This is a genomic window from Pseudomonas sp. JR33AA, from assembly GCF_021378985.1.
Classification (GTDB): domain Bacteria; phylum Pseudomonadota; class Gammaproteobacteria; order Pseudomonadales; family Pseudomonadaceae; genus Aquipseudomonas; species Aquipseudomonas alloputida.
Map to the genome: position 1 here is coordinate 514,679 of NZ_JAJSAW010000001.1, position 56,282 is coordinate 570,960.

Here is a 56,282-nt window from a genome sequence, read left to right on the forward strand (position 1 = left end):
TGCGCAGGTTTTCCAGGCCCACCGCAGCCGCCACCGGGTGGCCGGAGTAGGTGAAACCGTGGTTGAAGTCGCCGCCTTCGCTGATTACCTTGGCCACGGTGTCACGCACGATCACACCCCCCATGGGGATGTAACCGGAGGTCAGGCCTTTTGCGATGGTCATCAGGTCGGGCTTGAGGTCGTAGTAATCAGAGCCGAACCACTCGCCGGTACGGCCGAAGCCGCATATCACCTCGTCGGCGACGAACAGGATGTCGTACCTGGCGAGGATCTCCTTCACCTTCGGCCAGTAGGTTTCCGGCGGGATGATCACGCCACCGGCGCCCTGGATCGGCTCGGCGATGAAGGCTGCGACATTGTCTTCGCCGACTTCGAGGATCTTCTTCTCCAACTGCTCGGCGGCCCAGACACCGAATTCGTCAGGGGTCATGTCGCCACCCTCGCCGAACCAGTACGGCTGAGGGATGTGCACGATGCCCGGGATCGGCAGGCCACCCTGCTCGTGCATGCCGCTCATGCCACCCAGGCAAGCACCGGCGAAGGTGGAGCCGTGGTAACCGTTGATGCGACCAATGATGGTCTGCTTACGCGGTTTGCCCTTCAGCGCCCAGTAGTGACGCACCATGCGCAGCACAGTGTCGTTGCCTTCGGAGCCGGAGCCGGTGAAGAACACATGGGTCATGCCTTGCGGTGCGACATCGGTGATCGCCTTGGCCAGCTCGAGCGCGGGCGGGTGAGCGGTCTGGAAGAACAGGTTGTAGTACGGCAGCTCGCGCATCTGTTTTTCTGCCGCCTGCACCAGCTCCTCACGGCCGTAGCCGACTGCCACGCACCATAGGCCGGCCATGCCGTCGAGAATCTTGTGCCCCTCGCTATCCCACAAATGCACACCCTGGGCCTTGGTGATGATGCGCGGCCCCTTCTCCTTCAGTTGCTTGTAGTCACTGAAAGGTGCGAGGTGATGCTCCCCGCTCAGGGCTTGCCATTCACGGGTTTGCGGGTTGTTGACGCTCATGTGCTTCTCCGTTATTGGACCGCCGCGCTCCTGCGGCACCAGGGTTGATCAGACAGCGAACAGCAGGAACTCACGCTCCCACGAACTGATGACACGCTTGAAGTTTTCGTGCTCGGCGCGCTTGGTAGCGACATAACCGGTAATGAATTTCTTGCCCAGGTACTGCACCAGCGCACGGCTGTTTTCCATGCGTTCCAAGGCGTCTTCGATGGTCAGGGGCAGGCGCAGGTTGCGGCGTTCATAGCCACGGCCCTGCACGGGTGCGCTGGCCTCGATGCCTTCGACCATGCCGATGTAGCCACACAGCAGGCTGGCGGCGATGGCCAGGTATGGGTTGGCGTCGGCGCCCGGCAGGCGGTTTTCGACGCGCCGGCTTTGCGGGCCGGCATCCGGTACACGCAGGCCGACGGTGCGGTTTTCTTCGCCCCACTCCACGTTCACCGGCGCCGAAGTGTCGGGCAGGAAGCGGCGGAACGAGTTGACGTTGGGCGCGAACAGCGGCAGCGCCTCGGGGATGAACTTCTGCAGGCCGCCAATGTGGTTGAGGAACAGCTCGCTCATGCTGCCGTCTTCATTGCTGAAGATGTTCTTGCCGGTGGCCACGTCGACCACACTCTGGTGCAGGTGCATGGCACTGCCCGGCTCGCCGGTCATCGGCTTGGCCATGAAGGTGGCAGCCACGTTGTGCTTGAGCGCCGCCTCGCGCATGGTGCGCTTGAACACCAGGATCTGGTCGGCCAGGTGCAGAGCGTCGCCGTGACGGAAGTTGATTTCCATCTGCGCCGTGCCGTCTTCGTGGATCAGCGTGTCGAGGTCCAGCTGCTGCAGCTCGCACCAGTCGTAGACGTCTTCGAACAGCGGGTCGAATTCGTTGGCAGCTTCGATCGAGAACGACTGACGGCCGGTTTCCGGGCGACCGGAACGGCCTACCGGGGGCTGCAGCGGGAAGTCCGGGTCTTCGCTGCGCTTGGTCAGGTAGAACTCCATCTCCGGTGCGACGATCGGCTGCCAGCCCTTGTCAGCGTATAGCTTGAGCACTTTCTTCAGCACGTTGCGCGGCGACAGTTCGACCGGGTTGCCCTTCTTGTCGTAGGTGTCGTGGATGACCTGTGCGGTCGGCTCGATGGCCCACGGCACGAGGAACACGGCGTTCTCGTCAGGGCGGCAGATCATGTCGATGTCTGCAGGGTCGAGCAGTTCGTAATAGATGTCGTCGTCGACGTAGTCGCCGGTCACGGTCTGCAGCAGCACGCTCTCGGGCAGCCGCATGCCTTTTTCAGCGATGAACTTGTTGGTTGGCGAAATCTTGCCGCGCGTGATGCCGGTCAGGTCGCTGATCATGCATTCGACTTCGGTGATCTTGTGCTCTTTCAACCAATCGGTGAGCTGGTCGAGGTTGTTACTCATAAATACCTCAGGAGGTAAGGTGGTCCGCGACTTGATTCTGGATGGAGTCGATTGCTAAAGCAAAAACCCACGCGCAGAGCCACAGTGGATACACTGAAATCAGCTGTGTCCGTAATGAGTTCAAAAGGCAGAAAGACGAAGCGAAGGGCGGCAAGCCGCTACGAGGACGGGTCCGGAAACGCCAAACGTCAATTATTGCGGCCAGGGCGACCACGCCATTGACGAAGCTTGCAAAAACGACGGAAGTACCCGATTGCACCGCGCAGGCAGTACTTTCAGGTCGCGGCAAGCGGACCATGTGACCCTCGTATTATTGTGTTCTGGGTTGTGACCGAGCTTAGCCTTGTTCATTTTTTTACACAACACTTCCGTAAAAAATAAAACACGGCACGTTTGAGATCACCCTTTCAGGCGGAAATAGCGGATAATGGCCTGCCCCGATTTGCAGCAAATCTGCCGTAGATGTGCCATTTCAGGGCGTCATGGGGTTGGCTTGACATCAGTATGGCTTTTCGGTTGACTGGACCTGCAAGCCCCCCTTGATTGATATTTTTAACAACAAAGGTGTTGCATCATGTCGGTACCCCCGCGTGCCGTTCAGCTTAACGAAGCGAACGCGTTCCTTAAGGAACATCCTGAGGTTCTCTACGTTGACCTTCTGATTGCAGATATGAATGGTGTGGTGCGTGGCAAGCGCATAGAGCGCACCAGCCTCCACAAGGTTTACGAGAAAGGCATCAATCTGCCGGCCTCCCTCTTTGCCCTGGACATCAACGGTTCCACCGTCGAAAGCACCGGGCTGGGCCTGGACATCGGCGATGCTGACCGCATCTGCTATCCAATCCCCGACACGCTCTGTAATGAGCCGTGGCAAAAACGCCCTACCGCCCAGCTGCTGATGACCATGCACGAGCTGGAAGGCGAGCCGTTCTTCGCCGACCCACGTGAAGTGCTGCGCCAAGTGGTGAGCAAGTTCACCGATATGGGCCTGACCATCTGCGCCGCATTCGAGCTGGAGTTCTACCTGATCGACCAGGAGAACGTGAATGGCCGCCCGCAGCCACCACGCTCCCCCATCTCGGGCAAGCGCCCGCAGTCGACCCAGGTGTACCTGATCGACGACCTCGACGAGTATGCCGACTGCCTGCAGGACATCCTCGAAGGCGCGAAGGAGCAAGGCATCCCGGCCGACGCCATCGTCAAGGAAAGCGCCCCGGCGCAGTTCGAAGTCAACCTGCACCACGTGCCCGACCCGCTCAAGGCCTGCGACTACGCGGTACTGCTGAAGCGGCTGATCAAGAACATCGCCTACGACCATGAGATGGACACCACCTTCATGGCCAAGCCCTACCCGGGCCAGGCAGGAAACGGCCTGCATGTACACATTTCCGTGCTGGACAAAGATGGCAACAACATCTTCACCAGCGAGGATCCCGAGCAGAACGCCGCGCTACGTCACGCGATCGGCGGTGTGCTCGAGACCCTGCCTGCGTCCATGGCGTTTTTGTGCCCGAACGTGAACTCGTACCGCCGTTTTGGCGCGCAATTCTATGTACCGAACTCGCCAAGCTGGGGCCTGGACAACCGCACTGTGGCCCTGCGCGTACCGACCGGCTCGCCGGACGCCGTGCGCATCGAGCACCGCGTGGCCGGTGCCGACGCCAACCCATACCTGATGATGGCGGCCGTACTGGCCGGCGTGCACCACGGCCTGACCAACAAGGTTGAGCCGGGCCCACCGGTCGAAGGCAACTCGTACGAGCAGCACGAGCAGAGCCTGCCGAACAACCTGCGCGATGCCCTACGCGAGCTGGACGACAGCGAAATCCTGAACAAGTACATCGATCCGAAGTACATCGACATCTTTGTCGCGTGCAAGGAAAGCGAGCTGGAAGAGTTCGAGCACTCGATCTCCGACCTCGAGTACAACTGGTACCTGCATACCGTGTAATCGAAAACGCCGCCCCCATTGTGGGAGCGGCCTCGCGTCGCGATAGGGGTGCGAAGCGCCCCCCAAGATTTGCGCATCACGCCAATATTGTCGGGCCGCTTTGCGGCCCTTTCGCGACGCAAGGCCGCTCCAACATGGGCTGCGGTACAGGCTTACAGGGGCTTCTCGAAAATCTTCGAATTGCGCTGGTAGTTGTACAGCGAAGCCCGCGCCGCCGGCAGCCGCTCCACGCCACTCGGGGCAAAGCCGCGCTCGCGGAACCAGTGCGCAGTGCGCGTAGTCAGCACGAACAAAGTACTCAACCCCATCTGCCGTGCCCGGCTCTCGATGCGCTCCAGCAGCTCATCGCCACGCCCGCCATGGCGGTACTCCGGGTTCACCGCCAGGCAAGCCAGCTCCCCAGCCTCGGAATCGGCAATCGGGTACAGCGCCGCACAGGCGATGATCATGCCCTCGCGCTCGACCACGCTGAACTGCTCGATCTCTCGCTCCAGCACTTCGCGCGAACGGCGCACCAGGATGCCCTGCTCTTCCAGCGGGCTGATCAACTCCAGCAAGCCACCCACGTCCTCGATAGTCGCCTCGCGCACCACTTCGAATTGTTCCTGCGACACCAGCGTACCGCCACCGCCACGGGTGAACAGCTCGGTGAGCAGCGCGCCGTCCTCGGCATAGCTGACGATATGGCTGCGCGCCACACCGCCCTTGCAAGCTTCGGCCGCAGCATCCAGCAGTTCGCCCTGGTAATCGCTACCTAGACGCTGCAGATGCGGAGCAACCTGCTGCGGGCGCAGTTCGCGCACCAGTCTACCGTCAGCGTCCAACAGGCCCGGCTCGGCGCCGAACAGCAGCAACTTGTCGGCGCCCAGTTCGATGGCCGCGCGGGTAGCCACGTCTTCGCAGGCCAGGTTGAAGATCTCCCCGGTAGGCGAATAGCCCAAGGGCGACAACAGCACGATGGAGCGCTCGTCCAGCAGACGGCTGATGCCCTTGCGGTCGACCCGGCGCACTTCGCCAGTGTGGTGGTAGTCCACGCCTTCCAGCACGCCAATTGGCCGCGCGGTGACCAGGTTGCCGGAGGCCACGCGCAGGCGCGAGCCCTGCATCGGCGAAGCGGCGATGTCCATCGACAGCCGCGCTTCAATGGCCAGGCGCAGGGCGCCCACGGCATCGATCACGCAGTCCAGGGTGGCCGCATCAGTAATACGCATGCCCCGGTGATAGTGCGGCGTCAGGCCGCGATCGGCCAGCCGGCTTTCGATCTGCGGGCGCGAGCCATGCACCAGCACCAGGCGTACGCCCAGGCTGTGCAGCAGTACCAGGTCGTGGACGATATTGCCGAAATTAGGGTGTTCCACCCCATCGCCAGGGAGCATGACCACGAAGGTGCAGTCGCGATGGGCATTGATGTACGGGGAGGCATGACGCAGCCAGTTGACGTAGTCGGGCATGACAGGGCCTGTGGATAAGTGGACGGAGAACGGCGATTCACGGGGCGTTCAGGATCATCGTCGGAACAGGCTTGCGGTCACGCGCGGTCTCCTCTAGGCAGGAACGAATCAGTTCGATTGACGTTTAGTGCAGGCAATAGTGCCGGATCAGATCACGCAATAGACGCACGGTAGGCTCGATTCGTGACATTTCAAGGTATTCGCCAGGCTGGTGGGCGCAGGCAATGTCGCCAGGGCCCAGCACGATGGTCTGGCACCCCAGTTGCTGAAGATAAGGTGCTTCGGTGCCGAACGCCACCGCTTCAGCGCGATGGCCAGTCAGGCGCTCCGCGACCTGAACCAGTTCGACATCGGCAGCCTGCTCGAACGGCGGCACCTCCGGGAACAGCGGCGCGTAGTCGATGCGCACATCATGGCGCTCGGCTACGGGTACCAGCTTTTCGCGAATGGCCGCGCGCAGTTGCTCCACATCCATGCCCGGCAGCGGCCGCAGGTCGAATTCCAGGGCACACTGGCCGCAGATGCGGTTGGGGTTGTCACCGCCGTGGATGCAGCCGAAGTTCATGGTCGGGGTCGGCACGGTGAATTGGGGGTTGCTATAGGTGCGTTGCCATTGCTGGCGCAGGCCCATCAACTCGCCCATGACAGCGTGCATGGCCTCCATGGCACTGCGGCCCAGGCTTGGATCCGACGAATGGCCGCTGCGGCCGAGGATGTCGATGCGGTCCATGAGGATGCCCTTGTGCATGCGGATCGGCCGCAGCCCGGTAGGCTCACCGATGACCGCTGCACGCCCCAGTGGCTGGCCGGCCTCGGCCAGGGCACGGGCGCCGGACATGGAGCTTTCTTCGTCGCAGGTGGCAAGGATCAGCAGCGGCTCCTTGAAGTCGTGCTCCAGCAGCGGGATGACCGCTTCGATGACCAGGGCGAAGAAGCCCTTCATGTCGCAGCTGCCCAGGCCGACCCAACGGCCATCGGTCTCGGTCAGCTTAAGCGGGTCGCTGGCCCACAGCTGTTCGTCACAGGGCACGGTATCGCTGTGCCCGGCCAGCACCAGCCCTCCGGGGCCGGTACCACGGCTGGCCAGCAGGTTGAACTTGCCGGGGCTGACCTGCTGGATGTCGCACTTGAAACCCAGGTCGCCCAGCCACCCCGCCAGCAGGTCGATAACCTGGCGATTGGACTGGTCCAGCGCAGGTTGGGTACAGCTGACCGAAGGCGCGGCGATCAAGGCGGCAAACTGGTCTTTCAGCGTCGGCAACGGCATGCGCGTACTCCTTGGAAACGTTGCCCATCATAACAATGCCTATCGTTCGCAGGGCAAGCCCGCGAAGAAGCCACCACGATCCAACAGTCGACAGCCGACTGCTGTAAACTCCTTGCCGACCACGCCCCCTCTTTCGAGTCTGTGATGCACAAAGAAACCGAACTGAAGCTCCGCGCCAGCCGCGAGACCCTTGCCGCACTGCGCGAGCACCCTCTGCTGAAAAAGCGCAACAAGTCCGGCTGGCAGACCCGTGAACTGCTCAACCAGTACTTCGACACCCCCGAGCGTGAGCTGTCCGCCGCTCGTGTCGCGCTGCGCCTGCGCCGCGATGGCGACGCTGTCATCCAAACCCTCAAGTGCCGCGGCCAGAGCGTGGCCGGCCTGTCCGAGCGCAACGAGTACGAATGGAACCTGGACAAGGTCAAGCTCGACCTGAAGAAGCTGGACGCCACCTGCTGGCCCGAGCAACTGGCCAACCTGGACAAGAAAACCATCAAGCCGCTGTTCACCACCGACTTCAGCCGTGAATACGCTGAAATCGCCTGGGGCCGTGGCAAGAGCAAGGTGGTGATCGAGGCCGCGCTTGACCAAGGCTTCGTGATCGCCGGCAAGCGCAAGGAAGAGATCTGCGAGCTGGAGCTGGAGCTGCGTGAAGGTGAACCGCAAGCACTGCTGGAACTGGCTGCAGAACTGGCCGCCAGCCTGCCACTGATGCCGTGCGACATCAGCAAGGCTGAGCGCGGTTACCGCCTGCTGGAACCGGACAGCTACGAGCTGGACCTGCCGCATACCGCGCTGGAAGCCGAAATGGCCTTGGACGACGCCTATGCCGCCCTGGCCTGGCAACTGCTGGGCAGCAGCCAGCGCCTGGCCGAGCAGTACCGCCACAACGGCCACTGGCGCCTGCTTCAGGACTGGGTCGAGTGCCTGAGCGAACTGCGCGCACTCACCGCCAGCCTGGGCCAGGCAGCACCGCGGGCCACCACCCGCGACCTGCGCGCCAGCCTTGATGCCTTGCTTGAGGACTGGCGCCCGCTGGTTCAGGCCGGCAACGATGACGAAGACATCCGTCGCGCCGCGCCCGAGCAGTTCGCCGAAGAACTGGAAGACGTACGCTGGGGCCAGTTCTCGCTGGAGACCTCACGCTGGCTGATGGCCCGGGCCTGGACCACAGAGCGCAAGGGCCGCGGCGAACGCCAGGGCAAGGCACAGCTGGCCAGCTGGCTGGCACACCTGCTGGGCGAGGAAGGCCGCGCGCTGAAGCTGCCGCTGTACACCCAGCGCCCGGAAGACCTGGCCGAGCAGCTGCCACGTATCGAGCAACTTCTGGCCTGGCTGCACCACGCCCGCCAGGTGCTGGAAGCGCCGCAGATGGACCGCTTGTACGGCGACCTGAAAAAGCTGCACGAGCTGGCCGAGCAGCCCATCAGCGATGAAGTGCTGGAAGCGCGTATCGACCAGGCTCGGACGGTGGACCAGAGCCGCGGCTGGAAGCACCTGCTCAAGGCGTGATACCGCGTCGTCTGCTTCGCGGGTAAACCCGCCCCTGCACAGGATCCGCGCCAAGCGTGGAGCAAGTGTAGGACCGGTTTACCCGCGAATGGCTTCACCGCGACAGCGGCAGGCTAGTGGTGGACTTGATCTCAGAAAGCGCCACAATCGAATTCACCTCCTGAATTCCCGGCACGTTCGACAGTTTTTCAAAGAAGAACCGCTCGTAGGCCTCGATGTCCGACGTGACGATACGCAGCAGAAAGTCCACAGCCCCCATTAGCACATAACACTCCAGCACCTCAGGGAACCCACGGATCGCCTCGGTGAACTCGGTGAAGTTGGAGCGCCCATGGGCGTTCAGTTTCACTTCCGCAAAAATCTGCGTGTTCAGGCCGACCTTCTTGCGGTCCAGCAAGGTCACCTGCCCACGGATCACCCCTTCTTCCTTCAAGCGCTGAATACGCCGCCAGCACGGCGATTGCGACAGCCCGACGCGCTCGGCGATCTGTGCACTGGACAGCGAAGCGTCCTGCTGCAGCAGTTCGAGGATGCGACGGTCGTAGGCGTCCAGCTCGCTGTGCATTATTCATTCTCCAGACACGTTTTTTTTGAATGGAATAATTCACCATAAGGCGAAATCGCCCCATCATAGCGAAAAAATACCGCCCGCAACGTGCAAGAATTTCTCTCTCATTTTGCGGAGACCAGCATGAACGCACAGCCCCGTACCGACGCCTGGGCCGCCACCAACGCCCACAGCAACGTGCACTATCGCCTGCAGGCCGAGGCCGAGCCCGATAGCCTGTGCCGGGTGCTCAACCTGTTCGCCTTGCAGTTCCTGACCCCGCATAGCGTGCAAGTCAGCCAGCAGGATGACTGGCTGGATATCGAAGTCGGTATCGGCGGGTTGAGCTGGCACCGGGCCGAGGTGATTGCACAGAAGCTGCGTAACCTGGTGTGTGTGGGTGAGGTGAGCCTGACCAACGTACAGCGGGTGGCATTGGCAGTGGTCTGAGCGTCCGGCACAGGCGCAGCAAAATCCCGAAACCCTTCACCTCCGATCGCTTTTCGCCGCCCGGCTAGCCTTGATCAGCACTACCCGATCAGGCACGGACGCCAACCATGCATACCCCCGACAATCCGGCACTCGACCTCAAGCGCGTGCTCCAGGCCCTGCTCGCTGACCAGCACCTGCACGCCAGCGATACCCTGCACGTACTCGAACACGCCGCCGCCCACCCCGCTGGTCACCCGCTGGAGCAAATCGCCGCCTGCAGCCTGGAAAACCGCCAGCACCCCGGCCGGCCCCTGGACCTGGAGCACCTTTGCCAATGGCTGGCCGACAAGGTCGGGCAACCCTACCTGCGCATCGACCCAATGCAACTCGACCTGCCCCAGGTCACCGGTCTGATCTCCCCTGCCTTCGCCCAGCGCCACGGCATCCTCATCGTCGCGGCCGACGCCTCCAGCGTCACTGTCGCCAGCGCCCAGCCTTTCCAGGATGACTGGCAGGCCGATCTGGTCCGTAGCCTCGGCCGCTCGATCCGTCGCGTACTGGCCAGCCCGCAGCAGATCCGTCAGTCAGCGCAGTCGTTCCACCGTCTGGCCCAGTCGGTAAAAGGCGCGCAATACCAGCAGTCGGCCAGCCTGGGGGAACTTGAGCAATGGCTGGAGCTGGGCAAACGTCAGGCCGAGGCCAGTGCAGACGACGCGCATATCGTGCATATCGTCGATTGGCTGTTGCAGTACGCCATTGAGCAACGCGCCAGCGATATCCACCTGGAACCGCGCCGCGAACAGGGCCAATTGCGCTACCGCATCGATGGCCTGCTGCACACCGTCTATGCCTTCCCCGCCGGGGTCACCCTGGCTCTGGTCAGCCGCTTGAAACACCTGGGCCGCATGGACGTGGCTGAGAAGCGCCGGCCGCAGGACGGCCGGCTGCAAAGCCGCCTGCCCGGCGGTGGCGAAGTGGAGCTGCGGCTTTCGACCCTGCCCACCCCGTTTGGCGAGAAACTGGTGCTGCGCCTGTTCGACCCGCAACAGTTGCAAGAGGGCTTCGTACGCCTTGGCCTGCAAGGCCAGCAACTGACCCAATGGCAGAGCCTGCTACGTCAGCGCCAAGGCATCATCCTGGTCACCGGCCCCACCGGCTCCGGCAAAACCAGCACGCTGTACACCAGCCTCAAGCTGCTGGCCACACCCCAGGTCAACCTGTGCACCATCGAAGACCCGATTGAGCGCCTGGAGCCAGCCTTCAACCAGCTGCAGGTGCAGCCCGCGCTGGACCTGGGGTTTGCCAATGCGGTCAGGGCCATGCTGCGCCAAGACCCCGACATCATCATGATCGGCGAAATTCGCGACCGCGAAACTGCCCTGGTCGCGGTGCAGGCAGCGCTGACCGGGCACCTGGTGCTGTCGACCCTGCATACCAACGACGCCTGTGCAGCAATTACCCGCTTGCAAGAGCTGGGCGTGGCCGACTACCTGATCAAGGCGACACTTATCGGGGTGATGGCCCAGCGCCTGGTGCGAACCGTCTGCACGGACTGCCAGGCAGGTTCATCAGCCACCTGCCGAGCTTGCCGCGGCACCGGTTATCAGGGGCGCACGGGATTATTCGAACTGCTCGAGCCCAGCGACACCTTGCGCGCGTTGATCGGCCCTCATGCCGACCTGACCCGTTTGCGGCGCCAGGCGCTGGCCGATGGCCTGGTTGACCTGCGCCGTTGCGGCGAGGCCAAAGTGGCCGCTGGGCAGACCCGTGCCGAGGAAGTGCTGCGTGTCTGCAACTGACGAAAAGTCCTTTGTATTCAAGGAACTTGCCTTGCCCGAAAAGATCCAAGCGCGCACCTTCAACCATCACCCTTCGAGGTGTTTCAACATGCGTCTCAAAACCGCGATTGCCGCCGCTACCTTGCTTTCGCTGCCGCTTGGCTCGGCCATGGCCGATACCTTCTGGCGTAACGTGATGACTTCCGGTGCTACCACGGCGTCGAGCTACCTCACCTCGCGGGATCACAAGCTGGTAGTGGCCGCGCAGGATGACGCCAGCAGCTTCGTCGCCAGCGAAGGCGCTATCCGCGGGCCGTTCCTGGAAGCGGCCATGCGCGAGGCACGGGCAGAGAACCCTGGGATGCAGGCTTCCGACATGGAATTGGCCAATGCCATCCTGGCCAGGAATGCAGTAGCCGAGTAACCGCGTCGCCTGCTTCGCGGGTAAACCCGTTCCTACAGGCACCCGCGAAGCATCCAACACCAACCTCAGCGATAAGCCTCCACCGGCACACACGCACAGAACAGGTTCCTGTCCCCATACACGTTGTCTACCCGGTTCACCGCCGGCCAGTATTTGTGCTGGCGCACGTGAGCGCTGGGGGCCACCGCCTGCTCCAGGCTATACGGCCTGTCCCACCCTCCCAGCACATCAGCCAAGGTATGCGGTGCATGCTTCAGCGGGTTGTTCTCCGCTGGCCAGTTGCCCTGCTGTACTTCGTCAATTTCCGCCCGAATCGCCAGCATCGCCTCGACGAACCGGTCCAGCTCGGCCTTCGATTCACTTTCGGTCGGCTCCACCATCAACGTGCCCGGCACCGGGAACGACATGGTCGGTGCGTGGAAGCCATAGTCCATCAGGCGCTTGGCCACGTCCTCTTCGCTGATGCCAGTCAGTGCCTTCAACGGCCGCAGGTCAAGGATGCATTCATGCGCCACGCGTTTGTTGCGCCCGCGGTAGAGCACCGGGAACGCCGCGCCCAACTGGCTGGCCAGGTAGTTGGCCGAAAGAATAGCCACCTCGCTGGCGTCGGCCAGCTGCGGCCCCATCATGGCGATGTACATCCAACTGATCGGCAAGATGCTTGCGCTGCCCCAGGGCGCGGCGCTGACCGCGCTGTTGTTCGGGTCCAGCCCAGGCACCGGCACCACCGGGTGGCTGGCGACGAACGGCTTGAGGTGCGCCCGGATACCGATCGGCCCCATACCCGGGCCGCCACCGCCGTGGGGAATGCAGAACGTCTTGTGCAGGTTCATGTGTGAAACATCGGCCCCAATGTCTGCCGGGCGCGCCAGGCCCACCTGGGCATTGAGGTTGGCACCGTCCATGTAAACCTGGCCGCCGTGCTGGTGCACCACATCGCAGATTTCGCGTATCCCCTCTTCGTACACACCGTGGGTCGAGGGATAGGTGATCATCAGGCACGACAGGCGCTCCCCGGCCGCGTGTGCCTTGGCTTTGAGGTCGGCTAGGTCGACGTTGCCATCGTTGTCGCAATCGACGATCACCACTTCCATGCCGGCCATTTGTGCCGACGCCGGGTTGGTGCCGTGGGCCGACGACGGGATTAGGCACAACGTGCGCATCGGCTGATGGCGGCTGCGGTGATAGCGCGTAATGGCCATCAGGCCGGCGTATTCCCCCTGAGCACCGGAGTTGGGTTGCATGCAGATCGCATCGAAGCCGGTGATCGCGCACAGCCAGCTTTCCAGTTCGTCGATCATTGCTTTGTAGCCTGCCGCCTGGGCCGCCGGGGCGAAGGGGTGCAGCTGGGCAAAGCCGGGCCAGGTGATGGGGATCATCTCACTGGTGGCGTTGAGCTTCATGGTGCACGAGCCCAGCGGGATCATCGACTGGTTCAGCGCCAGGTCCTTGTTCTCTAGCTGCTTGAGGTAGCGCAGCATCTCTGTTTCGCTGTGATGCAGGTTGAACACGGGGTGGGCGAGAAATGGCGTGCGTCGCACCAGGCTGGCGGGGATGCCTTCAGGCAGGGCAAGCTGGTCGAGGGCAGTGATATCCAGGCCATGATCCACCCCCAGGAAGATGTCGAGCAGGCGCAGCACCGTCTGTTCGTTGCAGGTTTCGTCCAGGCTCACACCCAGGTGCCCGCGACCGAGAATGCGCAAATTGATGTGCGCGGCCTCGGCGCTTTCAATGATGGCCGCCTGGGCACCGCCAACATACAGGGTAAGGGTGTCGAAGAAGTGCTGATTGAGGCGTTTGATGCCTTTGGCCTCAAGGCCGGCAGCCAGGATGAAGGTCAGCCGGTGCACACGCTGAGCGATGCGTTGCAGGCCTTCCGGGCCGTGGTACACCGCGTAGAAGCCGGCCATGTTGGCCAGCAGCACCTGGGCGGTGCAGATGTTGGAGTTGGCCTTCTCGCGGCGAATATGCTGTTCGCGGGTCTGCAGGGCCATGCGTAATGCGGTGTTGCCACGGGCATCGCGCGACACGCCGATGATGCGCCCCGGCATGGCCCGCTTGTAGTCCTCGCGACAGGCGAAATAGGCCGCGTGAGGTCCGCCGTAGCCCATGGGCACACCAAAGCGCTGGGTCGAACCCAGCACCACATCGGCGCCCAGCTCTCCGGGCGGCGTCAGCACCACCAGGCTCAGCAGGTCAGCGGCTACACAGGCCAAGGCCTGCTGGTTGTGCAACTGGTCGATCAGCGGGCGCAAATCGCGCACCTCGCCGTGGGTGTCGGGGTACTGCAGCAAAGCGCCGAACACCGAGTGCTTGGCAATGTTATCCACAGAATCGACGATCAGCTCGAAGCCGAAGCCCTCGGCGCGGGTCTTGAGTACCGATAGGGTCTGCGGATGGCAGTGCTCGTCGGCAAAGAAGGCGTTGCTCTTGTTGCGCGCCACCCGCTTGGCCAAGGCCATGGCCTCGGCGGCAGCGGTGGCTTCATCAAGCAGCGAGGCATTGGCCAGAGCCAGGCCGGTGAGGTCGATGACCATTTGCTGGAAGTTCAGCAGCGCCTCCAGCCGGCCTTGGGCAATTTCGGGTTGGTAGGGCGTGTAGGCGGTGTACCAACCGGGGTTTTCCAGCACGTTGCGCAGGATGACCGTGGGGGTGATCGTGCCGTGGTAGCCCATGCCGATGAGGCTGGTCCAGACCTGGTTCTGTTCGGCATAACCGGCAAGCTTGGCCAGGGCGGCTTGCTCGTCCAGTGCCGCGGGGAGGTCGAGGGGGCGATTGAGGCGGATGTCGGGGGGAACTGTCTGCTCGATCAGCTCGTTGCGGCTGGCGAAACCCAGCGCGTTGAGCATGGCCTGTTGCTCTGTGGCATCGGGGCCCAGGTGGCGGCGCAGAAATGGGTTGAGCTCTTGCAGTTGATGCAGGGATGGCGACTGGGACATGGCGACGCTCTCTTCCTAGACCAGGCCTCATGGAGACTTACAAGTCTAGGAAGGGATTGCCGATTGTGCGGGGAAACTTGTTTGCAGGCCCGGCCTCTTCGCGGCTAAAGCCGCTCCTACAGGCGCTGCACCCGTCTCGAACGCAGCGCTGTACTTGTGTAGGAGCGGCTTCAGCCGCGAAACAGGCGACGCGCTCTTACTCGCCAATCAGCGCCTGGTAGCCAGCCGCATCCAGCAGCTTGTCCAGCTCGGCCGGGTTGCTTGGCTTCAATTTGAAGATCCAGGAATCGTAAGGCTCTCCGTTGAGCAGTTCCGGGCTGTCAGCCAGCGCTTCGTTGACCGCAATCACTTCGCCACCGACCGGGGCATAGATGTCCGAAGCGGCCTTGACCGACTCCACCACACCCGCAGCGTCGCCAGCGCCAAAAACTTTGCCGACTTCAGCCAGCTCGACGAATACCACATCACCCAGAGCTTCCTGGGCGTGATCGCTGATACCCACGGTCACGCTGCCGTCGGCTTCCAGGCGAGCCCACTCATGGCTTTCGGCAAAACGCAGGTCGGCGGGGATATTGCTCATGTCTTGAATTCCTCGATTGGCTCAGCGGTACGCCCGCCGGTTATAAATTGTTCAGATCAGGATCTTTCCGTGGCGCACGAAGGTCGGTTTGACCACCCGCACCGGGTACCACTTGCCGCGAATTTCCACCTCGGCCCGATCACCGGTAGCCATAGGCACGCGCGCCAACGCAATGGACTTGCTCAGCGTAGGTGAGAAACTACCACTGGTGATCTCCCCTTCGCCAATGCCGGCTACACGCACTACCTGATGGGCGCGCAGTACACCACGCTCTTCCAGCACCAGACCCACCAGTTTTTCCTGCACGCCGCGCTTGAGTTCCGCAAGCAGGCCGGCCCGGCCGATGAAGTTGCGGTCGGCCGGTTCCCAGGCGATGCTCCAGCCCAGGTTGGAGGTGAGCGGGGTGTAGGTTTCGTCGATGTCCTGCCCGTACAGGTTCATGCCGGCTTCCAGGCGCAGGGTATCGCGGGCGCCCAGGCCGCTTGGGGCGATACCGGCGCCGACCAGGTCGTTGAAGAAGGCCACCGCCTGCGCGCCGGGGAAGATGATTTCCAGGCCATCTTCACCGGTATAACCGGTGCGGGCAATGAACCAGTCGCCGTCGGCATTGCCTTCAAACGGGCGCAGTTCGCGGATCAGTGCAGCGCGCGCCGGGCTGACCAGGGCCGCGACCTTTTCGCGGGCATGCGGCCCCTGAATGGCAAGGATGGCCAAATCTGGGCGGACCTGGAAATCAACGGAAAAACCGGCACGCTGCGATTGCAGCCAATCGAGCACTTTGGTACGGGTGGCAGCGTTGTTGACCAGGCGATAGCCGATTTCCGTGCGGTAGACGATCAGATCATCGATTACACCGCCCTCTTCGTTGAGCAGTGGGCTATACAGCGCCTTGCCGGTGTCGTCGAGGCGGGCCACATCGTTGGCCAGCAAGCGCTGCAGCCAAACGGTGGCATCAGCGCCGTCGACATCGATTACGGTCATATGGGAAACATCGAAGACGCCGCAGTCGCGGCGCACCTGGTGATGCTCCTCGACCTGCGAGCCATAGTGCAGGGGCATGTCCCAGCCACCAAAATCGACCGTCTTGGCGCCTAGCGCCAGGTGCAGGTCATACAAAAGCGTGCGCTGTCCCATGGGTTTCTCCTTCCGGGCGTGGCGAAGCGGCGGCGGTCGATGACGTTGGGTCGTCAGCTTTTCTTGTTACTCACACCCGCCGCGCGAATGCCGCGCATTGTAGCCGCAAGGTCGCAAGCTGACATCCTCAGAGACTGTGACCGGGTCGACGGGCCGAACGGCGAATCAGACCGATGACCGGCAGCAGTCCCACCAATACCAAGGTCAGTGCCGGCAGCGAGGCGCGCGCCCACTCGCCCTCGCTGGTCATCTCGAACACCCGCACGGCGAGGGTGTCCCAGCCGAACGGCCGCATCAGCAAGGTGGCGGGCATTTCCTTGAGCACATCGACGAACACCAGCAGCGCGGCGCTAAGTGCCCCCGGCACCAGCAGCGGCAGATACACCTTGAAAAACAATCTTGCGCCACCAACACCCAGGCTGCGCGAGGCTTCAGGGAGTGACGGGCGGATGCGCTCCAGGCTGCTCTCCAGCGGCCCGTAGGCCACCGCGATGAAGCGCACCAGGTAGGCCAGCAGCAACGCCGAGAGGCTGCCCAGCAGCAGCGGCTTGCCGGCGCCGCCCAGCCAGCTGGACAGCGGGATGACCAGATGGTTGTCGAGGTAACTGAAGGCCAGCATGATCGATACCGCCAACACCGAACCGGGCAGGGCATACCCCAGGTTGGCCAGGCCGACCCCGGCGCGGATACCGCCCGTCGGTGCCTGGCGCCGGGCGAAGGCCAGCAGCAGCGCCACGCACACCGTGACCAGCGCCGCCATGCTGCCCAGGTACAGGGTGTGCAGCACAAGGCCGACATAACGCTCATCCAGGTCATGCCGACCGCGTTGCCAGAACCACACCAGCAACTGCAGCAGCGGGATGACGAAAGCGCAGGCAAACACCAGCAGGCACCAGCCACTGGCCAACAACGCCTTGAGACCACGCAGGTGATACAGCGCCTGCACGCGCGGCCGTTCGTTGCCGCTGCGGCTGGCACCGCGGGCGCGGCGCTCGCCGTACAGCACCAGCATCACCGCCAGCAGCAACAGGCTGGCCAGCTGGGCCGCACTGGACAAACTGAAGAAGCCGTACCAGGTCTTGTAGATGGCCGTAGTGAACGTGTCGAAGTTGAAGACGGCCACTGCACCGAAGTCTGCCAGGGTTTCCATCAGCGCCAAGGCGATACCGGCACCGATCGCCGGCCGAGCCATAGGCAGGGCCACCCGCCAGAACGCCTGCAGGGGCGATAACCCAAGTACCCGCGCCGCCTCCATCAGGCCCTTGCCCTGAGCCAGGAAAGCCGTGCGCGCCAACAAGTAGACATAGGGATAGAAGACCAGCACCAGGACGGTAATTACCCCGCCGGTGGAGCGCACCCGAGGCAGGCGCATTGGCCCCAACACCTCGCGCAGGGCGCTTTGCACCGGGCCGGCAAAGTCCAGCAGGCCGACGAAGACGAACGCCAGCACGTAAGCCGGGATGGCGAACGGTAACATCAGCGCCCAGTCCAGCCAGCGTCGGCCGGGGAAGTCGCAGAGGCTGGTGAGCCAGGCCAGGCTGACGCCCAGCACGGTGACACCAATGCCCACCCCCACCACAAGGGTCAGGGTGTTGCCGAGCAGGCGAGCCATCTGGGTGTCGAGCAGGTGGGACCAGATCTGCAGGTCGATGGATTGCCAGGACAACAGCAGCACGCTCAGGGGCAGCAGCACCAAGGCGGCGATCAGGGAGACCGGGAGGTACCAGCGGCGTTGAGAGGTGTGGGGCAAATTGAATGTCTCTGTGGCTGATTTGCGACCGCTTTGCGGTCGTTCGCGGGTAGACCCGCTCCTACGGGGACCGCGCAAGGCAGTGCAGATCCTGTAGGAGCGGGTTTACCCGCGAAAGGGCCCTGACGGGCCTAAAGAGGATAAGGCCTGGCGCTTAGTTGTAGCCAGCCCGATCCATCAAGCGAATGGCTTCAGCCTGGCGCTTGCCGGCAATCTCCACCGGGATACTGTCGGCCTTGAAGCTGCCCCACGCCGCCACTTCCTCCGACGGCTTCACCTTCGGGTTGGCCGGGAATTCCTGGTTGATGTCAGCGAACAGCTTCTGCGCTTCTTCGCCGGTCATCCATTCCACCAGTTTCTTCGCGGCTTCCGGGTGTGGCGCATGCTTGGTCAGGCCGATGCCGGACAGGTTCACGTGCACGCCCCGGTCCCCCTGGTTGGGCCAGAAGATCTTCACCGGCAGGTTCGGGTTCTGCTTGTGCAGACGGCCGTAGTAGTAGGTGTTGACCACGCCCACATCACACTGCCCGGCCTCGATGGCCTGGATCACCGCGTTGTCGTCGGAGAACACATCGGTGGACAGGTTGTTGACCCAACCTTTGACGATTTGCTCGGTCTTGGCCTCACCGTGGGTTTCGATCAGGGTGGCGGTCAGCGACTGGTTGTACACCTTCTTGGCCGTGCGCAGGCACAGCCGGCCTTCCCACTGTTTGTCGGCCAGGGCTTCGTAGGTGCTCAACTCCTCGGGCTTGACCCGCTCGGTGGAGTAGATGATGGTGCGTGCGCGCAGGCTCAGGCCGGTCCAGTCATGGGACGAGGCGCGGTACTGCGACGGGATGTTCCGATCGATGACGTCGGACTTGATCGGCTGCAGGATGCCCATCTGCTCGGCCTGCCACAGGTTGCCTGCATCGACGGTCAGCAACAGGTCGGCCACGCCGTTGTTGCCCTCGGCCTTGATGCGCTGCATCAGCGGGGCTTCCTTGTCGGTGATGAACTTGATCTTGACCCCGGTCTTGGCGGTATAGGCATCGAACACTGGCTTGATCAGCTCGTCGATACGCGAGGAGTACACCACCACTTCGTCCGCTGCCTGGGCAGTGCCGCCGAACAGGGTCAGGGCCAAGGCGGCCAGTAGGGGCTTGCGTGGCAACATTTTAAGCACTCCTCGATCGTATGAGAGGTGCGAATGGTAGTGAATCCCATTTTCTGGCTCACCTACCTAGGCGTTACCGGATGTTGCAGAGGAGATTGTGTCCCTCTGTGGGGGCGGCCTTGTCGCAAAAGGGCCGCAAAGCGGCCCCGCCCCTCTCAAGCCTTGGCCAGATCCGGCAAGTCACCACTCAAACCCAACGCCTGGCGCACAAACAGCGCCTTGGCCTCCGGCATCTGCTCCACCAGCTTCAACCCGCTGTTGCGCAACCAGCGCAACGGCAGCGGATCGGCCTGGAACAACCGCTCGAAGCCCTCCATCGCCGCCATCAACGCCAGGTTGTGAGGCATGCGCCGGCGCTCGTAACGGCTCAGCACCTTCACATCGGCCAGTCTCTCGCCGCGCTCGCAAGCGTTGACCAGCACCTCGGCCAGCACCGCCGCATCGAGGAAACCGAGGTTCACACCCTGCCCGGCCAACGGGTGGATGGTGTGCGCGGCATCGCCAATCAATGCCAGGCCTTCACCCACATAGCGCTTGGCGTGGCGCTGGCGCAGCGGCACGCATACCCTTGGGTCGGCCTGCAAAACGTCACCCAGGCGGCCCTCGAAGGCACGCCCGAGGGCCTGCAGGAAGGCCGCTTCATCCATCGCCATCAACTGCTCGGCATGCTCCGGAGTAGTCGACCATACGATTGAGCACCAGTCTTGCTGGCCATCGCGGCTCAACGGCAAAAAGGCCAATGGTCCTTCATCGGTGAAGCGCTGCCAGGCCGTGGCCTGGTGCCCGGCGCTGCAACGCACGCTGGTGACAATGGCATGGTGCAGGTAGTCCCATTCGCGGGTTTCGCAGCCGGCCAGACGCCGCACCGCCGAATTGGCACCGTCGGCGGCGATCACCAACGGTGCACGCAATTGCCGGCCATCCGCCAGGGTCAGCAGCCACTCATCGCCAGAGCGGCGTAATTGCTCCAGCCGCGCATTGGCCAGCAGGCCGATGTCGCTGTCGTGCAGGCGCTCCAGCAGGCCGTCCTGCACCACCCGGTTCTCGACGATATGGCCGAGCACCTGGGCATGCACACTGGCCGCCGAGAAGTGAATCTGACCGGTACCGCTGCCATCCCACACATGCATGTCGGAATACGGCGTGGCGCGTCGCTGGGCAATGCCGTCCCAGGCGCCAAGGCGCTCGAGGATGCGCTGGCTGGCCGCCGATAACGCGCTGACACGCGGCTCGAACGGGGCCTGGGCATCGAAGGGGACGACCGTCAGCGGGCCACCATCGAGCAACAGTATTTGCAGGCCACTGTGGCGCAGCGCCAAAGCCAGGGCGCTGCCAACCATACCGGCCCCCACAATCAACAGATCTGCGCGCATTTTCATGCCTTACGCCAGCCTCGCTTGCGGCTTGAGCCGCACGTATAGGGTTTTATCGACCCGCGCCACCAACTCGCCGGCGCCATCGCGGATATCGACCTGCAAACGCGGCAGGCATTTCTTGCCGGTGGCGGCCTGCTGGCGGATTTCCTCCAGCAGCGCATCATCGACGTGGAATTCGGCATAAACCGGGCCTTTGCCCGGCGAGATGAAATCGATGCTGGCGGCCTTGTCCCAGACGATGTAGTCGCGCCCCAACTGCTCGATCAACAGCAGCATGTAGAACGGATCGACCATGGCATACAGGCTGCCACCAAACTGGGTACCGACGTAATTGCGGTTCCAACGAGTCAGTTTCATCGCCACCTTGACGCTACGCAGGTCCGGGCTGATGTGCTGCACACGGATACCGGCCCCCAGGTACGGTGGGTAGAGGTTCAGCAGCCAGCGCAACATGCGCGCCCGACGTGCCAGTTTACGCGGGTTGCTCATGCCTGGCCCCGCGGATCAGGGCGGGTGCCCAGGCCCATGGCCTGGCGGGCGAACCAGCTTTTTGCCGGTGGTAACAGGTCGAGCCCGAGCAGGCCAAGGTTGCGCCCGGCGGTCAGCAACGGCTGATTGCTGCCGAACAGGCGGGTGACCTGGTCAGAGAAGCCGATGGTCATCGCCTGGTCCAGGCGCTGGCGCTGGTGATAGGCCTGCAGCGTGGTCAGGTCGCCAGGCTGCTGTGGCCCCGCCAACAGCGCTTGGGCCAGGGACTGCACGTCACGCAACGACAGATTGAAACCCTGGCCCGCAATGGGGTGCAGGCTGTGTGCTGCGTTGCCCAGCACCACCAGGTGCGGTCGCACCTGCTCCTGGGCCTCGATCAAGGACAGCGGGTAGAGGTGCCGTGCGCCCACCTGGCGCAGCGCGCCCAGGCGGTAGCCGAACACACCCTGCAGTTCGCGCAGGAAGCTGCGCTCGTCGATGTCGGCCAGGCGCCGCGCATCCATGCCCTGGCGGGTCCACACCAGTGCGCAGCGGTTTTCCGGCAACGGCAGCAAGGCCATCGGGCCTTCTTCGGTGAAGCGCTCGAAAGCCTGGCCGCCATGGGCCTCACCCGGAGTAATGTTGGCGATCAACGCGCTCTGCTGGTAAGGCGTGTGGCGCACATGGATACCCAGCTGCTCGCGCAGGCCAGAGCGACCACCATCGGCCAGTACCGCCAGGTCGCACTCCAGCTGGGTGTCATCGTTCAGCCGCAGGCGGTAACCGCGCTCGATGGCCTGCATCGAGGTCACTTCGGCCGGGCAGCGCCAGCTCACCACCTCGCTGTCCAGCCCTTGCCACAGGCACTGGCCGAGCCAGGCGTTTTCCACCACGTAACCCAGCGCCGGTACGCCTTCTTCCAGGGCATCCAGGCGCGTGGCGCCAAAGCGACCACGGTCGGACACGTGAATCTGGCGAATAGGCTCGGCGCGGCGGCCGATGGCCTGCCACAGGCCCAGTTGCTGATAAATCTGCTGGGTGCCGAATGACAATGCCGACGAGCGCGCATCGTAGCTGGGCTGGTAGCTGTCGCCGGGGGCGAACGGCTCGATCAGCAGGATCTTCCAGCCGCGCGCCTTGGCACCGGCCTGCAGGGCCAACGCCAGGCTTGCGCCAACCAGGCCACCGCCGATGATCGCCAGGTTTACCCGACTCATGCCACGGCCTTGCGGGCAGCCTGCATCAGCGCCTCGATCTCGGCGACCGTACGCGGCACGCCCGACGTCAGGATTTCACAACCTTGCCTGGTCACTACCACGTCATCCTCGATCCTTACCCCAATGCCGCGCCACTTTTTGGCCACGGCCTGATTGTCGGCGCCAATGTAGATACCCGGCTCCACGGTCAGCGCCATGCCGGGTTCCAGTACCCGCCACTCGCCGCCCACCTTGTACTCGCCCACGTCGTGCACATCCATGCCCAGCCAGTGCCCGGCGCGGTGCATGTAGAAAGCGCGATACGCTTCGCTGTCGATCAGCGCCTGCACATCACCTTCGAGCAAACCCAGCTCCACCAGGCCCGCGGTGATGACCCGCACGGTCGCCTCATGAGCGTGGTTCCAGTGCTTGCCGGGGGCTATTTCGGCAAACGCCGCCGCCTGTGCCTTGAGCACCAGCTCGTAGATGGCCTTCTGCTCAGGCGAAAACCGCCCACTGACCGGGAAGGTGCGGGTGATGTCGCTGGCATAGCAGTCGATTTCGCAGCCGGCGTCGATCAGCACCAGGTCGCCATCCTTGAGCGGCGCATCGTTCTGTTGATAGTGCAGGATGCAGCCATTGCGCCCGGCCGCAACGATCGAGCCATAGGCCGGCATCTTCGCCCCGCCCTTGCGGAACTCGTAGTCCAGCTCGGCTTCCAGGCTGTACTCGTGCAGCCCGGCGCGGCAGGCCTGCATGGCCCGCACATGGGCCCGCGCAGAAATGTCTGCGGCAGCACGCATCACCTTCACTTCCGCCGCCGATTTATACAGGCGCATATCGTGCAGCAGATGATCCAGCGCAACGAACTCGTTCGGTGGCTGGGCGCCCAGGCGTGCCTTGGAACGGATCACGTTGATCCAGTCCATCAGCCGACGGTCGAACTCCGGGTTGCTGCCCATGGCGCTGTAGACCCGCTCGCGGCCTTCGATAAGGCCGGGCAGGATCTCGTCGATATCGGTGATGGGGAACGCATCGTCAGCGCCGAAATCGCGCACCGCCCCTTCCTGGCCGGCCCGCAGGCCGTCCCACAGCTCGCGCTCGGGGTTGCGTTCACGGCAGAACAGCACGTACTCGCCATGCTCGCGCCCTGGAATCAAAGCAATCACCGCCTCGGGCTCCGGGAAGCCGCTGAGGTACTGGAAGTCGCTGTCCTGGCGGTACACGTGCTCGACGTCGCGGTTGCGGATGGCAACCGCGGCGGCGGGCAGAATGGCGATGCTGTTGGGGACCATCTGCGCCATCAGCGCCTTGCGCCGACGGGCATACTCGGCCTTGGGAATGTGGCTCATGGGCAGACTACCCCTGGTTGATCAGTGCAGCGAGGGCTTGGGCGCGGGTGCGGCCGGCTTGGCCAGTTCGGAGAACAGCAGCAGGGGCGCCACGCGCAGGTATTCCATGACTTCCATGTAGTCGCTCTCGCCGTCCTCGGACTCTTCGAGCGCTTCCTGGACCTGCGAAATGGCCACCAGGTCCTGCAGCACTTCCTTGGCCTCGTCGGACAAGTCCTTACCGCCAGCGTTCAGGCCGAAACCGGTCACGAAGCCTTGGCACCACTGGCCCAGCGCCGTGGCGCGGTCGCTCAGCGCAGCATCGTCGGACGGCAGCAGCAGGACGATCGCCATGTCGTCGCTGGTCAGCTCGCCCTTGACCATTTCCTGCAAGCCGACCAAGGCGTTGCGGACACTGTCACCAGGCTCGATTTCCAGCAGTTGGGCGGCATCGGCCAACCAGGCATCGGCATCGAAGCCGGCACCGGCGCAGCTGCGGCCAATCAGCAGGCCGTGCAGTTCGGCCGGGGTGACAGGATGGCCATTGCTCGAGAGCAGCATGGCGAAAGCGTTGTAGGGCGATTGAGTATTGGGCATGGGCAGCTAGGCGCCAGACGGCGCAATGTCTAGAATGAAGACCTTGTATCCTAGCACCGGCAGGCGCGCCAAGACCATCGGCACTGGCCGTTGCCGCCCAGCGAGAGGCATCATCGCCAGGTGACTCAACGACGGAGCGAATCGAGTGCAACCCACGCAAGAGAACGACCTGCAGGCACTGATGAGCCGATTCGAGTTGCTGATCGAACGCGTCGAGCAACTAAAACGGCAAAATGCACTCCTAGTAGCTCAGGAAAAATCCTGGCGCGAAGAGCGCGCCCACCTCATCGAAAAGAACGAGATCGCCAAGCGCAAAGTCGAGTCGATGATTTTACGCCTCAAGGCTCTGGAGCAAGACTCATGAGTTCAAGCAATAGCGTCACCGTGCAGATCCTCGACAAGGAATACTCGATCATCTGCCCGCCGGAAGAGCGCAACAACCTGGTCAGCGCTGCGCGCTACCTGGACGGCAAGATGCGCGAGATCCGCAGCAGCGGCAAGGTGATCGGTGCCGACCGCATCGCGGTCATGGCGGCGTTGAACATTACCCACGAAATGCTGCACCGCCAGGAAGACCGCAACGATGCGCCGGTCAGCGGCACAAACCGCGAACAGGTGCGCGACCTGCTGGATCGGGTAGATAAGGCTTTGTCCGACGACACGGATACCAAAATCGGCTGAGATTGGTATACTGGCGCCACTCCCTGGGGGATGCGCCAGTCGGTTATGTCCCTGAGCCGATACGCACAACCACGGGGGTTGCACGCTGGGGCCGGTGTGCATGTCCGCCCGACGGAAAGCCTTAACGCCCCCTGCAATCTCCACCTTGAACTTTCGGGTTCAAGGGCTACACCGATAGCGGTCTTATCGGGGAGCCTGAATTTTCTTGCCCGCCCCCGGCGGGCAATTCGTTTTGGCCAGACCTTCCGGGTGCAGGCCAGCACATCTGGGATCGCTCGTGCCATGACCGACACCGCGCCGCTCACCCGCCCCCAGCTTCGCCGCCTGCTCCGCAACGCTCGCCGCGCACTTACCCCTGCCCAGCAACGCCAGGCCACCCTCGGCCTGTACCGCCAGCTGGCGCAACACCCCTTGTTCCGCCGCGCCCGCCACATTGCCCTTTACCTGCCCAACGACGGTGAAATCGACCCTCGCCTGCTGATGCGCGAAGCCCAGCGTCGCGGCAAGTGCACCTACCTGCCGGTGCTGCACGCCTGGCCGCGCACGCGCATGGTGTTCCAGCGTTTTGAGCAGGGTGAGAAGCTCAAGCCCAACCGCTTCCGTATTCCAGAGCCGATAATCGATCGCAAACGCCAGCGGCCGATCTGGGCGCTGGATCTGATTCTGCTACCGCTGGTCGGTTTTGACGAAGTGGGCGGCCGTTTGGGTATGGGCGGTGGCTTCTATGATCGCAGCCTGGCCTACCAGGCGCGTCGGCAAACCTGGAAAAAACCGTTGCTGCTGGGGCTGGCGCATGAATGCCAGAAGGTCGAGCGGCTGGCGCAGGCCAGTTGGGATGTACCGCTGCAGGGTACGGTATCGGACCGTGGCTGGTACCTGGCGCCACGTTGAGCGGCGCCAGCGGGGGGGTATCAACGTTGTGGCTGGCTGGCGTCGACCGGCATCTGATAGGCGGTGTCCAGCTTGCGCTCCCAGAACCCTTGCGCATAACCGGTTGTGACCACACCCAGGCCAAAAATGAACACCAGGATCCACAACAGATCCGGCTTTTTACGTTGATTCATCGAAGATTGCCCCCCAGGCAAACTGTTCAGCACTCGGCGATATTCTGGGTACCGCCGGTGCATGCGCCTTAAACGGGGCGCATTTTCCGACAACCTGCGTCCACACGCAAACCTTGACGCCAACCGGCTGTCGGTTTCGTGCAACAGGTTATTTCAAACCTTTTCAGGAGCAGCATCCATGGCCTACTGGCTGATGAAATCCGAGCCCGACGAGCTCTCCATCGAAGCCCTCGCACGCTTGGGTGAGGCGCGCTGGGACGGCGTGCGCAACTATCAGGCACGTAATTTTCTGCGGGCCATGAGCGTGGGTGACGAATTCTTCTTCTACCACTCCAGCTGCCCGCAACCCGGCATCGCCGGCATTGCCAGAATTACCCGCGCGGCCTACCCGGACCCGACCGCGCTGGACCCGGAAAGCCATTATCACGATGCCAAGGCCACGACTGACAAGAACCCGTGGAGCGCGGTGGATGTGGCCCACGTACAAACCTTTCCAAAGGTGCTGGAGCTGGGGTGGCTGAAACAGCAGGCCGGTCTGGTCGAGTTGCCGCTGGTGCAAAAAGGCAGCCGCCTGTCGGTCATGCCGGTTACGCCCGAGCAATGGGCGGTGATTGTCGCGTTGCGCTGAATACGCAGCTAAGGTCAAGGGCTTGACCGACATCAACACGCCACACATGGCCGGCGGCCATGATGTACTGTGCATGACCGCAAGGATGCAAAACGATGAACCGATACGCCCCTAGAATCTTCGCCACTGCACTGATCGCACTGCTCGCTGCAGCTGGCGGGCTGGGGTACTGGAAGTCGCTTCATGACCAGTTGCCCGAAGGCCTGAGCATGGGCAACGGCCGCCTTGAAGCCACCGAAGTGCAGATCGCCAGCAAGATCCCCGGCCGCCTTGCCGAAGTACTGGTCGATGAGGGCGACAACGTCACCCGTGGCCAGCTACTGGCACGCATCGACACACGCACCATGGAAGCCCAACGCAGCCAGGCCGAAGCCGAAGTGCTGCGCGCCCGGGAAAACTACGCCGCCGCCCAGGCCAGCGTGCAACTGCGCCAGAGTGAACTGCTGTTGGCCAGCCAGGAGCTCAAGCGCGTACGCGAAATCTTCCAGCGCAAGTTCGCCAGCCAGCAGTTGCTCGACCAACAGCAGGCGCGCTTTGACACGGCCAACGCAGCAGTAGTCGCTGCCCGCGCCCAACTGGCAGCGATCAAGGCCGCTATCGGCGCCGCCGAAGCGCAAGTGGCGCAGCTCACCAGCGAAATCGACGACAGCAGCCTGCGTGCGCCCATCAACGGCATCATCCAGCTGCGCCTGGCCGAACCCGGTGAAGTGCTAGGTGCCGGCGGCCGTGTGCTGATGCTGATCGACCCAAGCGATCAGTACATGAACCTGTACCTGCCGGCGTCCACCAGCGGCCAGCTGACCGTAGGCGACCAGGCGCGCATCGTGCTCGACGCTCTGCCCGAGCGCGCGCTGCCGGCCAAGGTGGCCTTTGTCGCAGCCAAGGCCCAGTTCACCCCCAAACAGGTGGAAACCCGCGACGAACGGCAAAAGCTGGTGTTCCGTGTAAAACTGCGCCTGAGCGACCCGGGCGCCGTGCCGCAAGCCAAACCAGGCATGCCAGGCGCCGGCTATGTACGCACGGCTGAGGTGGACTGGCCGGCCAACCTGCAATGAACGCCCCGGCACTGCTGGCCGAAGGCATCAGCCACCGTTATGGCGACCTGATAGCCCTCCATCCACTAGGCTTCAGCCTCCCTGTGGGCACCCGCTGCGCGCTGATTGGCCCTGACGGGGCTGGCAAATCGACCCTGCTGGGGCTGATCGCCGGCGTGAAACGCCTACAGCAGGGAGAGCTGCAGGTGCTGGGCGGCTCGATCCGCCAACGCCGCCATCGCACGGCGCTCTACCCCAAAGTGGCGTTCATGCCGCAGGGGCTGGGCAACAACCTGTACCCGGAACTGTCGATCAGCGAGAACATCCGTTTTTTCGCCACCCTGTTCGGGCTGGGTCGCCGCGAGTGTGAACAGCGCATGGCCAATCTGTTGCAGGCCACCGACCTGCAGCGCTTTGCCCAGCGCCCGGCCGGCAAGCTGTCGGGCGGCATGAAGCAGAAGCTCGGCCTTTGCTGCGCGCTGATCCACGAACCAGACCTGCTCATCCTGGACGAGCCGACCACCGGCGTCGATCCACTGTCGCGGCGGCGCTTCTGGGAGCTGGTGGAACAGGTTCGCGCACAACGCCCGCAACTGACCCTGCTGGTGGCTACCGCCTACATGGAAGAAGCTGAACAGTTCGAGCATTGCCTGATGCTCGATGGCGGCCGGCTACTGGCCGCCGGCCCTAGCCACGAACTGGCTGCAGTAACCCCGAGCGGCAAGCTGGATGATGCGTTTACCCACTACCAGGGCGCGGGCAAGGGGCAGCATCAACCCCTGGCAATCCCGCCGCGTCAGGCCACGGACGGCCCGGTCGCCATCGAAGCACACGACCTGACCCTGCGCTTTGGCGACTTCACAGCGGTGAACAAGGTCAGTTTCGCCATTGGCCGCGGTGAGATCTTCGGCTTCCTGGGTTCCAACGGTTGCGGCAAGACCACCACCATGAAAGTGCTCACCGGCCTGATGCCGGCCAGCGAGGGCAGCGCCAGCCTGCTGGGTCGCCCGGTGGACGCCAGCGACCTGGCCACACGCAAGCGGGTCGGCTTCATGTCGCAGAGTTTCTCTCTGTATGGCGAGCTCAGCACCCGGCAGAACCTGGCCCTGCATGCCCGCCTGTTCGACTTGCCCAAAGCCGAGAGCGCCCAGCGCATCGATGAGCTGATCGAGCGTTTCGACCTCGCCGCTATCGCCGACCAGCCGTCTGGCGCCCTGCCCCTTGGTTTGCGCCAGCGCCTGTCGCTGGCGGTGGCTGTTCTGCATCGCCCGGAAGTCTTGATCCTCGACGAACCCACCTCCGGCGTCGACCCAGCTGCCCGCGACGACTTCTGGCGCCTGCTGGTAGAGCTGTCCCGCGAGCAGGGCGTGACCATTTTCCTCTCCACCCACTTCATGAACGAAGCCCAGCGCTGCGATCGTATTTCGCTGATGCACGCCGGGCGGGTGCTGGCCTGCGACACACCCGATGCCCTGCAGCACCAGTACCAGGGCGACACGCTGGAGGACGCGTTCGTTCGCTGCCTGGAACAGGCCCAGGAACTGGCCCCAGCCGCCACCGACAGCAGTGTGCTGGAACAGGCGTCCACCCCCACCCTACCACTACGCCAAGGTTTCAGCCTGCGCCGCCTGCTGGCAGTGGCCAGCCGTGAAGGCAAGGAGCTGCTGCGCGACAAGGTGCGCCTGGCCTTTGCCCTACTGGGTGCACTGTTCATGATGGTGATCTTCGGCTACGGCATTTCACTGGATGTGGAAAACCTCGCCTTCGCCGTGCACGATCAGGACCAGAGCCCGCAAAGTCGCGCCTACCTCGAGGCCTTCCGTGGTTCACGCTACTTCGCCGAACAGGCGCCAATCCGCGACAGCAGCGAGCTGCACCAGCGGCTGCAACGCTCGGAAATCAAACTGGCACTGGAAATTCCGCCCGGCTTTGGTCGCGACCTGTACGCAGGACGCCAGCCGGTGGTGGCTGCCTGGCTCGACGGTGGCATGCCGTTCCGCGCAGAAACCAGCCGCAACTACGTGGAAGCCGTGCACCAGGCCAACCTGGAGCAACTGGCAAAGGCCAGCCCACAACCGCAGTCGCGCCAGGACCCGGTGCGCCTGGAAACGCGTTTCCGCTACAACCAGGATGTGGTCAGCGTGAACGCCATCGGCCCGGGCGTGATGGCGCTGATACTGGCCTTCATTCCAGCCATGCTCACGGCACTGGGCATCGTGCGCGAGAAGGAGCTTGGCTCCATCACCAACTTCTACGCCACTCCCCTCACCCGCCTGGAATTCCTGCTTGGCAAGCAGATGCCCTACCTGGCTGTGAGCCTGGTCAACCTGGCGCTGCTGGTGGCGATGAACCGCTGGCTGTTCGCCGTACCGCTCAAGGGCAGCGTACTGGCTTTGGCATGTGGCGGCATGGCCTACCTGCTGGCAACCACCAGCCTGGGCCTGCTGATTTCGGCATTCACCCGCACCCAGATCGCCGCCATTCTCGGCACGATGATCATTACCAGCCTGCCGACCATCCAGTTTTCCGGGCTGATCGTGCCACGTTCATCGCTAGAAGGCGCGGCAGCGGTGATGGGCCAGTTGTTCCCGGCGGGCTACTTCCTCGACATTGCAGTCGGCACCTTCACCAAGGCGTTAGGCCTGCGCGAGCTGTGGCCGCAGTGCCTGATCCTGCTGAGCTTCTTTGCCGCCTTCACCGGCCTGAGCCTGGCAATGCTGAAAAAGCAGGAGGCCTGACATGTCGCGCCTGAACCATACCCTGCGCCTGGGCCTGAAGGAACTGACCAGCCTGCGTCATGACAGCGTACTGCTGCTGTTCCTTTTATATGCCTTCAGCGTGGCAATCTACATGCCGGCAGCCGGCTCGGTGATCGGCGTACACAACGCCAGCGTGGCGGTGGTGGATGAAGACCATAGCCTGCTCTCGCGCAAGCTCAGCGAAGCCCTGCAACCGCCCGAGTTCCAACCAGCCGTGCCACTGCCTCCGGATCGCCTGGACCAGGCCATGGACAGCGGCCAGTACACCTTCGTCATCAACGTACCGGTGAACTTCCAGAGCGACCTGCTGGCCGGGCGCTCGCCGGAGCTGCAAATCAACGTCGATGCCACGGCCATGAGCCAAGCGTTCATGGGCGCCGGCTACATCGGCCGCATCTTCGAACGTGAACTGCTCGACTATAGCCAGCGTGGCAACGTGCAAAGCCCGGTGCTGATCAACCCCAAGGCGCTGTTCAACCCCAATCTGGAGGGGGGCTGGTTTCTGGCCGTGATCCAGATCGTCAACAACATCACCATCCTGGCGATCATCCTCACCGGCACCGCGCTGCTGCGCGAGCGTGAACATGGCACCCTCGACCACCTGCTGGTGCTGCCGCTGACCGCGCTGGAAATCATGCTGGCCAAGATCGGCAGCAACGCGCTGGTGGTGGTGATCTGCACCTGGATTTCGTTGGTGGTAGTCGTCAAAGGCGCACTGGGCGTGCCGCTGTCCGGCTCGATGGGGCTGTTCCTGGCCGTGACCGCGCTGTACCTGTTCGCCAGTACATCGCTGGGCATTTTCCTCGCCACCCTGGCGCGCTCGACGCCACAGTTCGGCCTGCTGGCGATCCCGGTGATCATACCGATGCTGTTGCTGTCCGGCGGCAGCACACCACTGGACAGCATGCCGCAGTGGCTGCAGTGGGTGATGCAGGGCTCACCGTCGACGCACTTCGTCAGCCTGGGGGCTGCGATCCTGTTCCGCGATGCCGGGTGGGCGGTGGTATGGCCGGATATCCTGGCGCTGGGCCTGATCGGCCTGGTGTTCTTCAGCGTGGCCCTCGCGCGGTTCCGCCGAACCCTGGCGTCCTGAGCAAGGACGAGGGCTTGCGCAATCCCCGCGGGGCCGGACTTGCAACTATCAGCGGTTATTGCACGATCAGGTTGTTGAACAGCAAGTCTTCAACGATCGGCTTGCCCTCTTCTGCTTCCAGTACCTGCTGCACCTGCTTCAATGCCTCCTGGCGCAGGTGTTCCTTGGCTTCGACGTTGCTCATGCTGTCCACCGTCTGCTGAGTGAACAGTGCCACCAGCTGGTTACGGATCAGCGGTTCGTGGTGCTTCACCGTCTTGGCCGCTTCGTCGCCGGTCACGCGCAGGGCCACGTCAGCCTTGTATACGCGCAGCCGCGGGCTGCCGTCGAGCGCATAGTTGCCAACGAAGGGCGGGCTCAGGCTGATGTAGGCGACCTTGGGCACCCCTTCCTTGGCTTCCTCGGCCATGGCCGCAGCCGGCAGCAGCAGCGCCAGCACCATCAAGATCCACGCTTTCACGAATTCGCTCCTCAATACAGTTGGCGCCAGCTTACCCAGCACACCGCTCAAACCCAAGCCCGGGCTTATGCCGGCCCATCAGGGCGGGCCATGCTCGTTGACCCGCCAAGCGGCCCTCCTACACTTATCGGCCACTACCCGCAAAGGAATAGCCCCGATGAAAGCTGTGTTGTGCAAAACCCTAGGTCCGGCGCGCAACCTGGTGCTGGAAGAGGTGGCCAGCCCTCTGCCGAAGAAAAACGAGATACTGCTGGACGTGCAGGCTGCCGGGGTCAACTTCCCCGACACCTTGATCATCGAAGGCAAGTACCAGTTCCAGCCACCGCTGCCGTTCTCTCCAGGTGGCGAGGCAGCGGGCGTGGTGGCCGCCATCGGCGAAAAGGCCGGCGCGTTCAAGGTAGGCGACCGGGTCATGGCGCTCACCGGCTGGGGTGCGTTCGCCGAGCAAGTGGCGGTGCCGTTCTATAACGTGCTGCCGATCCCGGCGAGCATGGACTTCACCACCGCTGCGGTCTTCGGCATGACCTACGGCACCTCGATGCACGCCCTGCGCCAGCGTGGCCAGTTGCAAGCAGGCGAGACCCTGCTGGTATTGGGCGCTTCCGGCGGGGTGGGCCTGGCGGCGGTGGAGATCGGCAAGGCCATGGGCGCGCGGGTGATCGCGGCGGCCAGCAGTGCCGATAAACTGGCCGTGGCCAAGGCTGCCGGGGCGGATGAGCTGATCGACTACAGCCAGGCCAGCCTGCGCGAAGAAATCAAGCGCCTGACCGGCGGCCAGGGCGTGGACGTGATTTACGACCCGGTCGGTGGCGAGCTGTTCGAGCAAGCGGTGCGCGGGTTGGCCTGGAATGGCAGGCTGCTGGTGGTGGGTTTTGCCAGCGGCAGCATCCCACAGCTGGCGACCAACCTGGTGCTGCTCAAGGGCGCAGCGGTATTGGGCGTGTTCTGGGGGGCATTTGCCCAGCGCCAGCCGGAGGACAACGCGGCCAACTTCCGTCAGCTGTTTGCCTGGCATGCCGAGGGCAAGTTGAAGCCGCTGGTGTCGCAGACTTATCCACTGGCAGACGCCGGGGCTGCCATTGAGAAGCTGGGACAACGGCGGGCTGTGGGTAAGTTGGTGGTGCTGGCCAGGTAAGGCAGGACCGGCCTCTTCGCGGGTAAACCCGCTCCTACAGGCACGTTCCCAAGGATGTTGCAAACCTGTAGGAGCGGGTTTACCCGCGAAGAGGCCGGTACAGGTTACTCACACTTCCCGCAGATTGTGGCAACGCCTGAATCGCGCTTCCAAATTGCGATCGGGCATCTGGTGACTGCGCAGTGCATTCAAGGTCTGCTCGACATAGTCACGCGTAGTGCCATAACGGCCCTTGGCACTGGCCAGGATCTGGCTGAGCAAGGTATCTGGCAAGTTGCCGGCATAACACGGCAGATGCCGCTCCAGCACAAAGCCCAAGGCCTGCACCTTACTACCATCGCCCAGGCGGCAGTTGAGCCAGTGCGGCCGGTATGCCGGATACGGCATCTCGCGTTGCCACAGGGCCATCAGCGAGTCGTCCAGGTTGCGCTCATCCAGTCGGTAGGCAAAGCCGCTGCAGGAGCCACCGCGATCCAGGCCAAACACCAGGCCGGGCGTTTCCGGGGTACCGCGATGTTCATGCGACCACAAGTACAAGCCACGGTGATAACCATGGACCCGCGCGCGCTGGCGCTCCACCGAATTGCACTCCGGGCGCCAGATCAACGAACCATAGGCAAACAGCCACACCGGCCCGCCCTGATGCCTGGACATGGTTGTTTTCATGGAGCTGAACAACTGTTCGCGAGTATGTTGCTGACCGAAATCAAGTGCCGGAGGGTATGAAACTTCCCAAGACATACTTTCAAGTGCCGACATAAGCTGCCGCCATTATTCCTGTGAACTACGGATGTAGCGAGATTCGATTACGCTGCGGCCCCAGGCCGCTGAACCCAGGGCGCTTGCAGTAACCATAGGCTAGAATTGCAGGAATACTCAAGCCCTTGAGCACGCGTTTCATACACGGCCCCGACGACTGGGAATTATTGTTTCAGCAACTGTGAAAGTTATTGGCCAAGGCGGTAACAATTACCGCCTTATACCCACAGTTTCAAACTTCGGTTATTAACCGCGCGGCGCGTAGGCGAATACATCGGCACGCATGCGGTGGGCATCCATACCGGCTTCGACCAAGGCGTCGAGCGTGGCGTAGATCATGTTCGGTGAGCCGCTGGCATACACATGCACGCTATTGAGGTCGGCAATGTCGTCGCAGACCGCTTCATGCAGCATGCCGCAGCGGCCTTCCCAGCCGCACAGGTCGCTGACCACCTGATGCAGGAACAGGTTAGGCAGACGCTGCCATTCGTCCCAGTGCTCGATCTGATAGAAGTCCTCAGGCCGGCGCACCCCCCAGTACAGGTGTACCGGGTGCTTGAAGCCCTGAGCCCGGCAATGCTCGACCAGGCTGTGCATCTGGCCCATGCCGGTGCCGGCGGCAATCAGCACCAGCGGCCCGTCGGGCAGCTCGGCCAGGTGGGTGTCGCCAAACGGCATTTCGATGCGCGCCAGGCCATCTCGCCTGAGCTGGTCGATCAGTTGCACCGCACTGGGCTCACGCGCCAGCACATGCAGCTCCAGTTCACGCCCGGCATGTGGCGCGGACGCCAGCGAGAAGGCTGCCGGCTTGCCGCCCTCACGTTCGATCATCAGGTATTGCCCCGCGTGGTAGCGCAGTGGCTTGCCTGCAGGCGCACGCAGGCGCACCCGCCAGACGTCGCCACCGACGTCGACGCACTCACTGACGCTGCACGCCAGTTTGCGCACTGGCAGTTCGCCCAAGGCAAGCACGCCGTCCCAGAGCAACACGCAGTCCTCCAGCGGTTCGGCAATGCAGGTGAACAACTCGCCATGGTCGCGGACTTCGCCATCCTGGCGAACCCGTCCTTCAACCAACAACGCGGCGCAAACATGGCAATTGCCATTGCGGCAGCTGTTTGGGCAGTCATAGCCCAGCCGCCGCGCTCCATCCAGGATCCGTTCCCCGGGCTCAAGCGCCAGCACCGCCCCGGACGGCTGCAACGTTACCTGCATCAATCTATTCCCAACTGATCCCACAGCTCATCGATACGGCGGGTGACGGCTTCATCCTTGACGATGACCCGGCCCCATTCGCGTGTAGTCTCGCCCGGCCACTTATGCGTCGCGTCCAGGCCCATCTTCGAACCCAGCCCCGACACCGGTGACGCGAAGTCCAGGTAGTCGATCGGGGTGTTGTCGATCATTACCGTATCACGCTTGGGGTCCATGCGCGTGGTAATGGCCCAGATCACATCGTTCCAGTCACGAGCGTTGATATCGTCATCGGTGACAATAACGAACTTGGTGTACATGAACTGTCGCAGGAACGACCACACACCCAGCATTACGCGCTTGGCGTGGCCTGGGTACTGTTTCTTCATGGTCACCACCGCCATGCGGTACGAGCAGCCCTCCGGCGGCAGGTAGAAGTCGGTGATTTCCGGGAACTGCTTCTGCAGGATCGGCACGAAGACTTCGTTCAGCGCCACGCCGAGGATGGCCGGCTCATCTGGCGGCCGGCCGGTGTAGGTGCTGTGGTAGATCGGTTTTTGCCGGTGGGTGATGCGCTCGACGGTGAGCACCGGGAAGCTGTCCACTTCGTTGTAGTAGCCGGTGTGATCACCGTACGGGCCTTCCGGGGCCATTTCGCCTGGGTGGATCACCCCTTCCAGGATGATCTCGGCGGTTGCCGGTACCTGCAGGTTGCTGCCACGGCATTTGACCAGCTCGGTGCGGTTGCCTCGCAACAGGCCGGCGAAGGCGTACTCGGAGAGGGTGTCCGGGACCGGGGTAACCGCGCCGAGAATGGTCGCCGGATCAGCGCCCAGGGCCACGGCGACCGGAAACGGCTGGCCGGGGTTCTTCTCACACCACTCTCGGTAGTCGAGGGCGCCGCCACGGTGGCTGAGCCAGCGCATGATCACCTTGTTGCGGCCGATCACTTGCTGGCGGTAGATGCCCAGGTTCTGGCGGTCCTTGTTCGGGCCACGGGTCACGGTGAGGCCCCAGGTAATCAGCGGCGCCACGTCGCCAGGCCAGCAGTGCTGAATCGGCAGTGCGCCAAGGTCGACATCGTCACCCTCGATCACCACTTCCTGGCACACCGCGTCCTTGACCACTTTTGGCGCCATCGACACGACCTTCTTGAAGATCGGCAGCTTCGACCAGGCGTCCTTCAGGCCTTTGGGCGGCTCGGGCTCCTTGAGGAAAGCCAGCAGCTTGCCGATTTCCCGCAGTTCGCTGACCGACTCGGCGCCCATGCCCATGGCTACCCGCTCCGGCGTACCGAACAGGTTGCCCAGCACGGGGATGTCGAAGCCGGTGGGCTTTTCGAACAGCAATGCCGGGCCCTTGGCACGCAGGGTGCGGTCGCAGACCTCGGTCATTTCCAGGACGGGGGAGATCGGTACCTGGATGCGCTTGAGCTCGCCGCGCTGTTCCAGGCCACGGATGAAGTCGCGCAAGTCGCGATACTGCATGCAGAAGCCTCGTGTTGGCCGTATCGGTCGGGGTGCAGAGTGTAGCGCCGTTCGGGCCTTGTTTGGGGGTGAAAATGCATTGGGGCCGCTTTGCACCCCTTCGCGGGCAAGCCCGCTCCTACAACGGCCGCAGTGACCTGTGTAGGAGCGGGCTTGCCCGCGAAGGGCCGCAAGGCGGCCCCAATTACTGCCTGATCGGGAAGCTTACTTGCGCTTCATCGACAGGAAGAACTCATCGTTGGTCTTGGTCTGCTTGAGCTTGTCGACCAGGAACTCGATGGCGGCGATTTCATCCATCGGGTGCAGCAGCTTGCGCAGAATCCACATACGCTGCAGTTCGTCGTCAGCGGTCAGCAACTCTTCGCGACGAGTGCCGGAACGGTTGATGTTGATGGCCGGGAACACACGTTTCTCGGCGATGCGGCGGTCCAGCGGCAGCTCCATGTTGCCGGTGCCCTTGAACTCTTCGTAGATCACTTCGTCCATCTTCGAGCCGGTTTCAACCAGCGCAGTGGCGATAATGGTCAGCGAACCGCCTTCCTCGATGTTACGCGCAGCACCGAAGAAGCGCTTGGGCTTCTCGAGGGCGTGGGCGTCAACACCACCGGTCAGTACCTTGCCGGAGCTCGGGATCACGGTGTTGTAGGCACGTGCCAGTCGAGTGATCGAGTCCAGCAGGATAACCACATCTTTCTTGTGCTCGACCAGGCGCTTGGCCTTCTCGATCACCATCTCGGCAACCTGCACATGGCGGGTTGGCGGCTCGTCGAAGGTGGAAGCAACCACTTCGCCACGCACGGTGCGCTGCATTTCGGTCACTTCTTCCGGGCGCTCGTCGATCAGCAGGACGATCAGGTGGCACTCGGGGTTGTTACGGGTGATGTTGGCCGCAATGTTCTGCAGCATGATCGTCTTACCGGCTTTCGGCGGGGCAACGATCAGGCCGCGCTGGCCTTTGCCGATCGGGGCGCACAGGTCGATGACGCGGCCGGTCAAGTCCTCGGTGGAGCCGTTACCGGCCTCCATCTTCAGGCGCTTGTTCGGGAACAGCGGCGTCAGGTTTTCGAACAGGATCTTGTTCTTCGCGTTTTCCGGGCGGTCGAAGTTGATGGTATCGACCTTCAGCAGGGCGAAGTAACGCTCCCCTTCCTTCGGTGGGCGGATCTTGCCGACGATGGTGTCGCCGGTACGCAGGTTGAAACGGCGGATCTGGCTGGGCGAGACATAGATATCGTCCGGGCCGGCCAGGTAGGACGCATCAGCCGAACGCAGGAAACCGAAACCATCCTGGAGAATCTCCAGCACGCCGTCACCCGAGATCTCTTCGCCGCTTTTCGCATGCTTCTTCAGCAGGGCGAAAATCACGTCCTGTTTGCGCGAACGGGCCATGTTTTCGATGCCCATCTGTTCGGCCATTTCCAAAAGATCGGTAATCGGCTTTTGCTTGAGTTCAGTCAGGTTCATAAGGGGAATGACGTAATCATGTAAGAAGGGAGAATTAAGCTTCTGGCTTAATGAGGCCGCGCCGCTGGATGGCGACAGGATCGCGTACTGATTCGAATTAGGGATGCTTCGGCGACGGCATGTAGAGGGCACTGGAAAAGCAGTGCGAGGCCGAATGTAACACTTGCTTTTTTCTGCGTCTAGTGCTCTGAAAAAGAAAAGCCCCGCATTTGCGGGGCCTTTTCACATCACAGGTGGGCGTCGAGGAATGCGGCCAGCTGCGATTTGGACAGTGCACCTACCTTGGTGGCTTCGACGTTGCCGTTCTTGAACAGCATCAGCGTCGGGATACCACGCACACCGTGCTTGGCCGGGGTTTCCTGGTTCTCGTCGATGTTCAGCTTGGCGACGGTCAGTTTGCCCTCGTAGGTGGAAGCGATGTCGTCCAGAACCGGAGCGATCATCTTGCATGGACCGCACCATTCAGCCCAGTAGTCGACCAGTACCGCGCCTTCGGCCTTCAGGACATCGGCTTCGAAGGAGGCGTCGGTGACATGTTTGATCAGATCGCTGCTCATGGATATCTCCAGGGTCGTAAGCAAAAAACGTGGCCCATGATAGCCGCACCCACGCCGGACAGGAAGCCACGTACGATTGAGTGTAACTATAGTTGCGCAAGACGCCGCGAATCGAAACTGTCATATGGCCGTCATAGAATCGAATGGCACATTGCCTTGCATCAAGGCCAGTACAACGGCTGAATGTCACGCGTTGGCGATAGCCTGCTATCGTGGCACGATTGCCAGGTTAACGACCGAGAACAACCAGATCATGCCGCATACCATCGCGAAGAACCTGTCCCTGATCGCCGCCATCGACCTTGGCTCCAACAGTTTTCACATGGTCGTGGCCAAGGCCCACCATACCGAAATCCGCATCCTTGAGCGGCTCGGCGAGAAGGTTCAACTGGCCGCCGGCATCGACGAAGAGCGCATGCTCAGTGAAGAGGCAATGGTAAGAGGCCTGGATTGCCTCAAGCGCTTTTCCCAGCTGATCAATGGCATGCCGGCAGGCGCCGTGCGTATCGTCGGTACCAACGCGTTGCGCGAAGCGCGCAACCGTAACGAATTCATCCAGCGCGCCGAAGCCATCCTCGGCCACCCGGTGGAGGTCATCTCCGGCCGTGAAGAGGCCCGCCTGATCTACCTGGGCGTGTCGCACACCCTGGCCGACACCCCCGGCAAGCGCCTGGTGGCCGACATCGGCGGCGGCAGTACCGAGTTCATCATTGGCCAGCGCTTCGAGCCGCTGCTGCGCGAAAGCCTGCAGATGGGTTGCGTGAGCTTTACCCAGCGCTACTTCCGCGACGGCAAGATCACCCCGGCCCGCTATGCCCAGGCCTACACTGCCGCGCGCCTGGAACTGATGAGCATCGAAAATGCCCTGCACCGCCTGACCTGGGATGAGGCCATCGGCTCATCCGGCACCATTCGCGCCATCGGCGCTGCCATCAAGGCCGGCGGCCTGGGCAATGGCGAGGTCAACGCCGAAGGCCTGGCCTGGGTCAAACGCAAGCTGTTCAAGCTGGGCGAGGTCGACAAGATCGACTTCGACGGCGTCAAGCCAGACCGCCGCACCATCTTCCCGGCTGGCCTGGCGATTCTCGAAGCGATCTTCGATGCCCTGGAACTGAACCGCATGGACCACTGCGACGGCGCCCTGCGCGAAGGTGTGCTGTTCGATCTGCTTGGCCGCCACCACCACGAAGACGTGCGCGAACGCACCCTGAACTCGCTGATGGAGCGCTATCACGTGGACCAGGGCCAGGCGGCGCGCGTCGAGCGCAAGGCATTGCACGCATTCGACCAGGTGGCAGACGCTTGGGACCTGAAAGAGGGAAACTGGCGCGATCTACTGGGCTGGGCCGCGAAAGTGCACGAAATCGGGTTGGACATTGCCCATTATCACTACCACAAGCACGGCGCCTATCTGATCGAGCACTCGGACCTGTCGGGCTTTTCCCGGGAAGATCAGCAGATGATGGCCCTGCTGGTACGCGGCCACCGCCGCAACATCCCCAAGGACCGTTACGCCGAACTGGGTGATGAAGGGGTCAAGCTGCTGCGCCTGTGCGTGCTGCTGCGCTTTGCCATCCTGTTCCACCACATCCGTGGCACGCAGCAAATGCCAAAGGTAGAGCTGCACGGCGGGGACAACAGCCTGGATGTAGCCTTCCCTGAAGGTTGGCTGGAGCAGAATCAGCTGACCCAGGCCGACTTCGCCAACGAGGCGGAGTGGCTGGCCCGGGTCGGCTTCGTCCTCAGCGTACGTTGAGCACCGGGTTGCTCAGGCGCTCCAGCAGGGTCGCCTGAACGCTGCGCGGGTTCTGGTTGCCGGTCGGGGTGCTGCGCACGTAACGCCCGTCTGGCTGCAAGGTCCAGGCATGGGTATTGTCGGTCAGGTAGCCTTCCAGCTCCTTCTTCACCCGCAGCAACAGCTTCTTGCCCTCCACCGGGAAGCAGGTCTCGACACGCTTGTCGAGGTTGCGCTCCATCCAGTCGGCGCTGGACAGGTAGATCTGCTCTTCGCCGCCATTGAGGAAGTAGAACACCCGCGTGTGCTCAAGGAAGCGGCCAATGATCGAACGCACCTGGATGTTGTGCGAAACCCCCGGAATACCTGGGCGCAGGCAGCACATGCCACGCACCACCAGGTCAATTTTCACGCCCGACTGGCTGGCCTTGTACAAGGCCTTGATGACTTTGGCGTCGGTCAGCGAGTTGAACTTGGCGATGATGTGCGCCGGCTTGCCTTCAAGGGCGAACTGGGTTTCCCGCGCGATCATGTCGAGCATGCCCTTTTTCAGGGTGAACGGCGCATGCAGCAGCTTCTTCATGCGCAGGGTCTTGCCCATGCCGATCAGCTGGCTGAACAGTTTGCCGACGTCTTCGGTGAGCGCATCGTCAGAGGTCAGCAGGCTGTAGTCGGTGTACAGGCGGGCGTTGCCGGCGTGGTAGTTACCGGTGCCCAGGTGCGCATAGCGCACGATCTCGCCCTGCTCGCGGCGCAGAATCAGCATCATCTTGGCGTGCGTCTTGAAGCCGACCACACCGTAGATCACTACCGCACCGGCCGCTTGCAGGCGGCTGGCCATCTGCAGGTTGGACTCTTCGTCAAAGCGCGCACGCAACTCGATCACCGCAGTGACCTCCTTGCCGTTACGCGCTGCGTCCACCAGGGCATCGACGATTTCCGAGTTAGCCCCCGAGCGGTACAAGGTCTGGCGCACGGCGAGCACATGCGGGTCCTTGGCGGCCTGGCGCAGCAGATCGACCACTGGCGTGAAGGACTCGAACGGGTGCATCAGCAGGATGTCCTGCTTGCTGATCACGCTGAAAATGTTGTCAGCGTTCGCCAGCAGCTTGGGGATCGCCGGAGTGAACGGTGTGTATTGCAGCTCCGGGTGGCTGTCCAGGCCGGTGATGCTGAACAGGCGGGTGAGGTTGACCGGGCCATTGACCTGGTACAGCTCACTTTCGCTGAGGCTGAACTGCTTCAACAGGTAGTCCGACAGGTGTTTCGGGCAGGTGTCGGCCACTTCCAGACGCACGGCGTCACCGTAGCGGCGCGAGAACAGCTCGCCGCGCAGCGCGCGGGCCAGGTCGTCGACCTCTTCAGAGTCCAGCGCCAGGTCGGCGTTGCGCGTCAGACGGAACTGGTAGCAGCCCTTCACCTTCATGCCCTGGAACAGGTCGTCGGCGTGTGCGTGGATCATCGACGACAGGAACACGTAGTTTGCACCCGGGCCGCCCACCTCTTCCGGCACCCGGATAACCCGCGGCAGCAGGCGCGGTGCCGGTATGATCGCCAGACCCGAGTCGCGACCGAAGGCGTCCACCCCCTCGAGCTCGACGATGAAGTTGAGGCTCTTGTTCACCAGCAGCGGGAACGGGTGAGTCGGGTCGAGGCCAATCGGGGTAATGATCGGGGCAATTTCGTCGCGGAAGTAGCGGCGTACCCAGGTCTTGAGCTTGGGTGTCCAGTAGCGGCGGCGGATGAAGCGGATCTGGTGCTTTTCCAGCTCAGGCAGCAGCACGTCGTTAAGGATCGCGTACTGGCGCTCTACCTCGATGTGCACCAGTTCGCTGATGCGCGCCAGCGCCTGGTGCGGCTGCAGACCATCGGCACCGGCCTGTTCACGGGCGAAGTTGATCTGCTTCTTCAGGCCTGCGACGCGAATCTCAAAGAACTCGTCGAGGTTGCTGGAGAAGATCAACAGGAACTTGAGGCGTTCCAGCAGCGGGTAGCTCTCGTCCAGTGCCTGCTCCAGCACGCGGATATTGAACTGCAGTTGCGAGAGTTCGCGATGAATGTACAGGCTGCTGTCGTCCAGGCCAGGGACGGCGATGGCCGGGGACGGCGCGGGCGCCGGAGCCACAGGCTCGGCCACCTGCTCCGCTACAGGCTCAGCCGCCGGAGGCAGGTCTGGCGGGGTCTGCAGCATCTCTTCTGGGAGCTCCTGAGCATCCTTGATCGCGACAGGGCTTAGCACTTCATTATTCATCTGGCGTTCCTGAGGACGTTAACGCCCTATCATCTATTGAGCGGCAAGATAAGCGCCCATTATGACGCCCGTGTTACACATATGGGCAAGCCGTGGCAAGGGGCCTCTGGCATTGTCTGCGCTGGAATTGTTCACGTCGAGACACATTTGGACACTTTCACGAACGCGCGCGAAGGGGTAGGCTGCGCGTTCATTTCGCCAGCACCTCAGAAAATGCTTCAACAATTCCTGCAGGATTTCGGCTACTTCGCCCTTTTTCTAGGCACCTTCTTTGAAGGCGAGACCATTCTGGTGCTTGCGGGATTCCTTGCGTTCCGCGGTTACATGGATATCAATCTGGTGTGCCTGGTGGCCTTCTTCGGCAGCTACGCGGGCGACCAGTTGTGGTACTTCATGGGCCGACGCCACGGGCGCAGGATCCTGGCGCGCAAGCCGCGCTGGCAGGCAATGGGCGACCGGGCGCTGGACCACATCCGCCGCCACCCCGATATCTGGGTGCTGAGTTTCCGCTTTGTCTATGGTTTGCGCACGGTCATGCCGGTGGCCATCGGCCTGTCGGGTTACCCGCCACGCCGCTACCTGCTGCTGAACGGGATTGGCGCGGGCATCTGGGCAGTGGCCCTGGGCGCCGCCGCCTACCACTTCGGCGCCATCCTCGAAGGCTTGCTGGGCAACGTCAAACGTTACGAGCTATGGGTGCTTGGCGGCCTGGTGGCGCTGGGCGGCCTGCTGTGGCTGCGCCGGCGCTTCCGTACTCTGCGCGCGGAGCGCAGGGCGGCGAGCCAGGCCCAGCCCCCAGAGGCTGAGCAGGCTGTAAGCCACGAGCAGAAACCAGGCCAGCGGCGCGACCACCGCTAAGCCCAAGGCGCCGGCCAGGTACAGTGCCGGCGCATTCAGACACAACCGCGCCAGCTCCAGGCGTGCAGACCAGGGCCGGTTCTCCAGCAACGCGCCCAGCACGAACAAACCAAAAGCCATCAGTGACCAGCCGAGCACCAGCGCGGCGGTCGGCACGCGGTCGGCCACGTCCATCAGGTAGCTGCCCAAGGCCACATAGACCACGAACTGCGCCGCCACATAGGCTTGTTGCCCGCGGCCCAGGGCAACCTCGAACTTGCGAAACAGCGCCAAGTCCTGCTTGGCCTGTGGGTAGCGTGCGGCCACATCGGCCGGACGCCAGCCGGTAGGCATGAACCAGATACGCAGCTTGTCCCACAGGCTGGTGGTGCGCCGGGCGTCGTGCCAGAGCTGGGCATAGTATTGCAGGTTGGCCCATAGCGGGTTCCAGCTGGCCAGCGGCGTGGTCACCCCGAACACCACCGGCTCGGCCGGGTCTTCCTCCTTGAAGGTACCGAACAGGCGGTCCCAGAGAATGAACACACCGCCGTAATTGCGATCCAAGTAAGCAGGATTTTGCGCATGGTGGACGCGATGGTTGGACGGCGTGATCAACACCCACTCCAGCCAGCCAAGTTTAGGGATATGCCGGGTATGCACCCAGAACTGATACAGCAGGTTGAGCGAGGCCACGGTGATGAACACCAGTGGCGGCACACCCAGCAGCGCCAGCGGCAGGTAGAACAGCCACGAGAAGATGAACCCGCTACTGGTCTGGCGCAGCGCCGTGGTGAGGTTGTACTCCTCGCTCTGGTGATGCACCGAGTGCGCAGCCCACAGCACATTGCGCTCATGCCCCAGGCGGTGCAGCCAGTAGTAGCAGAAGTCGTACAGGACAAAGGCCAGCAAGCAGACCCACCCTGCCTGCGCCGGCAATTGCAACAGCGCCAGGTGTTCGAACGCCAGGGCATAGGTGACCAGCCCTATGCCTTTGGTCAGCAGGCCGGTACTGGTCGACAGTGCGCCGGTACTCAGGCTGTTGATCGAGTCGGCCAGGGTGAAATTGTGCTGGCCGCGCACGCGGTCGGCGACCAGTTCGACGGCTATCAGCACAAAAAAGAACGGCACGGCCAGCAGTATCAGGTCCATGGGCGCGACCTCAGGCGTTATCCACCAAGATTAGGCCGCCCCCGCAGGAATCCCTATGGCGACATCTGCCAAACTAGAGGACATTTAGCGCCTCGACACTGGAGTAATGAGCATGACAAAAAAAGTAGCGGTGATTCTTTCCGGCTGTGGCGTGTATGACGGCGCCGAAATCCATGAAAGCGTGATCACGCTGCTGCGCCTTGACCAGCGCGGTGCGCAGGTGCAGTGCTTCGCGCCGAACATCGCACAGATGCATGTAATCAACCATCTGACCGGCGAAGAAATGCCCGAATCGCGCAATGTGCTGGTGGAATCGGCGCGCATCGCCCGCGGCGAGGTCAAGGATATCCGTGAAGCCAAGGCCGAAGACTTCGATGCGCTGATCGTACCGGGCGGTTTCGGGGCGGCAAAAAACCTGTCCAACTTTGCCGTGAAAGGCGCCGACTGCAGCGTGATCCCAGACGTACTGGCCTTGGCCGAAGCCTTTGCCCATGCTTGCAAACCCGTTGGCCTGATCTGCATCTCGCCGGCGCTGGCGGCAAAGATCTATGGGCCGGGCGTGGTCTGCACCATCGGGAGCGATGCCGACACTGCGGCGGCTGTCGAGAAGATGGGCGGCACCCATGAAGAATGCGATGTACACGACATTGTCGAAGACACCCAGCGCAAGCTCGTGACTACCCCGGCGTACATGGAGGCCAAGTCGATCAGTGAGGCGGCGGGCGGGATCTACAAGCTGGTGGACCGAGTGCTGGAGCTGACGCACGAGTAAGTGACTGCGTTGGTTTCTTCGCGGGCATGCCCGCTCCCACAGGTACAGCGCAGGAAGGGCACTCGGTACCTGTGGGGCACCGCCTGTAGGAGCGGGTTTACCCGCGAACACCGGCAGAGCCGGTGCCATCCACCGCGCCAGCCTGGGCTGTCACCGACAGGAACCGTGTCAGCGCTCAGCCTTTCGAAAGCCGGGCAATGATCCGGTCCAGCGCATTGGCAAACGCCTGCTTCTCGCGTTCGCCATAAGCCGCCTGCCCTCCCCCCACCTGCCCCTGCTCACGCAGCTCGGTAAACAGGTTGCGCGCCGCCAGGCGGTCGCCCATGTTGCGCTCGTCGAACTCACGCCCACGCGGGTCCAGTACCGCCACACCCTTTTTCACCAGGCGGTCAGCCAGCGGCACGTCGCTGCAGATCACCAACTCGCCAGGCATTGCGTTTTCCACAATGTAATCGTCGGCCGCATCCATGCCGCTGGGCACCACGATCAGGCGCACGATTGCGAACGCCGGCTTGGCCACAGCCTGCCCCGCCACCATCACCACCTCGAACTTGCGCTTGAGGGCGAACTTGACGATCAGATCCTTGGCCGCCTTGGGGCAGGCGTCGGCATCGATCCATACACGCATTGGACACACTCTCCATGAACTCAATGCACCCATCATGCCTGAAGCGTAGCGAAAGCTGGAGCAGGCCAACGCTTGAAAAATGGCGCCAGAATTTCAATTACCGCTTATCCGACCGCGCCACTGCGGCTAAACTCGCCACAGCTTCAATGGCCTGCCCGAGCGCGCAATGAACCACCCTCACGAAATCCGCCCTGATCTGGACGAAGGCATCGACCGCAAGGTCCTGGCGACATTGCGTGCGCGCTTCCTGCACTTGAACCAAGGCCGTCTGCAGCGGGCAAAGGAAGGCCTGTCAACGCGCCAGCAACAGGTGCTGTCGCTGTTGCCACTGCTGTTTCACGTGAACCACCCGTTATTGCCGGGTTACGTCTCCGGCAGCACCCCTGCGGGCGTATCGGCTTACGAGCCAAGCGCCGAGCTGGTGGCAGATGCCCAACGCCTCGCCCGCTCGTTCACCTACAAGGCCCAGCATGGCAACCCACCACGCCCGATCCACGGCCTGTTCCTGATGGGCAGCCTGGGCTCGCTGGCGCAGGCCGAGCACAGCGACATGGACCTGTGGGTGTGCCATGCGCCCGGCTTGCCCGAACAGCTGCTGGGTGAGCTGCGCCGCAAGTGCCAGCTGCTGGAGGCCTGGGCGGCAAGCCTGGGCGCCGAAGCACACTTTTTCCTGATCGACACACAGGGTTTCGCCCAGGGCCAGCGCGATGGCCAGCTCGGCTCCGACGACTGCGGCACTACCCAGCATTACCTGCTGCTGGACGAGTTCTACCGCACTACCCTGTGGCTGGCCGGGCGCACGCCGCTGTGGTGGCTGGTACCGGTGTACGAGGAGCACAACTACTACAGCTACACGCAGACGTTGCTGTCCAAGCGCTTTATCCGCAGCGAGGACGCCCTTGACCTCGGCAACCTGGCGCACATTCCGCCCGGTGAGTTCGTCGGCGCTGGCCTGTGGCAATTGTTCAAAGGCATCGACTCGCCCTACAAATCGCTGCTCAAACTGCTGCTGACCGAAGCCTACGCCGGCGAACACCCTGCGGTACGCTGCCTGAGTCTGGACTACAAGCAGGCCGTGTTTGCCAACCAGCTCGACCTCGACGAGCTGGACCCCTACGTGATGGTCTACCGGCGCATCGAACGCTACCTGCTGCAACGCGGCGAACCCGCGCGCCTGGAGCTGGTCAGGCGCAGCCTGTACCTGAAGGTGAACAAGAAACTCAGCGACCAGGGTCGCAGCCATGGCTGGCAACGCCGGCTGCTGCAGCGCCTGGCCGACGAGTGGGGCTGGGACCAGCGCCAGTTGGCCCTGCTGGACAGCCGCAGCCAATGGAAAGTGCAGCAGGTTGCCGTCGAGCGGCGTGAGCTGGTGGCCGAGCTTAACCTCAGTTATCGCTTCCTCAGCCAGTTCGCTCGCACCCAGAACGCCAGCAGCCGCGCCGACCAGCGCGACCTCAATGTGCTGGGCCGGCGCCTGTACGCAGCTTTCGAGCGCCGCGCCGGCAAGGTCGAAGTGATTAACCCCGGCATCGCCCCTGACCTCGCCGAAGGCACCCTGACGCTGGTTCAGGCACCCAACCGCAAGGAGCCGGGCAGCTACCACTGGGAGCTATACCGCGGCAACCTGAGCACCTATGAGGTGCAGCACTTCAGCCCGATCAAACGCTGCCGCGAGCTCCTCGAACTGCTGACCTGGGCCCATCGCAACGGGGTGGTCGACAGCAGCACCCGCATGGCGCTGCATCCAGGGGCCAGCGACCTCGGGGAATTCGAGCTGTTCAACCTGCTGGGCTGTCTGCGGCACAGTATCCCCCTACCCTTGCCGACCGTCAGCGAAGTGCGCCTTTTGCAGCCCAGCGTTGCCGATGAGGTGTTGTTGCTGGTCAACGTCGGCGTCGACCCGCTGCGCCACCACCGCGACCTGAACGTTCTGATGACCACAGAGCGCACCGACGCGTTGAGCTACGCTGGCGTGCGCGAAAACCTGGTGCTGACCCTGGACCAGGTCACCGTCAACAGCTGGAACGAGGTGCTGGTCCAGCGCTATGACGGCGAACACGCGCTGGTGCGCTGCCTGCGCGACTTCCTCAACAGCCCGGCGCAGCGCGGCCACCGGCCACGGGTGCGGGTACGCTGCTTCTGCCAAAGCCGCGCCCAGCCAATCGGCCAGCGTGTAGAGGAAATTTTCGACACCGTGCAGCTGCTACGGGACCAAGGGCTACACCACCGCTACCTGTTGCAAGTGGCCCAACACACCCATGTGCTGGAACTGTTGCCCGAGCATGTCAGCCTGACGACCCTGGCCGAGCATGAGGCGCTACTGGCCCACTTGGGCGAAGAGCGCGCTGCCTACAGCCCGCTGTACCTGGATGCCAATGCGCTGCAGGACCACGACCTGCGCCTGGTGCTGGAGCAAGGCCGGCCAGCCTGCATACAGGTGTTCTACCGCCTGCAGGGCGGCTGGGCCGACGTGTATGTGCTGGATGAGTACAACGCATTGTGGCAACAACGCCTGCCGCTGCATGACGAAGCGCATCTGCTGTTGCCACTGCAACGTTTTCTGCGCTCGGTGGTGATGCGCCGCGATGCCCGGCTGCCCCTCGATAACCTGCGACCCGCCTCGCTGGATATCCACTACGCGCAGCTGTTGCCCACCGGCCCAGGCAAGGCACGCAACATCGAGCCGCGCCTGGCCCCGGCCGAGGGCAGCGACCAGCCTTACTATGAGGTACAGGCGATTATCCAGGCCGGTGTAGCGGGTGTGGCGCATGTGACGCTGTATTGCGGCCAGCAGGAGTTTTCCGAGCTGGAACATGGTGAGCAGCTGTACGCGGTGGTGGCCAGGCAGATCATCGGTCAGCGCCGTGGCGCAGCACAGTACCGGTGCTACATCACCGACCTGGATTTGTCCGAGTTGCTGGATGACCGGCTGGGGGCAACACAGGTCTACCTGAACTACAAGCGGGTGCTGGAGCAGGCTTTGAATGAGGGGCTGGAGCAGGTTTTGGCCCAGGGCGCCTGAACGCGTAGCACAAGGCGGCTACATAGCGCGCGTCCCTCTGTAGCAACAACCTTGCGCTGCAAACGGGCCGCCAAGCGGCCCCCTGGCCCCTACAGGTCGTAATCGCCCGCCGCCTCCGGCTGGTACTCCACTTCCAGCAGCTTCAGCTTGAGGGTCTTGCCACCCGGTGCCGGCCAGTCGATCTGCTCGCCCACCGACAGCCCCAGCAAGGCGCAGCCAATCGGCGCCAGGATCGAGACCTTGCCTTCCGGCCCGGCATCCTTGGGGTAGACCAGTGTCAGGTGGTAGTCCTTGCCGCTGGCTTCCTCACGGCAGTGCACCCGCGAATTCATGGTCACCACGCCCGCCGGCACTTCCTCGTGACCGACCACCTGCTCGGCGCGGTCAAGCTCGTCCTGCAGGGCGAGCACACCCGGCGTACTCTCGTCGAGGCTGTCGATCAGACGCTCCAGACGCTGTACGTCCAATCGGGTGAGGATGAGGGAAGGCTTGGTGCTCATGATCCAGTCAGACTCCTTTGAACAGGCAGTTTTCAATGTGCAAATAAAGCAAAACCCCGCCCAAGGGCGGGGTTTGAGAAGGCTTTGGCGTCAACGACGCAGAACCTGACACTACCACAGCCGGGCAAATACTCAAGCCCCTACGCTCAGTGTGGCTTGGTCTGCTCGCGCAAGGCCTGGGCCTCGCGGCAGATCTGCCGACGCCGTTCGTCATCGGCCGAGCGCCATTCGCGAATGTGCTCGACATGCCGGTGGCAACCGGTGCACACCCGCTGTTCGTCCAGCCGGCATACGCTGATGCATGGTGATGGCACTGCGGGGCTGACGTTGCTGTAGAGTGGCTTGGGCGGCCGAGCCTGGGCGCTACTCATGTCAGATTTCGTCGAAGTCCAGCTTCTCGCCGGCCCGCTCCCAGACGATACGCTCGAGCATTTCACCCAGCAACTCTTCGCTCTTTTCGCATACCCACTTGCCGCTGTCTTCGTCGTAATCGAAGTGGAAACCACCGGAGCGGTCGGCAAGCCACAGCTGGCGCAGTGGCTCCTGACGGCTGAAAATCAGTTGGGCGCCGCCCTCGAACTTGACGGTCAGGACACCGGCGGAGTTCTCCATGTCCAGGTCCAGACCGCTCTCGTCGAACAGATCTTCCAGGGCCTGTTGGGTCGCGTCGACCAGATCATGGAAACGCGCTTCACTCAAACTCATTGCAGGAACCTCGAAATTGGCTGCGTTACAGGCAAGCCGGGCAAGATACGGGCGCTTGCCGCCGAATGCAAAGGTTTAGCCGTTACCTTCACCGGCCTCTTCGCGGGCAAGCCCGCTCCAACAGGGGGCTGCGCAGAGGCTAAGCATAGCCCGCCCGGCGGACCGGTCCTTGCATAGGCAAGCCGCCGGTCGCTCGGTATACTCGGGCGCAATACTGCATTTTTCTAAGGATTTCACCCATGAAGCGCCTGATTTCCTCCTTCGCGGCGCTGGTCGCTGTTGCCTGCCTCGTTTCGGCCTGTGGCCAGAAAGGCCCGCTGTATCTGCCTGAAGATGGCGATAACGGCAAAGCGCACAAGTCGCACCAGCACCAGCCAAAAGCCAAGCCGGCCCCGGCACAAGAACAGCAGTCCGAGCTGCAGTCCGAGCCCGAGCAGTCGCCAGCGCAGTAAGGAAACCAGATGAACGCTTTCAACTACCGCGACGGTGAGCTGTTCGCGGAAGGCGTGGCCCTGTCGGCCATTGCTGAACGTTACGGCACCCCCACCTATGTGTACTCGCGCGCCCACATCGAGGCCCAGTACCGTAGCTACGCAGACGCCCTGCAAGGCACCGAGCACCTGGTGTGCTTCGCGGTCAAGGCCAACTCCAACCTTGGTGTGCTGAACGTGCTGGCGCGCCTGGGCGCAGGCTTTGACATTGTTTCCGGTGGTGAACTGGAGCGTGTACTGGCCGCTGGCGGGCGTGCCGACCGCGTGGTCTTCTCCGGCGTTGGCAAAACCCGCGAAGACATGCGCCGCGCCCTGGAAGTTGGCGTGCACTGCTTCAACGTCGAATCCACCGACGAGCTGGAGCGCCTGCAGGTAGTCGCCGCCGAAATGGGCAAGGTTGCCCCGGTATCGCTGCGGGTCAACCCGGACGTCGATGCCGGTACTCACCCGTACATTTCCACCGGCCTTAAAGAAAACAAGTTCGGCATCGCCATCGCCGATGCCGAGGTCATCTACGTGCGCGCCGCACAGCTGCCGAACCTGGAGGTGGTCGGTGTCGACTGCCACATCGGCTCGCAGCTGACCACCGTCGAGCCATTCCTCGACGCCCTCGACCGCCTGCTGGTGCTGGTCGACCGCCTGGCCGAGTGCGGCATACACCTGCGCCACCTGGACCTGGGGGGCGGTGTCGGCGTGCGCTACCGCGACGAACAGCCACCACGGGTGGCCGACTACATCAAGGCCATCCGCGAACGCGTGGGCGAGCGCGACCTGGCCCTGGTGTTCGAGCCAGGTCGTTGCATCGTCGCCAACGCTGGCGTGCTGCTGACCCGCGTGGAATACCTCAAGCACACCGAACACAAGGACTTCGCCATCATCGATGCAGCGATGAACGACCTGATCCGCCCGGCCCTGTACCAGGCCTGGATGGGTGTCAGTGCGGTCAAGCCACGTGCAGGCGAAGGCCGTGCCTATGACCTGGTCGGCCCTATCTGCGAGACTGGCGACTTCCTCGGCAAGGACCGCGTACTCAACCTGGCCGAGGGTGATCTGCTGGCCGTAGAGTCCGCGGGCGCCTATGGTTTTGTCATGAGTTCCAACTACAACACCCGCAGCCGTTGCGCTGAAATCCTGGTCGACGGCGACCAGGCGTTCGAAGTACGCCGCCGCGAGACCGTCGCCGAACTGTATGCTGGCGAAAGCCTGCTGCCGGAGTAAGCCCATGCTGCTGCGTTTTACCAAGATGCATGGGCTGGGCAACGACTTCATGGTCCTGGACCTGGTCAGCCAGCACGCGCACATTCAGCCCAAGCACGCCAAGCAATGGGGTGACCGTCACACCGGCATCGGCTTTGACCAGTTGCTGATCGTCGAGGCACCGAACAACCCGGAAGTGGACTTCCGCTACCGCATCTTCAACGCCGACGGCTCCGAGGTCGAGCAATGCGGCAACGGTGCACGCTGCTTTGCCCGCTTCGTGCTGGACAAGCGCCTGACCGCGAAAAAACGCATCCGCGTGGAAACCAAGAGCGGCATCATCGTGCTGGACGTGCAGAACGACGGCCAGGTGAGTGTCAACATGGGCCCGCCGCGCTTCATCCCTGCCGAAATTCCCTTTGTCGCCGACGCACAGGCGCCAAGCTACCCACTGGAAGTTGACGGCAAGTTGTATTCGATAGCCGCCTTGTCCATGGGTAACCCGCACGCCGTGCTGCGTGTCGACGACGTGTTGACTGCGCCTGTGCATGAGCTGGGCCCGAAGATCGAAAACCACCCACAATTCCCACAGCGGGTGAATGCCGGCTTCATTCAAGTCATCGACCGCCACCGCGCCAACCTGCGCGTGTGGGAACGCGGCGCCGGCGAAACCCAGGCTTGCGGCACCGGCGCCTGCGCCGCAGCCGTGGCGGCGATCAGCCAGGGCTGGATGGATTCCCCGGTGTCCCTCGACCTGCCCGGTGGTCGCCTGCACATTGAATGGGCCGGCCCCGGCAAGCCCGTGATGATGACGGGCCCAGCCGTACGCGTCTATGAAGGACAGGTTCGTCTCTAAACGAGTAACCGCCATGACCGATCAGCCCAAGGTTGTACCCAAGCAGTCCGCCGAGCTCGATGCCGAAGCGGTGGTCGCCTACCTGCGCGCCCACCCCACCTTCTTCGCCGAGCACGACGAGCTGCTGATCGAACAGCACATCCCGCACCAGCGTGGCGACAGCGTGTCGCTGGTGGAACGCCAGCTCAAGCTGCTGCGTGACCGCAACATCGAAATGCGCCATCGCCTGTCGCAACTGATGGACGTGGCCCGCGACAACGACCGGCTGTTCGACAAGACCCGCCGGCTGATCCTTGACCTGCTCGATGCCGGCAGCCTGGAAGAAGTGGTAATGGCGGTCGAAGACAGCCTGCGCCAGGAGTTCCAGGTGCCCTTCGTCAGCCTGATCCTGTTCGGCGACAACGTCGCGCCGGTCGGGCGCTGGGTCAGCAATGCCGAGGCGCAGCAAGCCATCGGTGCCCTGCTGGGCGGTGGCAAGACCGTCAGTGGCAACCTGCGCGAGCACGAGCTGGCTTTCCTGTTCGGTGAAGAACAGCGCCGCGAAGTGGGCTCCAGCGCCGTGGCAGCTCTTGAGTACCAAGGGCTGCATGGGGTACTGGCCATCGGCAGCCGCGACCCACAGCACTACAAAAGCAGCGTCGGCACCCTTTTCCTTGGCTATATCGCCGAGGTGCTCGGCCGCGTTGTGCCACGCGTTACCCAGACCTTGCGCTCGGTACGCTGATGAAACGCCAGCTGGAGGCTTATTGCGCACACCTGCGCAACGAGCGCCAGGTGTCGGAGCACACCTTGCTGGGCTACCGTCGCGACCTGGAAAAAGTCATCGCCTACTGCGAAAAACACGGCATTGCCGAGTGGCAGGCGCTGCAAATCCAGCAACTTCGCCAGCTGATCGCCCGCTTGCACCACGATGGCCAGTCCCCGCGCAGCCTGGCACGCCTGCTGTCGGCAGTGCGCGGCCTGTACCGCTACCTCAACCGCGAAGGCCTGTGCCAGCACGATCCGGCCACCGGCCTGAGCGCGCCCAAAGGTGAGCGTCGGCTGCCCAAGGTACTGGATACCGATCGCGCCCTGCAGCTGCTCGATGGTGGCGTCGACGACGACTTCATCGCCCGGCGTGACCAGGCGATCCTCGAGCTGTTCTATTCCTCGGGCCTACGCCTATCGGAACTGACCAACCTCGATCTTGATCACCTCGACCTCGCCGCCGGCCTGGTGCAGGTACTGGGCAAGGGTGGAAAAGCCCGTGTACTGCCGGTGGGTCGCAAGGCTCGCGAGGCGTTGCAGGCCTGGTACCGTTTGCGCGGTATCGGCAACCCGCGCGACCGTGCCGTGTTCATTACCCGACAGGGCAATCGCATCAGCCCCCAGGCGGTTCGGCTGCGGGTAAAGGCCGCCGGTGAGCGTGAGCTGGGCCAACACCTGCACCCGCACATGCTTCGCCATTCCTTCGCCAGCCATGTGCTGGAATCATCCCAGGACCTGCGCGCGGTGCAGGAGATGCTCGGCCACGCCGACATCAGCACGACGCAAATCTACACCCACCTGGACTTCCAGCACCTGGCCGCGGTGTACGACAGCGCCCACCCTCGGGCCAAACGCAGCAAAGGCACAGACTCATGAGCATCAAGCTGATCACCTTCGACCTCGACGATACCCTATGGGACACCGCGCCGGTGATTGCCACCGCGGAAGTCGTGCTGCGCGACTGGCTCGAGGCCAATGCACCAACCCTCGGCAGTGTGCCGGTGGAACACCTGTTCGCCATCCGCGAGCGCCTGGTGCAAGCAGAGCCCGGCCTCAAGCACCGCATCAGCGCCCTGCGCAGGCGTGTACTGTTTCATGCCTTGGAAGAGGTCGGCTACAGCGAGCAGCACGCACAGGCGCTGGCCAACGAAGGCTTCGAAGTGTTCCTGCATGCCCGCCACCAGGTGGAGATCTTCCCAGAGGTGCAGCCGGTGCTTGAGATTTTGCGCCATCAATACATCCTGGGCGTGGTCACCAACGGCAATGCCGACGTCAGCCGGCTGGGGCTGGCGGATTACTTCCGCTTTGCCCTGTGCGCCGAAGACCTCGGCATAGGCAAGCCAGACCCGGCACCATTCCTTGAAGCGTTGCGCCGCGGCGAGGTGGACGCAGGGGCGGCGGTGCACATCGGCGATCACCCTGGCGATGACATTGCTGGCGCCCAGCGCGCCGGTTTGCGCGCGGTGTGGTTCAACCCGCAAGGCAAGGCGTGGGCTGGCGATCAGGCGCCAGATGCCGAGATCCAGCGCTTGTCGCAACTACCTGACGTGCTCGCGCGCTGGCGCTGACGGGGGCCGCGCAGGCCCTGAACCCTGTGGTGAAGCTATGGGAGCGGGCATGCCCGCGAAGAGGCCGACCCAGGCAACACAAAACCCACAGGCATAAAAAAACCCGCAGCGACGGCGGGCTTTTTTGCGATCAGCCACTCAGATAGGGCGGCTGCCGTACTTGTTGTCTGGCTTCTTGGGCGGGTCAGCGACCACGTTGGCCTCGACTTCCTGCACCTTGCCACCGCGAGAAAGGAATTCTTCCATCGCCTTGGCCAGTGCATCACGCTCTTTCTGCTTGGCTTCCATGCTCGGCAACTCGTCTATCGAGACTGCCGCCTTGGATTTGCCCTTGGCAACGGGTGCCGGGCTGCTGTCGTCATCGCCAGCGTCTTCCACGCCGTCATCAGCCGCCCCTTCAAGAACCTCATCACCCTCGTCTTCGTCGCCTACTTCGAGGTCATCATTTTCCAGATCGTCGTCGCTCATGTTCTACCTCATGACTTGCGAAAAGCAGGTGGGTTTATAGACCAGTGCAGCCGTAGACCGGCAGCCACCAGTGAAAATTCAACTGGCCGTGGGTTAGGCCACTGCCCTTGGGTCGGCACTCCTGATGGGTGCGGCACCCAGCAGACCCTGCTCCTGGCAGGACCTGACAAATCCATTAGCCCCTGCTGGCCACACGCTATTGGCAAGCCTAGCAAAGGCTGGCGAAGAGTGTGGACTACTCGTCAAACACCCTTCGGCGCGCATTCTAGCGCGCCCGTGAAAAAAGCAAAGCGCCATAAACGCCCTGTGGCTTGTAAGTTTTTTACCTACGTCACGAACGTGTCGAATAAACCGTTTGCCGTGCGGGAAATGCTGAAAAACTGGCAAAAAAATGCCCGGCAAGCCGGGCAAATTTTTACCGCGTCGCAGTTACAGGTTGTAGCCGCGCTCGTTGTGCTGAGCCAGGTCGAGGCCGACCGACTCTTCTTCTTCGTTGACCCGCAGGCCCATCACCACATCCAGCACCTTGAGAATCACGTAGGTGACGATGGCGGTGTAGACCACGGTGAAAATCACACCCTTGGCCTGGATCCAGACTTGCATGCCGATGTCGGTGACGGTACCGAAGCCGCCCAGCGCCGGGGCCGCGAACACACCCGTGAGGAGGGCACCGATGATGCCGCCCACACCGTGCACGCCGAAGGCATCCAGCGAATCGTCATAGCCGAGT

Annotated in this window: 52 protein-coding genes, 1 other RNA gene and 1 pseudogene (2 of these 54 running past the window's edge); 24 read left to right on the forward strand and 30 right to left on the reverse strand. The window is 63.0% G+C overall.

The genetic code is table 11. The features are described 5' to 3' along the window. Positions 1-1,015 carry the 5' portion of an aspartate aminotransferase family protein gene (locus tag LVS58_RS02260; RefSeq protein ID WP_233689715.1) on the reverse strand. The gene continues 347 nt to the left of window position 1, outside the view, so 1,015 of the gene's 1,362 nt are visible here — the first part of the coding sequence; the start codon lies at positions 1,013-1,015; the stop codon falls past the left edge of the window. 48 nt (positions 1,016-1,063) lie between these two features. Further along, positions 1,064-2,422, reverse strand: a complete 1,359-nt coding sequence (locus LVS58_RS02265; RefSeq protein WP_003253727.1) for a glutamine synthetase family protein — start codon at positions 2,420-2,422, stop codon at positions 1,064-1,066. Positions 2,423-2,996: 574 nt separating this feature from the next. On the opposite strand from LVS58_RS02265, the gene LVS58_RS02270 reads away from it, so the two are divergent. Further along, on the forward strand, positions 2,997-4,373 hold the full coding sequence (locus tag LVS58_RS02270) for a glutamine synthetase family protein (protein WP_233689716.1): 1,377 nt from the start codon (positions 2,997-2,999) through the stop codon (positions 4,371-4,373). Positions 4,374-4,525: 152 nt separating this feature from the next. Here LVS58_RS02270 and argA read toward each other — a convergent pair whose 3' ends face one another. Further along, complete coding sequence (argA, locus tag LVS58_RS02275; RefSeq protein WP_003253723.1) at positions 4,526-5,824, reverse strand: amino-acid N-acetyltransferase; 1,299 nt, start codon at positions 5,822-5,824, stop codon at positions 4,526-4,528. 124 nt (positions 5,825-5,948) lie between these two features. Further along, a complete protein-coding gene (argE, locus tag LVS58_RS02280; protein WP_233689717.1) occupies positions 5,949-7,091 on the reverse strand; it encodes an acetylornithine deacetylase in 1,143 nt (380 codons plus the stop codon). Between the two features lie 144 nt (positions 7,092-7,235). Here argE and LVS58_RS02285 point away from each other — a divergent pair, with 144 nt between their 5' ends. Next, positions 7,236-8,603 (forward strand): CYTH domain-containing protein, encoded by a 1,368-nt coding sequence (locus tag LVS58_RS02285; RefSeq protein WP_233689718.1) that lies wholly within the window; start codon positions 7,236-7,238, stop codon positions 8,601-8,603. 94 nt (positions 8,604-8,697) lie between these two features. On the opposite strand, the gene LVS58_RS02290 is transcribed toward LVS58_RS02285, so the two are convergent. Next, entirely contained in the window at positions 8,698-9,168 is a 471-nt protein-coding gene (locus LVS58_RS02290; RefSeq protein ID WP_233689719.1) for an Lrp/AsnC family transcriptional regulator, read from the reverse strand. 126 nt (positions 9,169-9,294) lie between these two features. On the opposite strand from LVS58_RS02290, the gene LVS58_RS02295 reads away from it, so the two are divergent. The 3 genes from LVS58_RS02295 to LVS58_RS02305 all read left to right on the forward strand — a co-directional run bounded on the left by LVS58_RS02295 (position 9,295) and on the right by LVS58_RS02305 (position 11,784). After that, positions 9,295-9,600 (forward strand): hypothetical protein, encoded by a 306-nt coding sequence (locus LVS58_RS02295; protein WP_233689720.1) that lies wholly within the window; start codon positions 9,295-9,297, stop codon positions 9,598-9,600. A 107-nt stretch (positions 9,601-9,707) separates the two neighbouring features. Further along, complete coding sequence (locus tag LVS58_RS02300; protein WP_233689721.1) at positions 9,708-11,381, forward strand: GspE/PulE family protein; 1,674 nt, start codon at positions 9,708-9,710, stop codon at positions 11,379-11,381. A gap of 88 nt (positions 11,382-11,469) precedes the next feature. Beyond that, positions 11,470-11,784, forward strand: coding sequence for a DUF2388 domain-containing protein (locus LVS58_RS02305; RefSeq protein ID WP_233689722.1), 315 nt, complete (start codon positions 11,470-11,472; stop codon positions 11,782-11,784). Between the two features lie 65 nt (positions 11,785-11,849). On the opposite strand, the gene gcvP is transcribed toward LVS58_RS02305, so the two are convergent. The 10 genes from gcvP to LVS58_RS02355 all read right to left on the reverse strand — a co-directional run bounded on the left by gcvP (position 11,850) and on the right by LVS58_RS02355 (position 24,311). Continuing rightward, positions 11,850-14,723 (reverse strand): aminomethyl-transferring glycine dehydrogenase, encoded by a 2,874-nt coding sequence (gene gcvP / locus LVS58_RS02310; protein ID WP_233689723.1) that lies wholly within the window; start codon positions 14,721-14,723, stop codon positions 11,850-11,852. 196 nt (positions 14,724-14,919) lie between these two features. Next, entirely contained in the window at positions 14,920-15,303 is a 384-nt protein-coding gene (gene gcvH, locus LVS58_RS02315) for a glycine cleavage system protein GcvH (RefSeq protein WP_233689724.1), read from the reverse strand. A 51-nt stretch (positions 15,304-15,354) separates the two neighbouring features. After that, the gene (gene gcvT / locus LVS58_RS02320) at positions 15,355-16,437 is read right to left on the reverse strand and encodes a glycine cleavage system aminomethyltransferase GcvT (RefSeq protein ID WP_233689725.1); all 1,083 of its coding nucleotides are present in this window, start codon (positions 16,435-16,437) and stop codon (positions 15,355-15,357) included. A gap of 127 nt (positions 16,438-16,564) precedes the next feature. Next, entirely contained in the window at positions 16,565-18,187 is a 1,623-nt protein-coding gene (locus tag LVS58_RS02325; protein WP_233689726.1) for an ABC transporter permease, read from the reverse strand. A 154-nt stretch (positions 18,188-18,341) separates the two neighbouring features. Beyond that, positions 18,342-19,343 (reverse strand): extracellular solute-binding protein, encoded by a 1,002-nt coding sequence (locus LVS58_RS02330; protein WP_233689727.1) that lies wholly within the window; start codon positions 19,341-19,343, stop codon positions 18,342-18,344. Between the two features lie 155 nt (positions 19,344-19,498). Continuing rightward, positions 19,499-20,716, reverse strand: coding sequence for a 2-octaprenyl-3-methyl-6-methoxy-1,4-benzoquinol hydroxylase (locus tag LVS58_RS02335; protein WP_162996151.1), 1,218 nt, complete (start codon positions 20,714-20,716; stop codon positions 19,499-19,501). Positions 20,717-20,725: 9 nt separating this feature from the next. Continuing rightward, positions 20,726-21,208 (reverse strand): DUF4442 domain-containing protein, encoded by a 483-nt coding sequence (locus tag LVS58_RS02340; protein ID WP_233689728.1) that lies wholly within the window; start codon positions 21,206-21,208, stop codon positions 20,726-20,728. Continuing rightward, on the reverse strand, positions 21,205-22,404 hold the full coding sequence (ubiH, locus tag LVS58_RS02345; protein WP_233689729.1) for a 2-octaprenyl-6-methoxyphenyl hydroxylase: 1,200 nt from the start codon (positions 22,402-22,404) through the stop codon (positions 21,205-21,207). The genes LVS58_RS02340 and ubiH overlap by 4 nt, the downstream gene beginning before the upstream one ends. Then, positions 22,401-23,735 (reverse strand): Xaa-Pro aminopeptidase, encoded by a 1,335-nt coding sequence (gene pepP, locus LVS58_RS02350; RefSeq protein ID WP_003253692.1) that lies wholly within the window; start codon positions 23,733-23,735, stop codon positions 22,401-22,403. Before pepP ends, ubiH begins: the two co-directional genes overlap by 4 nt. A gap of 21 nt (positions 23,736-23,756) precedes the next feature. Further along, positions 23,757-24,311 (reverse strand): YecA/YgfB family protein, encoded by a 555-nt coding sequence (locus tag LVS58_RS02355; RefSeq protein WP_014592797.1) that lies wholly within the window; start codon positions 24,309-24,311, stop codon positions 23,757-23,759. 181 nt (positions 24,312-24,492) lie between these two features. On the opposite strand from LVS58_RS02355, the gene LVS58_RS02360 reads away from it, so the two are divergent. The 4 genes from LVS58_RS02360 to LVS58_RS02375 all read left to right on the forward strand — a co-directional run bounded on the left by LVS58_RS02360 (position 24,493) and on the right by LVS58_RS02375 (position 25,883). Continuing rightward, positions 24,493-24,675, forward strand: coding sequence for a TIGR02449 family protein (locus LVS58_RS02360; RefSeq protein ID WP_029886233.1), 183 nt, complete (start codon positions 24,493-24,495; stop codon positions 24,673-24,675). Beyond that, positions 24,672-24,992 carry a cell division protein ZapA gene (locus tag LVS58_RS02365; protein WP_003253687.1) on the forward strand — a complete coding sequence of 107 codons (321 nt, stop codon included), beginning with the start codon at positions 24,672-24,674 and terminating at the stop codon, positions 24,990-24,992. The genes LVS58_RS02360 and LVS58_RS02365 overlap by 4 nt, the downstream gene beginning before the upstream one ends. Positions 24,993-25,009: 17 nt before the next feature. Next, positions 25,010-25,189: non-coding RNA, 6S RNA (ssrS, locus tag LVS58_RS02370), on the forward strand. 85 nt (positions 25,190-25,274) lie between these two features. Further along, positions 25,275-25,883, forward strand: a complete 609-nt coding sequence (locus LVS58_RS02375) for a 5-formyltetrahydrofolate cyclo-ligase (RefSeq protein WP_233689730.1) — start codon at positions 25,275-25,277, stop codon at positions 25,881-25,883. A gap of 20 nt (positions 25,884-25,903) precedes the next feature. Here the strand turns inward: LVS58_RS02375 and LVS58_RS02380 are convergent, their stop codons facing one another. Next, on the reverse strand, positions 25,904-26,056 hold the full coding sequence (locus LVS58_RS02380; protein WP_233689731.1) for a hypothetical protein: 153 nt from the start codon (positions 26,054-26,056) through the stop codon (positions 25,904-25,906). 178 nt (positions 26,057-26,234) lie between these two features. On the opposite strand from LVS58_RS02380, the gene LVS58_RS02385 reads away from it, so the two are divergent. The 4 genes from LVS58_RS02385 to LVS58_RS02400 all read left to right on the forward strand — a co-directional run bounded on the left by LVS58_RS02385 (position 26,235) and on the right by LVS58_RS02400 (position 31,570). Further along, the gene (locus LVS58_RS02385) at positions 26,235-26,684 is read left to right on the forward strand and encodes an EVE domain-containing protein (protein ID WP_233689732.1); all 450 of its coding nucleotides are present in this window, start codon (positions 26,235-26,237) and stop codon (positions 26,682-26,684) included. Between the two features lie 95 nt (positions 26,685-26,779). Next, on the forward strand, positions 26,780-27,739 hold the full coding sequence (locus tag LVS58_RS02390; protein WP_233689733.1) for an HlyD family secretion protein: 960 nt from the start codon (positions 26,780-26,782) through the stop codon (positions 27,737-27,739). Then, positions 27,736-30,456 (forward strand): ribosome-associated ATPase/putative transporter RbbA, encoded by a 2,721-nt coding sequence (gene rbbA, locus LVS58_RS02395; RefSeq protein ID WP_233689734.1) that lies wholly within the window; start codon positions 27,736-27,738, stop codon positions 30,454-30,456. The genes LVS58_RS02390 and rbbA overlap by 4 nt, the downstream gene beginning before the upstream one ends. A 1-nt stretch (position 30,457) precedes the next feature. Next, a complete protein-coding gene (locus LVS58_RS02400; protein WP_233689735.1) occupies positions 30,458-31,570 on the forward strand; it encodes an ABC transporter permease in 1,113 nt (370 codons plus the stop codon). A 55-nt stretch (positions 31,571-31,625) separates the two neighbouring features. Here LVS58_RS02400 and LVS58_RS02405 read toward each other — a convergent pair whose 3' ends face one another. Then, on the reverse strand, positions 31,626-32,030 hold the full coding sequence (locus LVS58_RS02405; RefSeq protein ID WP_003253671.1) for a flagellar basal body-associated protein FliL: 405 nt from the start codon (positions 32,028-32,030) through the stop codon (positions 31,626-31,628). Positions 32,031-32,187: 157 nt separating this feature from the next. On the opposite strand from LVS58_RS02405, the gene LVS58_RS02410 reads away from it, so the two are divergent. Beyond that, positions 32,188-33,165, forward strand: coding sequence for an NADPH:quinone oxidoreductase family protein (locus LVS58_RS02410; RefSeq protein ID WP_233689736.1), 978 nt, complete (start codon positions 32,188-32,190; stop codon positions 33,163-33,165). Between the two features lie 108 nt (positions 33,166-33,273). Here LVS58_RS02410 and LVS58_RS02415 read toward each other — a convergent pair whose 3' ends face one another. The 5 genes from LVS58_RS02415 to trxA form a co-directional block, all read right to left on the reverse strand. Continuing rightward, positions 33,274-33,924: a gamma-glutamylcyclotransferase gene (locus LVS58_RS02415; RefSeq protein ID WP_012054059.1), complete on the reverse strand. Its 651-nt coding sequence runs from the start codon at positions 33,922-33,924 to the stop codon at positions 33,274-33,276. A 246-nt stretch (positions 33,925-34,170) separates the two neighbouring features. Then, entirely contained in the window at positions 34,171-35,139 is a 969-nt protein-coding gene (locus tag LVS58_RS02420) for a CDP-6-deoxy-delta-3,4-glucoseen reductase (protein WP_233689737.1), read from the reverse strand. After that, positions 35,139-36,605, reverse strand: coding sequence for a 4-hydroxy-3-polyprenylbenzoate decarboxylase (ubiD, locus tag LVS58_RS02425; RefSeq protein ID WP_233689738.1), 1,467 nt, complete (start codon positions 36,603-36,605; stop codon positions 35,139-35,141). The genes LVS58_RS02420 and ubiD overlap by 1 nt, the downstream gene beginning before the upstream one ends. A 204-nt stretch (positions 36,606-36,809) precedes the next feature. After that, the gene (gene rho, locus LVS58_RS02430; RefSeq protein WP_003253661.1) at positions 36,810-38,069 is read right to left on the reverse strand and encodes a transcription termination factor Rho; all 1,260 of its coding nucleotides are present in this window, start codon (positions 38,067-38,069) and stop codon (positions 36,810-36,812) included. A gap of 227 nt (positions 38,070-38,296) precedes the next feature. Further along, entirely contained in the window at positions 38,297-38,626 is a 330-nt protein-coding gene (trxA, locus tag LVS58_RS02435; RefSeq protein ID WP_003253660.1) for a thioredoxin TrxA, read from the reverse strand. A gap of 253 nt (positions 38,627-38,879) precedes the next feature. Here trxA and ppx point away from each other — a divergent pair, with 253 nt between their 5' ends. Then, entirely contained in the window at positions 38,880-40,382 is a 1,503-nt protein-coding gene (gene ppx / locus LVS58_RS02440) for an exopolyphosphatase (RefSeq protein WP_233689739.1), read from the forward strand. Here the strand turns inward: ppx and ppk1 are convergent. Continuing rightward, positions 40,369-42,612 carry a polyphosphate kinase 1 gene (ppk1, locus tag LVS58_RS02445; protein ID WP_233689740.1) on the reverse strand — a complete coding sequence of 748 codons (2,244 nt, stop codon included), beginning with the start codon at positions 42,610-42,612 and terminating at the stop codon, positions 40,369-40,371. The two genes, ppx and ppk1, sit on opposite strands and share 14 nt — an antisense overlap. A 213-nt stretch (positions 42,613-42,825) precedes the next feature. Here ppk1 and LVS58_RS02450 point away from each other — a divergent pair, with 213 nt between their 5' ends. Further along, entirely contained in the window at positions 42,826-43,470 is a 645-nt protein-coding gene (locus LVS58_RS02450; RefSeq protein ID WP_012054060.1) for a DedA family protein, read from the forward strand. 501 nt (positions 43,471-43,971) lie between these two features. Here LVS58_RS02450 and LVS58_RS02455 read toward each other — a convergent pair. After that, a pseudogene (locus LVS58_RS02455) lies at positions 43,972-44,598 on the reverse strand (sterol desaturase family protein); the annotation flags it as partial. A gap of 112 nt (positions 44,599-44,710) precedes the next feature. Between LVS58_RS02455 and elbB the strand changes: the two are divergent. After that, positions 44,711-45,370, forward strand: coding sequence for an isoprenoid biosynthesis glyoxalase ElbB (elbB, locus tag LVS58_RS02460; RefSeq protein WP_233689741.1), 660 nt, complete (start codon positions 44,711-44,713; stop codon positions 45,368-45,370). 175 nt (positions 45,371-45,545) lie between these two features. Here the strand turns inward: elbB and LVS58_RS02465 are convergent, their stop codons facing one another. Further along, a complete protein-coding gene (locus tag LVS58_RS02465; RefSeq protein ID WP_233689742.1) occupies positions 45,546-45,998 on the reverse strand; it encodes a YaiI/YqxD family protein in 453 nt (150 codons plus the stop codon). A gap of 166 nt (positions 45,999-46,164) precedes the next feature. Between LVS58_RS02465 and LVS58_RS02470 the strand changes: the two genes are divergently transcribed. After that, the gene (locus LVS58_RS02470; RefSeq protein ID WP_233689743.1) at positions 46,165-49,020 is read left to right on the forward strand and encodes a class I adenylate cyclase; all 2,856 of its coding nucleotides are present in this window, start codon (positions 46,165-46,167) and stop codon (positions 49,018-49,020) included. Between the two features lie 89 nt (positions 49,021-49,109). Here LVS58_RS02470 and rnk read toward each other — a convergent pair whose 3' ends face one another. The 3 genes from rnk to cyaY all read right to left on the reverse strand — a co-directional run bounded on the left by rnk (position 49,110) and on the right by cyaY (position 50,225). Continuing rightward, entirely contained in the window at positions 49,110-49,520 is a 411-nt protein-coding gene (gene rnk, locus LVS58_RS02475) for a nucleoside diphosphate kinase regulator (protein ID WP_003253652.1), read from the reverse strand. A gap of 146 nt (positions 49,521-49,666) precedes the next feature. Beyond that, positions 49,667-49,891, reverse strand: a complete 225-nt coding sequence (locus LVS58_RS02480) for a DUF1289 domain-containing protein (protein ID WP_233689744.1) — start codon at positions 49,889-49,891, stop codon at positions 49,667-49,669. Position 49,892: 1 nt separating this feature from the next. Further along, entirely contained in the window at positions 49,893-50,225 is a 333-nt protein-coding gene (gene cyaY, locus LVS58_RS02485) for an iron donor protein CyaY (RefSeq protein ID WP_004575827.1), read from the reverse strand. Positions 50,226-50,464: 239 nt separating this feature from the next. Here cyaY and lptM point away from each other — a divergent pair, with 239 nt between their 5' ends. Genes lptM through LVS58_RS02515 form a run of 6 tightly spaced genes read left to right on the forward strand, consistent with a single transcriptional unit; the run spans position 50,465 to position 55,084 of the window. Continuing rightward, a complete protein-coding gene (gene lptM / locus LVS58_RS02490; protein WP_233689745.1) occupies positions 50,465-50,677 on the forward strand; it encodes an LPS translocon maturation chaperone LptM in 213 nt (70 codons plus the stop codon). Between the two features lie 9 nt (positions 50,678-50,686). Continuing rightward, positions 50,687-51,934, forward strand: a complete 1,248-nt coding sequence (gene lysA, locus LVS58_RS02495) for a diaminopimelate decarboxylase (protein ID WP_233689746.1) — start codon at positions 50,687-50,689, stop codon at positions 51,932-51,934. Positions 51,935-51,938: 4 nt separating this feature from the next. Then, a complete protein-coding gene (dapF, locus tag LVS58_RS02500; protein ID WP_233689747.1) occupies positions 51,939-52,769 on the forward strand; it encodes a diaminopimelate epimerase in 831 nt (276 codons plus the stop codon). Between the two features lie 13 nt (positions 52,770-52,782). Continuing rightward, positions 52,783-53,493, forward strand: coding sequence for a DUF484 family protein (locus LVS58_RS02505; RefSeq protein WP_003253646.1), 711 nt, complete (start codon positions 52,783-52,785; stop codon positions 53,491-53,493). Next, positions 53,493-54,392: a tyrosine recombinase XerC gene (xerC, locus tag LVS58_RS02510; protein ID WP_233689748.1), complete on the forward strand. Its 900-nt coding sequence runs from the start codon at positions 53,493-53,495 to the stop codon at positions 54,390-54,392. Before LVS58_RS02505 ends, xerC begins: the two co-directional genes overlap by 1 nt. Then, positions 54,389-55,084: an HAD family hydrolase gene (locus LVS58_RS02515; protein ID WP_003253644.1), complete on the forward strand. Its 696-nt coding sequence runs from the start codon at positions 54,389-54,391 to the stop codon at positions 55,082-55,084. Before xerC ends, LVS58_RS02515 begins: the two co-directional genes overlap by 4 nt. A gap of 138 nt (positions 55,085-55,222) precedes the next feature. On the opposite strand, the gene sutA is transcribed toward LVS58_RS02515, so the two are convergent. Then, positions 55,223-55,552: a transcriptional regulator SutA gene (sutA, locus tag LVS58_RS02520; protein WP_233689749.1), complete on the reverse strand. Its 330-nt coding sequence runs from the start codon at positions 55,550-55,552 to the stop codon at positions 55,223-55,225. A 429-nt stretch (positions 55,553-55,981) separates the two neighbouring features. Then, positions 55,982-56,282, reverse strand: partial view of an ammonium transporter gene (locus LVS58_RS02525; protein ID WP_233689750.1) — the final stretch only. 1,031 nt of this gene lie beyond the right edge of the window; only the last 301 of its 1,332 coding nucleotides appear in the window; the start codon falls outside the window, past its right edge — the gene reads right to left on this strand; its stop codon occupies positions 55,982-55,984.

What these genes read in the sequence shown, in the direction of transcription:
- LVS58_RS02300 (WP_233689721.1), top strand. Translation starts at nt 9,708, where the DNA reads ATGCATACCCCCGACAATCCGGCACTCGACCTCAAGCGCGTGCTCCAG.
- LVS58_RS02270 (WP_233689716.1), top strand. Translation starts at nt 2,997, where the DNA reads ATGTCGGTACCCCCGCGTGCCGTTCAGCTTAACGAAGCGAACGCGTTC.
- LVS58_RS02355 (WP_014592797.1), bottom strand. Translation starts at nt 24,311, where the DNA reads ATGCCCAATACTCAATCGCCCTACAACGCTTTCGCCATGCTGCTCTCG.
- LVS58_RS02380 (WP_233689731.1), bottom strand. Translation starts at nt 26,056, where the DNA reads ATGAATCAACGTAAAAAGCCGGATCTGTTGTGGATCCTGGTGTTCATT.
- LVS58_RS02290 (WP_233689719.1), bottom strand. Translation starts at nt 9,168, where the DNA reads ATGCACAGCGAGCTGGACGCCTACGACCGTCGCATCCTCGAACTGCTG.
- LVS58_RS02480 (WP_233689744.1), bottom strand. Translation starts at nt 49,891, where the DNA reads ATGAGTAGCGCCCAGGCTCGGCCGCCCAAGCCACTCTACAGCAACGTC.
- gcvT (WP_233689725.1), bottom strand. Translation starts at nt 16,437, where the DNA reads ATGGGACAGCGCACGCTTTTGTATGACCTGCACCTGGCGCTAGGCGCC.
- pepP (WP_003253692.1), bottom strand. Translation starts at nt 23,735, where the DNA reads ATGAGCCACATTCCCAAGGCCGAGTATGCCCGTCGGCGCAAGGCGCTG.
- sutA (WP_233689749.1), bottom strand. Translation starts at nt 55,552, where the DNA reads ATGAGCGACGACGATCTGGAAAATGATGACCTCGAAGTAGGCGACGAA.
- elbB (WP_233689741.1), top strand. Translation starts at nt 44,711, where the DNA reads ATGACAAAAAAAGTAGCGGTGATTCTTTCCGGCTGTGGCGTGTATGAC.
- rnk (WP_003253652.1), bottom strand. Translation starts at nt 49,520, where the DNA reads ATGAGCACCAAGCCTTCCCTCATCCTCACCCGATTGGACGTACAGCGT.
- LVS58_RS02420 (WP_233689737.1), bottom strand. Translation starts at nt 35,139, where the DNA reads ATGCAGGTAACGTTGCAGCCGTCCGGGGCGGTGCTGGCGCTTGAGCCC.
- trxA (WP_003253660.1), bottom strand. Translation starts at nt 38,626, where the DNA reads ATGAGCAGCGATCTGATCAAACATGTCACCGACGCCTCCTTCGAAGCC.
- LVS58_RS02330 (WP_233689727.1), bottom strand. Translation starts at nt 19,343, where the DNA reads ATGTTGCCACGCAAGCCCCTACTGGCCGCCTTGGCCCTGACCCTGTTC.
- LVS58_RS02390 (WP_233689733.1), top strand. Translation starts at nt 26,780, where the DNA reads ATGAACCGATACGCCCCTAGAATCTTCGCCACTGCACTGATCGCACTG.
- LVS58_RS02385 (WP_233689732.1), top strand. Translation starts at nt 26,235, where the DNA reads ATGGCCTACTGGCTGATGAAATCCGAGCCCGACGAGCTCTCCATCGAA.
- argA (WP_003253723.1), bottom strand. Translation starts at nt 5,824, where the DNA reads ATGCCCGACTACGTCAACTGGCTGCGTCATGCCTCCCCGTACATCAAT.
- LVS58_RS02265 (WP_003253727.1), bottom strand. Translation starts at nt 2,422, where the DNA reads ATGAGTAACAACCTCGACCAGCTCACCGATTGGTTGAAAGAGCACAAG.
- LVS58_RS02365 (WP_003253687.1), top strand. Translation starts at nt 24,672, where the DNA reads ATGAGTTCAAGCAATAGCGTCACCGTGCAGATCCTCGACAAGGAATAC.
- cyaY (WP_004575827.1), bottom strand. Translation starts at nt 50,225, where the DNA reads ATGAGTTTGAGTGAAGCGCGTTTCCATGATCTGGTCGACGCGACCCAA.
- ubiD (WP_233689738.1), bottom strand. Translation starts at nt 36,605, where the DNA reads ATGCAGTATCGCGACTTGCGCGACTTCATCCGTGGCCTGGAACAGCGC.
- lptM (WP_233689745.1), top strand. Translation starts at nt 50,465, where the DNA reads ATGAAGCGCCTGATTTCCTCCTTCGCGGCGCTGGTCGCTGTTGCCTGC.
- LVS58_RS02340 (WP_233689728.1), bottom strand. Translation starts at nt 21,208, where the DNA reads ATGAGCAACCCGCGTAAACTGGCACGTCGGGCGCGCATGTTGCGCTGG.
- LVS58_RS02505 (WP_003253646.1), top strand. Translation starts at nt 52,783, where the DNA reads ATGACCGATCAGCCCAAGGTTGTACCCAAGCAGTCCGCCGAGCTCGAT.
- LVS58_RS02450 (WP_012054060.1), top strand. Translation starts at nt 42,826, where the DNA reads ATGCTTCAACAATTCCTGCAGGATTTCGGCTACTTCGCCCTTTTTCTA.
- xerC (WP_233689748.1), top strand. Translation starts at nt 53,493, where the DNA reads ATGAAACGCCAGCTGGAGGCTTATTGCGCACACCTGCGCAACGAGCGC.
- LVS58_RS02285 (WP_233689718.1), top strand. Translation starts at nt 7,236, where the DNA reads ATGCACAAAGAAACCGAACTGAAGCTCCGCGCCAGCCGCGAGACCCTT.
- LVS58_RS02515 (WP_003253644.1), top strand. Translation starts at nt 54,389, where the DNA reads ATGAGCATCAAGCTGATCACCTTCGACCTCGACGATACCCTATGGGAC.
- LVS58_RS02295 (WP_233689720.1), top strand. Translation starts at nt 9,295, where the DNA reads ATGAACGCACAGCCCCGTACCGACGCCTGGGCCGCCACCAACGCCCAC.
- LVS58_RS02470 (WP_233689743.1), top strand. Translation starts at nt 46,165, where the DNA reads ATGAACCACCCTCACGAAATCCGCCCTGATCTGGACGAAGGCATCGAC.
- LVS58_RS02410 (WP_233689736.1), top strand. Translation starts at nt 32,188, where the DNA reads ATGAAAGCTGTGTTGTGCAAAACCCTAGGTCCGGCGCGCAACCTGGTG.
- gcvP (WP_233689723.1), bottom strand. Translation starts at nt 14,723, where the DNA reads ATGTCCCAGTCGCCATCCCTGCATCAACTGCAAGAGCTCAACCCATTT.
- argE (WP_233689717.1), bottom strand. Translation starts at nt 7,091, where the DNA reads ATGCCGTTGCCGACGCTGAAAGACCAGTTTGCCGCCTTGATCGCCGCG.
- lysA (WP_233689746.1), top strand. Translation starts at nt 50,687, where the DNA reads ATGAACGCTTTCAACTACCGCGACGGTGAGCTGTTCGCGGAAGGCGTG.
- rho (WP_003253661.1), bottom strand. Translation starts at nt 38,069, where the DNA reads ATGAACCTGACTGAACTCAAGCAAAAGCCGATTACCGATCTTTTGGAA.
- ubiH (WP_233689729.1), bottom strand. Translation starts at nt 22,404, where the DNA reads ATGAGTCGGGTAAACCTGGCGATCATCGGCGGTGGCCTGGTTGGCGCA.
- ppx (WP_233689739.1), top strand. Translation starts at nt 38,880, where the DNA reads ATGCCGCATACCATCGCGAAGAACCTGTCCCTGATCGCCGCCATCGAC.
- LVS58_RS02375 (WP_233689730.1), top strand. Translation starts at nt 25,275, where the DNA reads ATGACCGACACCGCGCCGCTCACCCGCCCCCAGCTTCGCCGCCTGCTC.
- ppk1 (WP_233689740.1), bottom strand. Translation starts at nt 42,612, where the DNA reads ATGAATAATGAAGTGCTAAGCCCTGTCGCGATCAAGGATGCTCAGGAG.
- rbbA (WP_233689734.1), top strand. Translation starts at nt 27,736, where the DNA reads ATGAACGCCCCGGCACTGCTGGCCGAAGGCATCAGCCACCGTTATGGC.
- LVS58_RS02415 (WP_012054059.1), bottom strand. Translation starts at nt 33,924, where the DNA reads ATGTCGGCACTTGAAAGTATGTCTTGGGAAGTTTCATACCCTCCGGCA.
- LVS58_RS02360 (WP_029886233.1), top strand. Translation starts at nt 24,493, where the DNA reads ATGAGCCGATTCGAGTTGCTGATCGAACGCGTCGAGCAACTAAAACGG.
- LVS58_RS02335 (WP_162996151.1), bottom strand. Translation starts at nt 20,716, where the DNA reads ATGCGCGCAGATCTGTTGATTGTGGGGGCCGGTATGGTTGGCAGCGCC.
- LVS58_RS02400 (WP_233689735.1), top strand. Translation starts at nt 30,458, where the DNA reads ATGTCGCGCCTGAACCATACCCTGCGCCTGGGCCTGAAGGAACTGACC.
- LVS58_RS02305 (WP_233689722.1), top strand. Translation starts at nt 11,470, where the DNA reads ATGCGTCTCAAAACCGCGATTGCCGCCGCTACCTTGCTTTCGCTGCCG.
- LVS58_RS02465 (WP_233689742.1), bottom strand. Translation starts at nt 45,998, where the DNA reads ATGCGTGTATGGATCGATGCCGACGCCTGCCCCAAGGCGGCCAAGGAT.
- dapF (WP_233689747.1), top strand. Translation starts at nt 51,939, where the DNA reads ATGCTGCTGCGTTTTACCAAGATGCATGGGCTGGGCAACGACTTCATG.
- gcvH (WP_233689724.1), bottom strand. Translation starts at nt 15,303, where the DNA reads ATGAGCAATATCCCCGCCGACCTGCGTTTTGCCGAAAGCCATGAGTGG.